The sequence below is a fragment of the Streptomyces sp. 12E genome, from assembly GCF_055633275.1.
The window spans coordinates 1-55666 of sequence record NZ_JBVNCJ010000002.1 but is presented as its reverse complement, the minus strand read 5'-3'; the positions used below and the strand labels follow the sequence as shown (position 1 = coordinate 55666).

Below are 55666 nucleotides of genomic sequence, written 5' to 3'. Positions count from 1 at the left end.
TGATGCGGTCGGTGTCGAGGGTGGCGGCGTGGAAGCCGTGGCACCAGCGGTGGGCGGCCGGGCAGGGGCAGCCGACGGGTGTGTGTCCCGGGGTGCGGCAGGCGGTGCAGTTGGCCAGGGGGATCTTGCGGCCCGGGAGCAGGGGGTGAACCGGCCAGCCCTGTTCGGCGCACCACAGCGCGGTGGCGAGTCGTGTGTTGCCGGGCATGGCGCCGCGCCATGCATCAGCGTGATGACGTCGCAGGTCATCGAGCATCCGCATCCCCCAGAGCGACCGAAGCGACCCTTCGATGAACACAGACTAAAACAGCTTGTCGATCGAGGACACAGCCAAAAATCCTGCGGCCACCGGGCCGCGCAGCGACCGGACTTCACTCGGTCGCTGCGCGGCTCCGGTGGCAAAACCCCAGTTGGGAGAGGTTCGGTGTCCTCTCAACAGCGACTGAAGCGACCGAAGTTCCGGTCTATGAGGACGGCAGCAACACTCCTTCATGGCTTGCATATATGGGAGATGAGAGTCGCTTCGGTCGCTCGCCGCGCCCCGGCAGGCCTGTGGCCTGCGGGAATGCACTACCAGTGCAGCGACCGAAGTCCCCCCTCGGCGGAGGGGTGCCTGAGTCGCTGCCACGTCGCTGTGGGGGCAGGAGTGGCTTTCTGGTGCGGGAGGTGCGGTTGCTTCGTGTGGCTGTCCAACTGCGCCCGGGGGCGCTGTCCGTCCGGTGGGAGTGGCTGTCAGGCTCGCGGCCCTGCGCAGAGGGGAGCGGGGCATGGACGACGAGTACCGGTGCGAGATCTGCGGCGAGACGAACAGTGTGTGGGACAGGCCGTCCGGGCTGTGGGCGGAGCAGTACCTGCTGCCGGGGGAGGCGGACTGCTGGAACTGCTCCGCCGTCAACGTGCTTCCGGACGGCTGACGGTGGGCCTGCGGGAGCGGGCGGAAGGGTGGCCGCGGGCGGGTCGCACTACGATGGACGGATGCCCGCCGCCACACCCGCGCCACCGTCCTCCCGACGCGTCCCCGGGAACCATCGCCCCTTACTCCCGTCCGCCGGCACCCGCACGGCGGAACGCGCGGACGGGTTCCTCGAGCGGGGGGTGCGGTGATCAGGGTCGGGCTGGTGGACGACCAGCCTCTGGTGCGGACCGCGCTGCAGATGGTCATCGCCCAGGCCGATGACCTGGAGGTCGTCGGCGAGGCCTGTGACGGGGCGGAGGCGGTCAGGCTCGCGGAGGACGCGGCGCCGGACGTCATCGTGATGGACATCCGGATGCCCGGCATGGACGGCATCGAGGCGACCCGCCGGATCGCGGCGGGCCCCTCGGAGGCGCAGGTCATCGTCCTGACGACGTTCGACGAGGACGAGTACGTGTACGGGGCGCTGCGCGCCGGGGCGGCGGGTTTCCTGGTCAAGGACATGGTCCTGGAGGAGATCCTCGGGGCGATCAGGGTGGTCGCCGCCGGGGACGCGCTGATCGCCCCGGGAATCACCCGGCGCCTCATCAAGAACTTCACCGCCCAGCCGCCGGCGACCACCGCCGCGTCCACGGGCCGGCTGCGGGGCATCACGGACCGGGAGAAGGAGGTCCTCGCCCTCATCGGCGCGGGCCTGACCAACACCGAGATCGCCCACGAGCTGACCATCAGCATCGCGACGGCCAAGACCTACGTGACCCGGCTCCTGGCGAAACTCGACGCCCGCGACAGGGTCCACCTGGTGATCCTGGCGTACGAGAACGGTCTGGCGGGCCCCTCACAGCGCCCCTGACACACCGCACACCGACGACCACTCCCGAACCGCCTCGCCGATCACACCGGCTTGGCGGAGCTGTACGTCCACCCGCGGCGGCCTGGAGCACGTCCGGTCGTTTGACAGACCCCGGCGGCTCAGGAAGCCGTGGCCGGAGCCAGTTCCGTGAGGCGGTCACGCCACTCGTACGGGGAGCGAACGATCCGTGCGCGCTCCTGAGCGTAGCGGGCGGTGCCCTCGAGCTGGGTGGCGAGACGCTGGTCAGCGTCGTTCAGTCGGGCCGGGCTTCCATGGCGCTGCTCTTGGAGCTCGGGCATAGCGGGGCCCTCGTCAGTCGTGGTCCGGGTGGAGTTTGCGGTTGGTGCCGGATCTGCCGATGTCCAGGTCCAGGAACGAGGTCAGCGTGGTGCCGCTGTTCCAGAAGCCGAGCAGGTTGACGTCGATGAGTACCAGTTGGTGCTTGGCGGCGAAGTCGCGGGCCGGTTTCGTGAAGACGCACGAGGCTACGAAGACGGGAACGTCTGCACCGTGTTCGGCGCGGGCGGTGCCGTTGAACGTCTGGATGTCGCGGCTGCCGACCGTGCGGTGCTTGGCGTAGCGCTTGCATTGGATGACGATTCGGCGGCCGTCGGGTAGGAGGCCGGTGACGTCGGCTCCGAGGTCGCCGGCGCCGCCGACTCGTTTCACGTCGGTGCATCCGTCCCGGCGGCACAGGTCGGCGATGTACTCCTCGAACTGGCGGTCGTCCATTGCCCAGACCGTGTCCAGGGATCGGCGGGCCTGGAGGCGCGCCTCCTCGGCCAGTCGGGCTTTCTCCGCTTGTGCCTCACGTCGTCCGGTGTGTACGAGTCTGGCCCCGATGGCCCCGATGGCGGCGATGGCGGCGATGGCTAACGCAACAAGCAGCACTGTTCCCATGGAATGGTCCTCTTTCTGTGGTCTGCTGGCTTGTTGCTCCCCATCTGTTGGGCTGCCCATCCAACGCGGCCAGGGGCTGGCTGCCTGTACTCGCGCGTTGTCTCTGTTGGTTCGTGCCGACCTGGCCTTGGCGCCCTCCTTTTCTAGGTCGTGCCCGTTCATGGGCCTGGCGCGCTGTTCTGGGAGGCAGGTTGGCGTGGTCGTGCTGGGCCTGCTTGTTGTCCGCGGACAACGTTCACTCGTGATTGACGGGCCTGGACGTTTGTTGTCCGCGGACAACAAGTGTGGGCAGACACGTGCTTTGCGGGGTTTCTGAACCGAGAGGGGCGAGTAAGGTAGCGCCATGACCGCGCCATACGACCCGACCAATCGGGAAAAGGTAGTAGCCAAGCTGCCTGCTGAGCTGCGCAAGGAGCTGAAGGTCCGGGCGGCGGAACTGGGGAAGGACATCCAGGACGCCGTCACTGAAGGTGTTGAGGCCTGGCGGAAGGCAAAGGACCGCTCGGTGGTCGACACCGCTGGGGGCACGTCGTTCGCGACCTACCTCCCGGCCGGGCTGTACGGCAAGCTCAAGCAGGACTGCAAGACCCGCAACATCTCCTACAACCAGGGAATCGCCCAGTCGATCCGCTGGTGGCTCGACAACAACCCGTCCCCACGCCCGAAGCCGGCCCGGGTCACCGGAGCGCGCCGGATCATCTTCGGCAACCAGAAGGGTGGCGTGGGAAAGACCTCGGTCTCCGCCGGCGTCGCACAAGCGCTCGCAGAGTCTGGGCGCCGCACGCTGCTCATCGACTTCGACCCGCAGGGCCACCTCACCAAGCAGCTCGGCTACCCGATGTTCGACATCGATGAGGCCAGCTTGGCCAAGCACATGCTGAGGGAGGCCAAGGGCGAACTGAGCGAGCTGCTCGTGCCGATAAAGGGCGGGGACTTCGAAGAGCACCTGTGGCTGCTGCCCGCCTGCAAGGACGCGTTCCTGCTCGACGCGAAGCTGGCCACCACCAAGGCCGTACGCATCAAGGAGACGGCGCTGGAGAAGGCCCTCGAGCCGCTGGAGCAGGACTTCGACTACATCATCGTCGACTGCCCCCCGAGCCTGGGCTACTCCATGGACACCGCCCTGTACTACTGCCGCACCCGTGACGGGGAAGAACCCAGTACCTCCGGCATCGTGGTCCCGGTGCTGGCCGAGGACTCCTCCGCCGACGCCTACGACATGCTCTACGACCAGATCCAGGACCTCGTCGAGGACATGGACGTCAACATCGACCTGCTGGGCTTCGTGGTCAACATGTACGACAGCCGTAAGGGTTTCGTCGCCACGTCGTCGCTCGACGAATGGCACAACATCGGCGAGCCGCCCGTCCTCGCTGTGGTCCCCGAGCTGAAGGACCAGCGCGAGGCAGTCCGTGTGAAGAAGCCGCTGCTCGTGCACGCGCCCTACGGTGACCAGGCAGACGTGATGCGTGCTGTGGCTCGGAGGATCAGCGCATGAGCGTCGCCGACAAGCTGGGAACCGGATCGTCGTTCGGCAACGTTGCTCGAGGCCGTAGCGCTCGAGGCCGTGCCAAGGCCGTCACCCAGGGGGACGTGCCGGCGTATGAACTCGTGCGACTGCAGCTGAACGAGGTCGCCCCTACCCCGTTGAACCCGCGCCGGAACTTCGGCACGGAGGAGGAGCTGACCCGCTTCGGTGAGGAGCTGCGTCAGGCTCAGTTGGCGGCCTGTGTCGCTGTCACTCGTGACGCCTATCTGGCGTTGTGGCCCGAGCATGAGGAACGGATCGGTTCCGCCGAGCACGTTCTGATCAACGGTGAGCGGCGCTACCGCAGCGGCGTCCACGTCGGGTTGGAAGCGCTGGATTTCGTTGTCCGGGACGACCTGGCTTCCTCCCGTGAGCAGTTCATCAACCACCTGCTCAAGGAGAACCTCGATCGTGAAGACTTCGACGTCATAGAGCGGGCCCGAGGTGTGCAGCACCTGGTGGACGTCTGTTCGGAGAAGGGAGAGCGTGGTGCTCGCTCTCGTGCCGCTGAGCAGTTGGGTAAGGACCGTTCGTGGGTGACCAACCAGCTCGTCCTGCTGGAGCTGCCGGCAGAGTTGCAGTCGATGCTCAGCGCTGGCAGCCTCGCGGAGCGTGACGGCCGGCTCCTTGCTCGCCATCTGAAGGACAATCCAGGCCTTGATGCCGCAGCGCTGCTGGATCATCTTGAGCAGACGAAGACGGCAGCAGCCGTGCTGAAGCAGCAGGAGAAAGAAGCGCTGGAGCTCGTTCGGAGCGCCCAGACAGGGACGGCCGCAGAGCCTTTGTTGTCCGCGGACAACAAAGACGCCGAGTCCGAAGACGACGCCGCACAGACGGGCCAACAGTCGAGTTCGTTGTCCGCGGACAACAAACCATCCAGCGACTCCGACGCGGCAGGCGCTACGGGCGGCTCAGTGCAGGAGCGTCAGCCGCTGAATGGCGGCAAGAAGACGGAGGATCCTGCTTCGGCGCTGCCCGGGCAGCGGAGCGACCCGGCTGATGACGCAGCGGGCACGGAGGAGGAGCAGGAGGAGGACAGTCAGCCCAAGCGGTTGCCGTACGGCGACCCCGTCTATGTGGCCATGCATCTGGAACTGAAGATGAAGCCTGAGGACTTCCTGGAGTCCACGCGGTTGATGGCGACGAAGTGCTGGGACAGGGCCGAGCTGACACCCGCCCTCAACCTGTTGAAGGACATGCTGAGGGCGGCCAGGCAACAGGACCCGGAGTCGCTGCAGTCCCTGCTTGCCGAGTTCACGAGCGAGACCATGACGGCTTGACCTTGACAACGCGGCACAACGCCCTGGAGCAGGGGCCTGCTGAGACACAGAAAGGCCCGGTCTTCCCGATCGATCGGGAAGACCGGGCCTTCGGCATGTACGAATCACGCGTCAGCGCTCAGTGTCTGGGCCCCCGCTGGCTCGGATGCTCAGCGTTCGATGTGGATCGAACGACTTGGAAACAGTTGTTTCCAAGCGGCTAGCGGCTGGTTGCTGGCACTCGCTGAATGAGTTCGACGGTGCTTCCCGAACGTCGACGCCGTGTGTGAGGGCGGCACGGGATGCGGAGGATGAGCACCGCCGGGTCGTCACCAGGGTAGAGGTGGAGGTTCCGCCATCTGTGGACACGGGCCATGTACGCGACGGCGGCCTCGATGATGCCGGCCCATCGCTGGTGTCCAAGGAAGAGGAACGCGACCGGACACAGGTGAGCGTCGTTAGGGCCGTCGAGGCCGGTGACCTGCAGGTCACCGTGAGCGAGGAAGCCGTTCTCCACCGCTTCCTCGTCGGGGGTCCAGAGCTGTTCGGCGGGGTGCATGGTGCCGTCGTCGCCCTCGCTGGTCTCGATCTCGTACAGGGCCGGGGCGGTCACGCGCTCACCCCGCGACGGCGGCGTCCAGGAGCGCCACGGCGTCGACCTCGTACGGGTCGGCGAACAGCTGGTGGTCGCTGACGTCGAGCGGCGCGTACCGCGCAGAGACGCGGTGTCCGGGCACAACCGTGGTTTTCCGCCCCTCCAGCGCGGCGGTGATCCGGTCGTAGTCGTGCTGGGCGTGCCGGGTCTGGGTGCAGGGGCCGAGGCGCAGCAGGGTGTAGCCGTCGCGGCTGTCGTCGCGTTCGCGGACCTCGATGGAGAGGGCGTAGTGGGCGGGGTCCATGCCGACCTCGTCGGGCAGGGGCAGGTTCGCGGCGGCGTGGGTGAGCATCGCGTAGCCGGGCTGCCAGAAGCCGAGGGTCGCGTTCGTTTCGCAGCGCAGCCGGCCGCAGTCGGTGTAGCCGAGCTGGCGGCCGTGGAGACAGGCCGCGGCGTGCGGGGTGTCAGGATGGACCAGGACGACGGCGATCATCTCGGGGCCGTGGCCGTCGCCGGGCCGGGTGTGCGCGCGTTCCACGAACGGCCGACACGCACGGCGATGTCCCGGGCGCTGCCGGGTGTCCAGGGCTCGGGGTTGCGCAGGGCGGTGAGCATCGCGAGGAACTGGTCGACGACGGCCTGGTCCTCGGGTGTGAGGGCGCCGGGGCCGTGGCCGCAGCGGCGGAAGCGACGGATCATCGGGCGGTCTCCTGCTCGGGGTTGGCGGTGCGGGGGTCGGCGGGCGTCTTGAGGACGCGAGGGAGATGGACGTGTAGGTGCTCGACTACGGCCTCGCGGCCGCGGTCGCGGAGTTCTCGGGCGAGGAGTTCGGTAAGACCGCTGGCCCTTTTCCGGACCAAGAGCTCGTCCTTGGCTGTAGTTCGCGCAGGGCCCAGGCGGCTTCGAGGTGTCGACCTCTTTTGCCGGCGCCGGGCGGCACGTCTTCATTTGTGGTCGCGCAGGAAGGCAGGGATCTCGTCGCGGGTCGGGTAGTTCGGCAGGGGGGCTGGCTTGTCCTGAAGGAACGCAGTGATGACGGCGACGGCCCGGTCGTTGTTGTCGTCGAGACCGTTCCACATGTGGTGTCCGACTCCGGGCATGTACTGCGTGCGCTGGATGGCGGGGGCATTGGCAAGCACGGCGGTCGCCCATTGGCGGACCTGGGAGGAGCACTCGGCGATCATCAGCATCGCGGGGGTCCGGGAGCGCCTCAGCTGCGGGGCGACGGAGGGTGAGTCCTTGACCGTCTGCTGGATGCGGAGGCTGGCGGCGGGACTGAAGGAGAAGTTCTGCGCGGTGTCCTCGGTGGGGATGCGGTGCGCGTCGCGCGCGCAGTAGGCGGATGCGGTGTCGCTGCCGAGGTCGGCGGCGGTGAAGGCGTTGTCGCCTTCGGCCTGTCCGATCAGACCGGTGCCGGGGGTGAGGAGACCGAGTCGCATGAGGCCGAATGCCACGGCGTACCGGGGGACGTGCGTCGATCGCGGTCCGGTCGGGGCCGGCGCGAGGCCCCGTGCGGATGCCCGGCCCTTGTGCCCGGCGATGCGTGTGGTGGGGCCGTCCATGGGCCCGGGCTCGGCGATGACCGCCCGGTGCAGGCGCGCGGCGACGCCAGGGTCGGCCAGGGCCCGGGTGAGCACGACTCCGCCTGAGGAGAATCCGAGGACGTCGACCTTGCCCTTGTCCAGGCGGTCGACGAAGGCGGCGAGGTCACGGACCGACCTGGAGATCGTGTACTGGCCCATGGGGAGCAGGTCGCTCCGTCCGCCGCCGGCCTGTTCGTAGGCGTAGACGTCGTGGCCCTGGCGTGCCAGGTGTCGCAGGAACCGGTGGTCCTGCACGGAGATGCCGCGGACGGGTCCTCCGTGGAGGTACACGAAGGGGACGGGATGCCGGGGGCCGGGGTTCGCGGGCGGGTAGTGATACACCGCGACCCGGCTGCCCGTGGCCAGGTTCCAATGCTGAGTGGACACGAACGGCAGCGCGGGCGGGTACCGCCTGGCCGTGGGCACGGTCGGGATGCAGACCGTCGCCGTCAGCGCCGCCGCGACGATCACCGGCAGGAACGGCACGAGTCTCGTCGGCCAGGTGCGGTGCCGGCCGCGCCACAGCGCGAAGACAGCCCCGACCCCGAGGGTCGTCAACCACGCGGCGAACCCCGAACCCGCCCCGTCCGTGAGGGCGATCAGTGCGAGAAAGACGACGACCATCGTCACGACGGCGGCCAGGGCCGGCAGTAAGCGTCCGGTGAAGCGGACGAGACGTATGACGGACATGGACACGACGGACCTCCGACAGTTTCAGAACATCGTTTCAAAACAACGTTACCAAAGGAGGTAGACTGCTGCCCATGGGTAGGCCCAGAACGAACGACGAGGCCGTCAAAGAGCGGCTTGTGGAGTGCGCGACCGAGATGCTCGCCACCCGTCCGCGGGAGTCGGTCACGGTCCGCGCCGTGGCCGCTGCCGCCGAGGCGTCGACGACGGCGGTGTACTCCTTGTTCGGCGGCAAGGACGGACTGATCGGTGCGGTGCGCGACAGGGCCGTCGCCGGCCTGTTCCAGGACCTGTCGGCGGTGCGGACCTCCGCGGACCCTCTCGCCGACCTCTACGCGCTGGCCGTCGCCTACCGTCGTTGGGGGTGCGGACACAGCCACCTGTACACGGTGCTCTTCGGTGGTGTGCAGTCCTTCGACCCGTCGGGAGAGGTCGGCGCCGGCGACCCGATCCGTCCGCTCCTCGCGGCGGTCGATCGCGCCTTGACGGCGTCCGCCCTCGCTGGCGACGCAACGGCGATCGCCCTGTCGATCTGGGCCACCCTGCACGGGCTCGTGACCCTCGAACTGGCCGGGGCCCTCGACGCCACCACGGCCGAAGCCGCCTTCCGCTCGACGGTTCACGCCACGCTGCGCGGATGGACTACCGCGGAGGTGTTCCGCAGTCTTCGCCAGGCCGAACTCGCTCGGTGAGCAGGATCAGGGCCGGTACCCGGACTCTCCCGATCCTGGCTGAAGCCGTGGTGCGTGGCCGGTGAAGACCGGCATGCCAAGGTCAACCAGCTGCGGCCGGCCATCGGTCGGAGCCCGTTTAAGGCTGTTGAGCTTGGCCATCACGGCGTCAAAGCTGACTTGGAGTCCCTCGACCTCGCCAAGCCAGCCGTTGGCGCGGGCCTCGCGGATGCGCTCGCGGAGGTTCTGGATGATCTCCAAGAGGCGGGGCCGCTGGTGAGGATCCATCTGGAGGACTGGACAACGGATGCAGGCGTGCTCGTGTTTGCAGGGGGTTCCGTAGGGTCGCCCGCAGGTGGCCCCGTGCTGTCGGGTGGGGCGAGGGGTTCCCACACGAAGTCGCTGACGTAGGTCCAGGCCGCCGGGATGAGCCAGCCGAGGTCCAGACGGTGGTCTCCGCGCGGTCGGTTCGGCTGGCTCTCATCGTGCCCCCGAGCCATGTCCGCGGTAGGGCGAGGTCGAAGCTGCCCCGGCATTGCTCCCTTCGAACGCGCCTCGCACGGTATTTGTACGGTAAAGTTACGCTGACTTTACGGTTACGGAGTAGGGTGTGGGTCAGGAGGTGTTCCATGTCCGAGTTGTTCGACGCGGTCGACGCGCTGGTCGCGTCCCGCTCGCCGCTGCCGCCGGCCGAGGAGCGCAAGCGGCTGCGCACCGCGCACGGCCTGACGCTGGACGAAGTCGCCGGCGCGCTGAAGGTGCGTCGGGCCACGGTGTCCGCCTGGGAGTCGACGAAGAAGCCGACCGAGCCGCGCGGTCCGGAGCGTGAGGCGTACGCCCGGCTGCTCAAGCAGCTCGCGGAGCTCTATCCGGCACCCGAAACGCCGGAGGCGCCAGCTGCCTCGGTACCCGCCGCGTTCGCCAGCGCGCCCGTGCCGACAGGCCAAATGCCGGAAGTTTCGGATGCTCTAATCGACGAAGTGGTCGCATCTGGTCACCCCACCAGGTCGCGCCGTCCCGGGACGCGGGAGGCGGCCCCGGCGGAAGCGCGGACTCTGTCCACAGGGGAGGCGTCCGAGGCTGCGGCCATGACTGCAACCGAGAACACCCAGACCCCTGTCCCTGTCGTCGCTGCTCCGGCGGCCGCGCTGCGTCCGGCGCGCACCACCAGGACGTCGTCGACGTCGCGCCGCCCGGGTGCGAAGAAGGCGGCCCCGGCCAGCGCCCCGGCGGGCTCCGCCGATCCGCGGTTCGAGAACGGTCCGCTGGCGGTCGTCGACGTCGAGGACGGCCAGGTGCTGGCGTACTGCACCGGCGGCCTGGTCCTGGACGTGCCCGCCAAAAGCATCCCGGCCCTGATCGACTGGACACTCAAGGAGGCGAAGCTCGGGCAGCCGAAGCTCGCCGGGCCCGGCAAGGACGCCGACCCGCTGATCGTGCTCACCGAGGCCGCGCTGGAGCGCTACGGCCTCCCCGTCACGCTCACGGAGGAGGAGAAGCACGCCGGGCGGATCCCGGAAGGCCACAAGGTCATCAAGCAACTCGCACGCGCGGAGTGGAAGCTGACAAAGAGGGGCTTCGGCCCGTGGGCGCGGATCTACCGTCCCGCGACCGGCTCGGAGCGGGCCTGCGTGCAGCTGTGTATTCCTTCGTGGCACGCGCTGGACACACGGCACTGGGGCGAGGCCGGGCAGCTCCCGCCGGCCGAACTCGCCCGCGTGCTGGGCGTGTACGCCTCGCGGGTGATGACGCCGCGCGGCTCCACCGCCGTGACGGGCCTGGAGCTGATGACCGCGCTGCACCCGCCGACGCGGGCCTCCGAGCCGGACACCGACGGCAAGCGGCACTCCGAGCACAACCCCGGCTCGCTGGGCAAGGACGCCATCGACCCGATGAACTGGCCGCCGTGCGAGGTTCCCGACGGCCACCCCGTCCTCAAGGACCTGCCCCGCTTCCACGTGCGCGGCCCCGGCGAGAAGCTGTTCGAGGAGGCATACGACTGGGCACGGCCGATGACGGACGCCGAGTGCACCCTGCGGCACCTGGTCGGCATCGACGTCAACATGGCCTTCGCCGCCGGCGCCAACGGTCTGAACGTCGGCCTGGGCGAAGCGACGCACGTCAAGGCCCCCGCGTTCGACCCGAAGCTGCCCGGCTCGTGGCTGGTCGACCTCTCCCACGTCGACCTGTCCCGCGTGAAGGTCGGCAAGGAATGGGTGGAGCTGGACGGCCGCCTGCTGCCCTCCCCCTTCACGCCGAAGGGCGAGCGCCCGGCCGCCCCGGCCTGGTACGCGACGCCCACCGTGGCGTACGCGGCGGAGCTGGGCTACGAGGTGCGCCCGATCGAGGCGTGGGTCCGGTACGACAACGGCCGCTACCTGGACGGCTGGTACAACCGGCTCCGCGATGCCTACCTCGCCACGATGGCCGACCTCGGCGTCGGCGCCGACCTTGCCCCGGCCGACTTCCTCGCCGCGATGGACGGCTACAAGGACCGTGACCCGGACCTGGCGATCGTCGTCTCGGCGATCAAGGCGACGGTGAAGGGCGGCCTGGGCAAGCTGCGCGAACGCCCGCGGGGCGAGGGCTGGCGGCCCGGGCAGCCGTGGCGGGCGCTGTCCCGCCCGACCTGGCGGCCGGACATCCGCGCGGCCGTCATCTCCCGCACCCGGATCAACCTGCACCGCAAGATCGTCAAGCACGCGGCGTTCACCGGGCAGTACCCGGTCGCGATCCTGTCCGACTGCGTCGTCTACGCCACCGACGGCACCAGCCCGCTGGATTTCCTGCCCTACCGGGAGGGCAAGCCGCTGCCCGGCGGCTTCAAGCTCGGCATCAACCCGGGCCTGGTCAAGCACGAGGGCACCCAGACCGTCCTGTGGGGCGAGGGAGTTCGCGAGCGGTTCAACGCGCCGGAGCTCAACCTCGCCCGGTACATCAAGGACGGCACCGTCACCGACGTCGACAACGGAGAGTAGGGAGGGCCACGATGAGCCTGTTCGGGGACGGCCTGGACGCCGCGGTGCACAAGGCGTTCACCCGCCCGGCACCCAAGAGCGCGGGTGCGCAGATGCGGTACCTGGTCAAGCAGCTCAAGGGCACGAAGGCGGTCGCCCAGACGCTGCGCATCTCCCAGCGCACCGTCGAGCGGTACGTGAAGGACCAGATCAAGAAACCCCGCCCGGACCTCGCCGCGCGTCTGGAGCGCGAGGTGAAGAAGCGGTGGCAGCCGCAGATCCGGGCGAAGGCCAAGGCGAAGGCGGCCAGCACGGGCGGCATCGTCATCGACACCCGCGCCCGCATGGGCTACACCGCGCCGATCGGCTCCACCGACCAGGACCGCATCCGGCACCTGACCGTCGCCCTGCCCCCGCAGTACGCCGCCCGCCTCTTCGACGCCCAGGAGGCCGGCGCCGGCGACCAGCAGCTCAAGGAGATCGCGGCCGAAGCGCTCAAGGAGGTGTACTTCCAGGACAGCGGCCGCCGCGCCGGCTCCCTGGAGGAGGTCCGCTTCACGGACATCGAGCACCTCGAGTTCGAGCTGTAGCAGAAGCTCTCCGAACAGCCCGCGAGCCCAGGACCGATGCGGTCCGGGGCTCGCTCGCGTATCCGCGGGGGCTTGGATCGTCGGCGGCTATGTGCCCATCAGCTCGTCGAGCGAAGCTACGATGACGGCCCCCGACACCGATCACTGCTCCGGCCACCGGTGATGGAGAACGACCAGGTGATGCGGAGTGGCCCCCTGCGGCCGCGCCCACCCGATACCGTGGTTGCACACGCCAGACCCGGGCATTGGAGGCACCGATGAGCGAGAAGCCGGCCCCCGCCGACACCACCGCCCGGCAGCAGCTGGAGCCCGCCGCCGCCGAGGCCGTCCGTGCGTACGCGGCCAGGACCCGCGAGAACGCCGACCAGCTCGCCGCCGTCCTGGAGGACATCGCCACCAACGGCTTGCCCTCGGTGGAGGACTGCACGCCGTGGGAAGAGCTGCGCGAGGCCCACCTTGCCCGGCTCGCAGCCCAGCGCCCAGCTGTAGCCTGATGGTCCCGCAGCACGGCCGCCGCGCGCGAATCGTCTTCTCCGACTCCGCCGCCAAGCAGCTGGACTCCATCACCAGCGAGGCCGAGCTGCACGCCCTGGACCGTGCCCTGGTCGTCATCTCCGTTGACCCTGATGCCGGCGAGCCGCTCCCTCACGACAGCACCGGTCCGCAGCTGCGCCAGTACATCGACGACATCGAACGCGTCCGGCTTCTGTACTGGGTCAGCGCTCTGCGCACCGTAGTCGTCGTCGCCTTCATCGAGGTCTAGCCGCTGCTACTACCGTGGTGCTGCCCCCGAGCGCTGCACATGCTGCCCAGGTATTGCAGGCGGCTCCGGCGGGCAGCGCAGTGCAGTATTCGCACGGGTTAGTCGGCGCACAAGGGCTGCTCGTTTCACCACACAGCGGAAGGTCTGGACCTACGCCAGGAGGACAAACGCAGGCGCCCTAGGACTCTCGGGCAGTGCTCGCCGCTCCGACCCGTGAAGCACTCGCCACCCGAATCGGGTGCCGCTGGACTGGTGAACACCGCCTGCATCGACGTCGCGAAACCCGGCCCCCGCGTCTACCGCATCGCCGCCGAACACGTCGGGCCGCGCAGAAGGGGTGGGAAGACAGCAGTCTTCCCACCCCTGTGCGGTGCGCTCGTTCAGCCTGTGGGCCGGCTTCGCAACGGCGTTACTACCTGGCGACCGGTGGCCCGTTCACCCAAGCGGAAGAACTTGACCTGCCCCTCGCTGTGCGTGTACTCGAGCCATCCGTCGTTTTCCAACTCACGGCGGGCTCGAGAGAAGTGCGAGGCGGGCACGCCCAGGCGCTCAGCCAGCACGACGCCGGTTCGTTCGACGCTGTGCTCCAGACCGCCCAGGATCGCGTACGTCATCACGATGTTCTGCTTCAGGTGCGGCAGTTCGCTTATGCGCCCCTGAAGAGCGTCGAGTTCCGGATACGGGCTTTGGCGTGGCATTGGTCGGGCCCTTCGATGCTGCGCCGGAGCGCCCCGGCATAGTCGGCAGGTGGTAGGCGGAGGCTTCCTCGGACTGCTCCGCCCCGGTGAGGCTGGAGACGATGTGCGGGCTCGCTCGATACTTGATCGTCCGGCCGATCATCTCGGCCACCAGGAAGATCTTGTTCTCAGCCAGCTTCTTGGCGATCCTCCTCGTTGCTTGCGGAGTCAGCCCCAGGTACTCGGCGGCCTCCTTCGCAGTTGCGCCGCCCTTCTCATACGTCATGATCCCGCAGTAGAAGAACACGCGAAAGTCATCACCGGTGATCCCGGAGTCTGCCCTGAGCATCTCCAGGACGCGGGCGAAGGAGAACTGCCCGAACCGGCCGCCGAAGCTGTAGGACCGACGTGGACTGGCCTCGTCCGGCTCCCACAGTTCATGAACCTCACCGGTCGCGGTGTTGATCAGCTCTCGGCTGCGTCCACTGCGCCCCTGATTTGGCACTCCCGACCCCTGACCTGGGCGTTTCCCTGACAGCAGGAGATTACCAGCAACGACATGTCGTGTGGGGTATCTGAGCGAACCCAGCGATTCCCTCGATGACCAGGAGCGACATGTCGTCGGCCGTCATCGAAGGAACCCTGAGGTTCCTTCGATGACCATAGACGACATTACCTGACACGCCATGTATGGGCATCCTAGGATGCCGATATCGGCATCCTAGGATGCCCATACAACGGACGTTTACCCAGGTCAGAGGGCTGCGGCGGCTCCGTGTTCTCAGTACACCACAAGGCCCCCGCACCGCCCCGCCACGTACGGGTGGCCCTGCGGTCCTCGCGCAAGCGCTCCGGTCCTCGGGGTAGGACTTCGCACCCTTCACACCTTTCTGTGGTCGTCACTGACGGGTTCATCAACAGCACAAGCGTGGCTCGGGCCCGGAGGAGCTTGATCGAGGCACACGCGCACCAGCGCCCTCGGCTGACCGTCTCGCTGTGGCTGACTGTCTTGGGCTGAGGATCAAGGTGGGAAAGGCCGACTGACTGGTTCACCAATCGTGTGGGCAGCGTTGCCCCACCCGATGTCGCCTGAGTCCCCGTCGACCATTACGTCGCTCGCCACCACTCGCCGGGATGCTGCGCGGGACTACCCATGTCTTTGAAGCTCGTGGCTGGACGCGGCACGCTGAGCGCCGACGCTGGCCGGTCGGGGCCATGCCGTCGACTCTCGTTCCGGCGCCAGCAGGGCGTTGTCACGTTGTTGGCTGCGTGACTGTCTGATGGTGCGTCGGAGGGTGTCGGGGCCCGGTTCGGGGCCTGTGCTCAGGCCGTGGTGGGACGGCTGGCGGCACCGGTGACCTGCCCCCAGATGGTGAAGCGGAGGGCCGTCTCGGCTCGGTAAGCGGTGGCGGTCATCAGGTGGCGGCGGGGTCTGAAACGGGGTGAGATGCCGCTGAACGCGGCCAGGAACCGCTGGGCCGCGCCGTAGGAACGCAGCTTGTCGGTGATTACCACCCACGGCACCGCACCGGTCCTCTCCAGCAGCCTGCGGAAGAAGCGCCCGGCCGCAGCCTTGTCCCGCCGGTTCTGCACGAGGATGTCCAGCACGTTGCCGTCCTGGTCCACGGCCCGCCACAGGCGCTTCCGCTCTCCGTCGGTCCTGACGAAGACCTCGTCCAGATGCCATTTGCTCCCAGGCCGAGGCCGCCGACAGCGCAGCGTGCCTGCGTAGGCCTGCCCAAACTTGGCACACCAGCGGCGGACCGTCTCGTGGGAGACGAACACGCCGCGCTCGAGCAGCAGCTCCTTCGACCTCCCGGAACGACAGCGGGAAGCGGCGGTAGAGCCGTACACAGTGGGAGATGATCTCCACCGGATACCGGTGCCCCTTGTACGACGGTGGCGCGCTGTCCACGGACGACCCCTCCCCGGCATGACCAACCAGAAGGTCATCCCACCTGGTCAGTCAACGCGGCAGTGCCCACCCCGGTCCTTCGGCGCACGGCATGTGCGGCCATCGCGCGGCCGTGGCTGTGCTCCGCAACCACGGCATACAGAACATTCCTGATTTAACACCGAAAAATAAGTTCACCCAATGAACGCGCTTACCTGAATCGATGTAATCGCTTCCGTCGATGCCCTATGGTTGGTTGCGGCAGTACCTATCCTGCACCTCACGAAAGAGGACGGAAAATGTCACGTACTTCCCGAGCCTGTATCACAGCACTCGCTGTTGGCGCTGCTTTAATAACTCTTGCTCCAGTCGCGGCGGCTGCGGGCAACTCCTCTGACACGTCGATCAGCAGCGTATCTGCTTGGAATCCGCCGGATGGCTTCGTCTATGAGGCCGCCTGGTTCGGTAGCGCTGCCTACTGCGAATCCCAAGGAAAGAAGGGCGTTGCAGAGGGGCGCTGGACCTCCTATTTGTGTCACGCGGAGTACCGCGGAGGAGTGGACCTTCCGCTTCTATACCAGGTGCTTTACGTAAAGAAGTAGGCCCTGACTCACCATCTTTCACCTCTGGCCCGCCGGAGCCGAAAAGCCTCGTCGGCGGGCAGGGCGTGAGACGAGGCTCCTGGGCGTCGCGCTGTTGTACTTCATGCTCTTGCATGCCCGGCACCCGGAAGCCTCGTGCGATCTTCCGGCCTCATGGGCACAACGCCGCAGAATAGGGCTGCACAGGGTCGGACGATCGTCCGGCGGTACCAGCCGCGCAGGGAATTGGAACTGACACCGAGCTCCCAGGCGACGGAAGTGACCGGCCTGACCAAGGAATCGACGAGCGTGATTGCGTTCCGCTTGAACTCCTTGGAGCACCGCTTCGTGTACGTACTTCCCATCTGGTGCTATTTCTTCTGAAACTTCAAGATCCCAGTCTCCAGGTGTCCCACATCAAGGGAAGTCTCAGATCCGTCCATGCCCGCATTCACGGCCACCCGGCGCGCGTACTGTGACAGTACGCGCGCCGGGAGGAACAGCCGATGAACGCGCAGCCCGACCGCGCACCCGTCACCGCCGGCGCCTCCGGGGGTGTGGACCAATTGGGCAAGAATGATTCTGATTCAGGCAGTGAAGGCGGGCGGGGCCGCAGGGGTGGGGAGGATGCGGGAGAGCTGTTGGGCCGCGGCGATCAGGGTCCGGTCGGTCAGGTACGGGCCGATGATCTGGATGGCGAGTGGCAGGCCGGTGTTCGTGGTGCCCGCCGGGAGCACGATCGACGGCAGGCCAACGGGCCCGACGAGGTTGATCCAGCTCGTCTGATCGAAGAACGGACGCCGCTTGCCGTCGACGGTGATGTATCGCTGGGGCGACGGGAGGGACGTCTGGTCGTCGACGGCCGCGGTCGGCGCTGCCGGCGTGATGAGGATGTCGTGCTCGGCGAAGTAGTCGGCCCACCGGCCACGCAGTTTGTGCCGGTCCTCGTCGGCGCGCGCCCAGTCGCGGTGCCGCATGGTGCGTGACTTGAGGTAGAGGGCGTTGGGGTCGTCGTCGGTGAGCGCGTCGGCGGCTTCGCAATCGGCGGCGAATGCCTCGTCGCTTGCGGATGCGGACCCGGTGGCGTACATCAGGCGCTGGAACAGCCGGTCGCTGGTGGCGAGCTCGACAGGCCGGGAGCTGTCGTCGACTGTGGCTCCGGCGTTGCGGACGAGCCGGGCGACCTGGTCGAGGAGACCACGGGTAGCGGAGTCGACCCGGCAGTATTCGTCATCTGCCCATATGCCGACGCGGTACTGGCCCAGGCTGGTGAACTTCGGTGCGGGGAGGTCAATCCTCCAGGCGGCGCCGTCGGCGGGGCCCGGGGCGGCGATCACGTCCAGGAGGACGTCCAGGTCTGCGGCCGTGCGGGCGATCGGGCCCAGGGTGAGCATGTCGGAGCTGGTGAGCCATCCCGGCGGGCGCGGGATGTGGCCGCGGGTCGGCACAATTGGTGCAGCACCCCGGGAGGTACGCAAGGCGTAGACGCCGCAGTAGGCGGCCGGGAGGCGCAGGGAACCGGCGAGGTCGGAGCCGATTTCCAGCGAGGTGAGGCCTGCGGCGACGGCCACGGCCGGACCGCCGGAGGATCCACCCGGGGTCCTGGTCTCGTCGAACGGGTTCTTTGTCCTGCCGAATACCGGGTTTGACGTCTGGATGTCCTGGCACATGGTGGCCGTGTTGGTCTTGCCGACGATGATGGCGCCGGCCGCGCGCAGCAGGGCGACGACGTCGGCGTCCCGGGCGGGTATGTGGTCGGTCAGGTCGGGGGAGCCGCAGGTGGTGCGCATGCCCTTGGTTTCGAGGGCGTCCTTGACGGTGACGGGCAGACCGTGAAGGGGACCGAGGGTGGCGCCGGTCGTCGCGAGGTGGCGGTCGGCGGCGTCGGCCGCGGCGCGGGCGCCGGCGATGTCGAGCGTCACCACGGCGTTGAGGCCGGGGTTGACCTTCGCCAGGTGCGCGAGCGTCTGGTCAAGCAGTGAGCGGGCGGTGATCTGCCGGCGGCGCAGCGCGTGGAGCTGGGCGCGCGCGGAGGAGCGGTAAGGGGCGGTGGTACTCATGGCGTCCTTTGCGCTGGTCGCGGCGACAGCGTGTGTCATGTTCGGCAGGCAGGCCGCGGCCGCGCTGGTCGCGGCGGCGGCAAGCAGGGTACGACGGTTCAAGTACGGGTTCTTGTGGCGCTTTGCGGCTTCGCCCCGCGTGCGGCTGGCGGGGAGAAGTAGGCCGCTACGCGGACGAGATGGCGAAGGTCTTTCCTGGTGGTGGAGGTGTTCAGGGCCGCGTCAGCGTAGGAGGCAGGTTTTTCTACCGTCCCGTACTGCTTCTGGACGAGTGCAGCGTGGATCTGGTCTGCGGTGACCGCCGCAACAACCCGTGCACTTGAGCGCCACCAAGCGCGGCGGCGACACTCGGCTTTTTCCCGGACTGCCGGGTCGAGGTAGGGGCGGAGCTCGATCTGACCGTCACGGATTTCGACGGCACGCCGGTACAGGTGGAAGTCGACGGAACGGCGTGCGCGTCGTGCTTTGGTCGCGTCGACGGGCTGCTCAAGGACGATGCTCGGTTCGGCGTCCGCCATGGCCTGCCACAGCTTCTCGAGGCGCTGGTATTGGTAATGCTCCAGGTGCCACGCGACGGCGGCTGCGGTACGGGTGGCGACGATGGGCATGAAGTAGCCAGCCTGGGTGAGGGTGGCACCGATGTCGCCGCAGGCCCAGGCGAAGTCGTTGAGATGGTCGACACTGAACCCGACCTCGGCGCCGACGACTGCAGCGAGGCGGATTCCGCTGTAGGCGAGTGTGATGAGGGCGCCGACGGTGATGAGCCGCAGACCCCGGCTGATCCACGGGTCGCTGACTTCGCGGGCGTATTTCCAGCAGACGCGGGCCAGGTAGATTTCGGCGACCGTGTACGTCCCGAAGTACAACAGGACGTAGGCCTGGTAGAACGGATCATGCGCGTAGTACATCGCAAAGTCGACGGGCCGCTGGGTGGCCGGGGTGAGCAGGGCGAACAGCACCGCCATACCGACGATCACGACTGCGCCGGTGATCAGCAGGCGACGCGAACGGCGTCGGGCTTCCTCCGGTGGCTTTGACCAGTACGCAAGGACGCTGCTCTGAAGCGACAGCACCAGGATCACGAAACCCTGGGCGATCGGCACGACGATGTTCGGAACCCCGAAGAAGCCGTCGACGTGCACCCACACCCATGTAATGGACACCGCGTAGCTCAGCGCAGAGGCCAAGAACGCCGCGGTGAGAGCGACCAGGGCGCGGTCGCGTCGGTCCCGCTTGAGGTCCCGGAGCAGGACGAGAAAGCCCGCACAGGCTATGACTAGGCACAGAGGGTGCAGGATGTCTTTCACAGTCTCTCTTGATGGTCACCGCGCAACAGCGTGCGCGTGATGCGGTAGGCCTTGTCGTTCCGGGCCGGAGGGCGGTACGAGTTGGTGTGTGCTTTGAGGAAGGAGCCGACCATCTCGGCTTCCTGTTCGTCGCGCTCGCTGTAGTTGGTGCGGCCCAGGACGGCTTTGACCAGTGAGGGGTCCAGGAGACCGAGGAGTCCGCCCACGGCGGGCCCGGTCAGCGTCGTTGAGCCGCTGTGGCCCTTGAGTATGTGGGCGAATTCGTGCGCAATGATGTGGTCTTGATGGGCCGGACTGGTCTCCGGGTCGTAGAAGAGGTAGCTCACCGTGCTGGTGGCGATCCAGATACCGCAGGGGACCGACTCGCCGACCTCAGCAGGCTGGAGGTGAATCGGCTGGCCGATGTACTGCTCCACGAACGGCCGCAGTTCCCGGACGCTGGAAACGGCAGGAAGCTGCAGGTTATGGACGAAGTCCCGGCACTCTCGGCGTACTGGATCACTGGTGTCGTCGGTGTGTGGGCGGCGGCGCAGCATGGAAGTTCTCCCCGAGGAACGGGCGACAAGGACCACAGGGATCAGGGCTGATCCTGATTGGACTCGGTCGGCAGTCCCTCAAGGCGACGGACTTGGTCGAGCATGGCCGCGGCGGCTCTGAGACCCTTCTCGGAAAGGCCGACAGCACGCATCGCGATATTTGTGACACCTGCGTCCTCGAAGCGGTTCAGGGTGTCCAGGGTAACGCCGGCCTCATTGAGTCGGTGAAGGGTCTGAAGCTGGGTGATGACCTGCTCCGCGGTGACGCCGGACTCGAGGAGGCCGCTGAGTGACTCGAGTTGGGCATGAAGCTGAACAGGGGTGACGCCCTGTTTCTCCTTGAGGTCGTTGAGCATCACCAAGAGCTTGTTCACAGCCTGCTCGGTGGTGCCTTCGAAGAAGTACGTCACCGGCACGCCGAACAGCTTGGCGAAGCTCTCGATGTGGTTCTTGGTCGGGTTGTCCCGTCTGCCTGTCCTCAGTTGCCAGATGTAGGTCCCCGACGCTGTGGGCAAGTTCGCTTCCGCCAGCATCGCAGCCACCTGCTCGTTGCTGAACGGCCCCCGTGGATCGTTCCTGCACAGATGATCGAGCCGCTCGGCGAACGAACTCCCAAGAGCGACGCCCGCCTCGGTGGCTTCTCTGCGCGTCGGTGGGGCGTCTGCATCCGTCACGGTGCCGCTTCCTCTCGTCCTGCCCATCAACATCAGTTGACTGTCGCACAGAGTTGGGTAATGGTTGCGCAGACAGTATCAACTGAGATGGATCCGGAACGAGTGAGATCGGCGTGCGCCTTTACCCCGGAGGACCGCCTGGACCCTTTTCCGGGATGACGGATATAGAGCGAAGACTCGAACAATAGTCGCCCACAACGGGACGGACAGGATGAAAGCTCAGCATTCGGGACACACACCGCCGACACCCGGGACCACCTCGCCACCGTGGCCCAGCGCAGTGGAGCTTCCCCTCTTCATGGAGGGAGCGCCCCTCGCCAAGGATACGCGCGCCCCCATCCAGGCTGTCCTTACGGGACTGACGGACGTCACCGCGTGCCGCAAGGCCGACATTGACCTGGTCTGTGTCATTACCTGCGGCGGCGCCCACCGCACCGTGTCCGCAGGAGACACGGTGCGCATGTTGTCCGCACCTGACAGGGAACCAGGACCGTACCCAGTACACCGCCTCGCCGTCGAGTTGGGCAGGTGCACGGACGATCGCGGTGAACGGGTCACCCGAGCCGCGATGCCCTTTTGACCCTGGCCCGCAGACCATGGCGCCTTGGCTGAGCCTCGGCCACAGAAAGCCCGCCACGACGTGCCCGCGGACGCAGATGGCGGCGCGCGTGTGCCTCCAGCAACCCTCGCCGGTATCAGCCACGCCTCTTACGGCTTGAGGGGCTCAGCCACGGTGCTTCTCAGGGTCGGGGCAGGGCCGGGCAGGGGGAACCACCCGAGGCCTGGAGGGCTTGCGCCAGGATCGCAGGGCTTCCCTCACGGCGTTGCGGGCGACTGGAGCTCGAGCTTCTTACAGATAGCAGCGGGCCTCTGACCTGCAGAAAGGGGAGCGATCTATTCACCCAGGGTGAATAGATCACCGCGGAAGCGGAGGCGATGTATTCCACATAGAGGCATAGACCGCGACGGTCAAGGGCATCGCCGCGTCACGCGAATAGATCTCTGCAAAAGTTGCGTCCTGGGTTAAATTTTACGCACTCAGGGCGGAGGAAGAAGGGGGTCAAGTGCCTACACCTGCAGGGCGCTTAGCAGCAGCAACACCGCCGCTGACAGTCCGGGAGCGTCTTGCCCCCGTACCGCCACCAGCACCGTCGAACGACGTGCTGCGCGACATGGTCAAGGCACTTGACAAGGTCGCGAGCAATGGCGGAATCATCAGTTCGGACCCGCCGAAACAGAAGTACCAGTTCGCCAGCGGCCAGCACATCAGCCTCGATGCCGACATCCAGGCGAACCTCTGGCGGTTCGGTCTGTCGCCCATGGCTCGTGACCTGCTGGACCACATGGCGACCCAGCACAACGAGGGCGGCGAACTGCACACCACGCAGAAGGAGCTCGCGAGGCATTTCGGGTGCTCCCAGCCGAAGGTCAGCAAGGCCCTCACCCAGCTCGACGGCCGGCATTTTGCCTGGAAAGTCCGTCGGGGGGTGCTGCAGGTGAACCCGACATACGCTTACCGGTGGGGCAGTAGAAAGCAGCGTGCCCTGATCGCACGACTTGGAGCAAAGTTCCTCCGGGAGCGCACCATCGTGATTCCAGAGGACGGGAGGTAGTTGTGAGCATCGCGCTTGTCCGCAACCCCGACATGTTCGAGAGGCTGCCTGACGCGAGGCTGGGCAAGACGGCCCGGGAGGTATTCGACATCCTCCAGGCGCGCCAGGAGCCGGCCGGTCTCGTCCGCATCTCTCAGAAGCAGATTGCGGAGCGTCTGGGCATCACGGTTCCGTCGGTCTCCCGCGCTGTGGGAGAGTTGAAGGACCGCGGTCTTGTCCACCCGCGGACCGTCCACGGCAAGGTGCAGATTCACCCGCTGTTCGCGGCGTACGAGTCGATGGCGCACATGGTGAACCACCTCAAGGACGAGGGGACGTACTTGTGGCCGCTGACCTTCCCCGGAAAGATGGTGCCGCTCCCGTCCGGGACTGACCCACGCGAGGGCACGTCCTTCGACCCGGGCCCGGAGGGAGGGGAGCCGGCGTCCTTGCCCGAGGCGACGCCTCCCCTGCGCATCGCAAGCTGATCCGGGTATGCCGGGTTCGTTTGACTCCGTCTCCCATTCGGTGGTGGCGGTGAGTCATGACGGTGTGGGACAGGCCCTCGGTCGCACATCAGCGGGCTCACGCCCCGCAGCCGGTCTTCCCCGGGATCGGCCGATCGACTTGGCGTCTTGTCATGAGGACCTTGTCCCGTTGTCGAGTCCGCGGGGCCCCTGACGGCGCGTCGGGGGGGGTGGGCGTGTGGTCGGGGTCTGTTGTGATCAGGCCGTGGCGGGCTGGTCGGCGGTGCCAGTGGTCAGTCCCAAGCGGCGAACCGGGTGGTCACCTCGGCTCGGTGGCCGTGGGTGGTCATCAGGTGGCGGTGAGGCCGGAAGCAAGGGGAGATGCCGCTGAACGCGGACCGGAACCGCCGTGTGGTGCCGGTCGAGCAGAAGCCCTTCGTCGTGGGTTCCCGCTGACGCGTGGGCTGGCGGCTGTTCCCCGCCCGGCTGCTCAGGCCCTCGTGACAGCGGCCCACCACGAGGGCATGCCCTCGCGGTGGGCCGCACCGTAGGAGCGCAGCTTGTCCGTGACGACCGTCCGCGGCACGGTACGGGTCCTCTTCAGCAGCCAGCGGAAAACCCGCCGGGCCGCGGCGGTGTCCCGGTCGACGGCCCGCCACTGAACCCTCCCCGATGCGCCGACGCCGAGGCGCAAGCGGTTCAGTGGAGGCTCCGCCTCTCCGGTGGTCAAGCTGGGGTGAACGGGGGGCGTGGAGGGATGGTGGCGGGATATGGCGTTCCGTTTACCTGTGCCAAATCCTTATGATCACTGCGTTTGCCATGGTGGCCGTCGTTCCCTGACCACTAGGGCCGCCGGAAGTGAGACGCGAGGGTAGTGACTTGACTCTAGGTGCAGCGTCCGTGCTCGGACTGTCGGAACTGGAGGAACGCCTCTACCGGCACTTCCTGAGAAATCCAGGAATGACGGCTGACGACGTCTATCTGTTGCTGGACGCCTGCCCCGAGGAAGTCAGGACGGCGCTGGGGCGGCTCACCGCACTGGCCGTTCTGGGGGAGGACCGGGACGGGGGGTACCTGCCCGGGAATCCGGAACTGGTCGTGGACACTCTGGCCGACCTGCGACTGAGACAACTGCATGACGAGATGCGGGCCGTCACCCAGGCCCGGCACCTGGTCGCCTCGCTCCGCGCCGAACAGGAATGCGCGCCGACCCCGGCGCCGGTCGTGGAGAAGATCGAGAACCTGGACTCCATCCGCAGCAGGATCGACACCTTGGCCTTCTTCGCCCGCGAGGAGATCCTCTCGGCCGAGCCCTACACCGCACTGACCGCCGAGAACATCCAGCACTCGAGGCCCCTGGACCTGCGATGCATCAGAAGGGGCGTACGGATCAAGAACGTCGTTCTGAGCAAGGCCGTCGAGGACTCCCTGACCTTCGACTACCTGCGCGAACTCGCCTCGCTCGGCGCCGAGATCCGCGTGGTGGAGGAGATCTCCGCGCACATCCTCGTCTACGACCGCCACACGGCACTGACGCCCATCGACCCGGCCGACAGCTCACGCGGGGCGCTGGTGGCGAACGAGGCCGGGCTGGTGGCCAACATGGTGGACCTCTTCGAGAAGATCTGGTCCGACGCCGTGGATCTGATGTCCTTCAGCGCGAAGGACAAGGGAGACCGGCTCCCCGACGAGGAACAGCGGGTCCTGGAAGCCATGTGCCGCGGCACGAAGGACGAGATCGGAGCCCGGGACTTGGGTGTCTCAGTACGCACCTACCGTCGCTACGTGGCCAGCATCCTGCACATCCTCAGCGCAGCGAGCCGTCCGCAGGCCGTGCTTCTGGCCCGCGAGCGGGGCTGGATCTGAGCCCGCCGATGACTTGCCATGGTGGAAAGTCGATATAGACTTTCCATCATGGAAAACATCACGCCCGAAGGGCCTGCTGACGCCCAAGCCGCCCTCGACAGCGCCGCCGCCGCCCGTGCCGTGGTCGCGGACCGCGCCGCCGCTCCCTGGTGGTACCACGCGGGGCTCGGCCTGGGCGTCGGCCTCGTCTTCCTCTCGATCGACGTCGGTGGAAGCATGGTGCCCACGGGGGTCCTCGTCGGCGGAGTGCTACTGCCCGCAGCTCTCACCCTGACCGTCGCCCGCTCCCGAGGCGTCTCCGTCAACCGCTCCCTGTCCGCACCAGGCACCCGTCAGCTCAACGGCCTTTACCTGATCATGCTCATCGTCCTCGGCGGACTGGGCCTGATCCTCAAGCTGGCCGCAGACCTGCCGGGCGCCATGTCGGTGACAGGCCTCGCGGCGCTGGCCTTCACCATCTACGTCAGCAGGCGCAACGACGACGCCATGCGTCACGGCCTCCTGCGCCGGCCATGATCGCGTCCGGCCTCGACGAGGTGATCCATCCGACGCACCGGCTGCAGATCTGCGCCATGCTCGCCGCGGTGGAATCCATGGAGTTCTCAGCGGTACGCGACGCCCTGGGGGTGAGCGACTCCGTCTTGAGCAAGCAGATGAAAGTGCTGCAGACGGCCGGCTACGCCACCGTCAGGAAGGCACCCATGAACTCCCGGACCCACACCTGGCTCGCCCTCACCGACGCGGGTCGCACCGCTCTCGCCGGACACCTGGCAGAGCTGCAACGCATCGCGGCGCTCGCCGACCCGGCGAAGCAGTAGGCGCACTCTCCGGCAATCCGGTGGTCGCGGTGCAGGGAAGACCGTACGACCCCGGTGTGCTCCTCGGCGGCACACCGGGGTCGTACAACGGGGCGGTGCAGGGCCGCACGGGACGGCTCTCGTCGCGTGGTACCTCAGCGTCACCGCCGGGCGGACGCCCCCGCCCGTGCTCCGGGGAGCACCCCCGGCTCCGTGAACCCGTCCGGAGCGTCGGCGCCGAGCAGGACCGTGTCCATGGCGGCGGTGGCGAACAGCTCACGGCCCGCCCGGGCCACGGCCTCGCCGGGCACCTCGTGCAGCAGTCGTGGAAGGCGCGGCAACCACAGCGGGTCGCGCCCCGCGGCCGTCAGCTGGCGCAACAGATCGGCCTGGGTGGCCGGGGAGTCGAACGCACCCAGCGCCTGGGCCGCGCAGAACTCCCGGGCGTCCGCGACTTCCATGTCTGTGAACGGCTCCTCACCCGCCCGGCGCAGTTCCGCACGCACCCCGGCAAGAGTCTCCCCGGCCAGATGGGGTGCCACCCGCGCCCGGACGAAGACCCGGGCGGTGTTCAGCAGGACATCCCGTCCCGCGTACACCTCGAAGCCCGCGCTCATCACGTCACGCATCCGGGCGGCAAGCCGGGAGCCGAAGTAGCCGCCGAACACTGCTGTCGCCAGGTAGCGTGCCGCCTCGGTCACCTCGGCATCTTCCGCCGGGGCTGCCGGCTCCGGTGCGCAGAAGGTGAGATGGACTTCGCGTTCGGCGGGCGACCGCAGCATCAGCAGCCGGCCGCCCGCGGACCGCTTCGGGACGCCGCCCGTACGGAGGAGCGGGGTGAAACCGGTGAACTTCGTGCGGGCGAGCGCCTCGCGCGCTTTCGCAAGGGCACGGTCCGGGGCGATGTCCCCGTTGAGGACGAGCACGCCGCCCTCCAGGGCCCCTCTCGACGACGCGTCCCCCGGCGTCTCGTCCGTCATCCAGTGGCGCAGTACCGCGTCGTCCATGAGACGCTCGGCCGTCGGACGGACGGTACGGCCAGCGCCCGGCAACGACGGCTCCGACGACGCCTCCCGCACGAAAACCCCTTGTGTGCTCAGGAGTTCCGCCAGGACGGCCAGCCAGCCCGACAGCTCCTCCGGTGGGACGCAACCCGTGACGTCCATCCACTGCCCATCCACGGACCCCTCCAGGACGCCGCCCAGACCCGCCGCACGATCGCCGGCCCGGGTGCGGGTCAGACCGCGGCGCAGCAGGGACTCGGCCGCAGGGGTCTCCCATCCGCCGAGAACCCCCAGCGGCAGCCGAAGCCGTACCTCGACGGTCGGTGCCCTGCGGTCGGCGAGAGCGACCACACGCAGCCCGTTGTCCAGGACCAGATCGTCCGGCTGCCACCGGAGGGGTGCTGCGGGCCGTCCGTACGACGGGATGGCGCGGACCTCCGCGCGCACCCGGGCGGCACGGCCGGAGCCGGCCGCGTCCGCACCGCCGGTTCCGGTGTCACCGAACAGCGGATCCGGCCGGGTCCGGGTGCTGCCCGGGCGCATGACCAGGACCGTCGCGGGTGTGGCCGCCAGTTCACGGGCGGCCGTCGCGATCTCGGCCGGTCCGATTGCCTTGAGGTGGTCCGGGATCCGGTCGAGGAGGTCGGCCCGTCCGAAAAGAATCTCCAGACGGCCCAAGGCACGGCACCGGGTCTCCAGGTCCCCGTGCCGGCGGTGATGCTCCCCCGTCATCAGCCGTACGGTGCGCCGTATCGTCTCCGCCGGAGGAAGCTGGGCCCAGCCGGCCCAGCGACGGGTGATCGCGGCCGCTACCTCCCTCGGACCGGCGTCCGGCGGCAGCAGCGAGGTGACCACCAGGGCGTCGGGGTCCCTGGCGTCCAGCGGGCCGAAGAAACCGCAGCTCGTCCCGACCGCCGGCAGACCGGGTGCCACCGGCCCCTGCTCGGCGGTGAGCCGGGCCAGCACGGCGTGCGCCAGATAGCCCGGCAGATCCGTTCCCGGGTCGGGCAGCCGGTGCCCCATGGCCAACGCGGCTGCCGTGACCCCCGGCTCGGTGCACTCCAACCACCTTTCCTCGCCCGGGTGAGGCTCGGTCAGGACGGGCGCGGGTGCCGTGCCACGAGCGGGTATGTCGGCGAAGTGCCGCTCCACCAGGTGCCGGATCCCCTCGGGGTCGGCACCGCCGACGACGGTCAGCACGGCGTTGCCGGGAGCGTAGTGGGCGTCGAAGAACTCCTCGCAGTCCGCCACCGTGACGGTGCGCAGCCGCTCGGCGTCACCGTAACCGTCGTGCGCGTTCGCGAAGGTCTTGAACAGCACTCCGGGCAGCAGCGGCCAGGGGAAGCCGCCGTAGGGTCTGTCGTGCACGGCCTGCTGGATCTCCAGCTCCACGCCGCGCAGTTGCTCGGCCAGCGCGGTCTCGGTGAACAGCGGAGCCCGCATCCGGTCCGCCTCGGCGAAAAGCGCCCGCTCCAGCGCCTGGGCCGGAACCACCTGGTAGTAGTCGGTGTAGTCCTGGTGTGTGGTGCCGTTGGCCCGGGCACCGAAACGATGCACGTGGTCGTAGAACCGGCCGTCGGGAAGGTTGGCACTCCCCCGGAACATCAGGTGCTCGAAGAGGTGGGCGAACCCCTCACGGCCCGGGGGCTCGGACCGGAAACCGGTGCCGTAGTGCACGGCGACCGCCACCCTCGGCTGCGGAAAGCGGCTGTCCAGCACCACCCGCAGCCCGTTCGGCAGAGTGAACTTGTGCAGCCCGGGTCGCGGATGGTCGTTGCTCATGGGGGTACGTCTCCCGTTCATGGTCAAGAGGTGGGGTCCAGGGCCCGGGAACCGGTGCGACCCGCTGGGCAGCGGGTCGCACCGGTCACAGATCGAGAAGGAACGTCAGGAAAGCCGCGTAGTGGCCGAACCCCGCGGTGTGCCAACCGACGTAGGCGGCGATGTCGTGGACGTGCAACAGGATCCGCAGGGCCGCTGCCCGGCTCCACTCGTCACCGAAGTCCCGGCCGTAGCCTTCGAAGAGCGCTTCCAGCAGCAGCTGCCAGTCCTCCTGGTCCCCGCCCAACTGCCATCTCAGCTCGATCAGTTCACCCAGGACCCAGCCCAGGTCGAAGTACCAGGGGGCCATGGCCAGGTCCTCGCCCGTCAACAGAGAGGCCGGGCCGACGCCGCTTCCGGCGACCAGCGAGCCGAGTCCGGGAGCCCCGTGGACCAGGGTCACGTCGGTGTCCTCGGTGACGCCGCGGCTCCAGTCGACGGCACGGGACCAGCGTCGCGGTCCCAGCCGCGTCCGCAGTTGGGCACCGACGTACGCGGCGCGGGGGACCGGCGCCCGCCCGTCCAGCCAGGTGTTCAGACGTGCCAGGCCCCGGGGCGGGCCGAGCCGCTCCGCCGCCGACGGAGGCCCACCGCCGTCGTGCAGCCGTCGCAACGCCAGACCGAGCCCGCGCAGTGGCTCCCGCAACTGCGGCGACGGGCCCGCGGACAGCAGCCGGTTCGCGACCGACTCCCCGCCCTCGACCGTGTAGAGCCTGCCCTCACCGACCGGCCGGCCCACCGCCAGGAGGGCCGCGCCGTCGCCGCCCGCCGCCGCACGGCCCGCCGGACCGGTGACGGGCCGGAAAGGCTCGGGGGCCGACGGCCCGGGCATCCTGGTCCACTCGTGGCCACCGGGCACGGCGCGCACGGACGTGCGCAGCAGATCGGTGCCGTACTCGGCGACCGCGGAGGCCTCCGGAAAGTCCTGGTGCGGGACCTGGTCCTGTGCGGTCGACTCCGCGACCGCTCGCAGCTCGCTCACGGGTGGACCAGATCAGCGACGAACTCACCCGGGGTCCTGGGCTCCCGGTCCGGACGGCCCGTCTCCAACCGGGCGCGGCGCTTTTCCAACATGCCTATAACCTCCGGCAACAGGGGCGGGACCCAGGCGTCAGCACGACCGGTGGTCATGCTGACGCCTGGGTGGGGTGGGACGAGAACGACGTTGGGGCGGGCGGTCAGCGCGGCCCAGTGCGTCTGGAAAGCGGTGCTCTCCAGCCCGCCGGGTGGCAGCGCCGGGGCCACCGCGACCGGGGCCCGGGTACAGTGACAGGCCAGCAGTGCGGGCGAGTCGGCCAGCCCCAGCGCCAGCCGGGCGGTGAAGTGGAAGGTCGCGGGATAGACCACGACAGCCTGGGCCCACTCGGCCAGTTCGACGTGCCGGGCCGTCCCCTCATCCTCGGGCCACTCGTCGAGCAGCACCTCGCCGTGCCGGTGCAGCCGCCCGGCCAGCGCCTGACGGGTGACGAACCGCCGAGCGCTGGCGGTGAGCACCAGCTTGACGGCCAGCTCCGGGTAGGACAGGCGCAGCCAGTCGATCCAGTACGGCATCCCGGTGGCGAAGGCGGAACCGGCGGTGACCACCAGCAGCCGCTCCACGCCCAGCTCGGGCACCTGTGCGTCCGGCACCGCAGTCCCCGGAAGACGACTGTGCGTCATGACGTCACCTCGGCGAGGACGGTCTCCAGCTCCCGCAGTGCGGTCCGGCTGCCGTACATGCCGTTCACACCGGTCATGTTGAGCACGATCTCGTCGGCCCCCGCCTCCCGGTACGCCGCGAACTCCTCGGCGAGCACCTTGGGCTCCCCGTAGAGGAAGGCCCGCCCCTCGACCAGTGCGGCCGCGCCCGCAGCCGGATCGGAGCTGTCCGTGCGGATGCCGGAGCGGCGGAGCATGTCGACGTAGTGCGGCAGGCGGAGGTGGCCGATGTTGCTCGCCAGCGCCAGGGCCGCCGGGTCGCGGTCCGCTTCCGCCAGGGCCACGGGCACGATGGAGACCAGGCGCGGGACCGGGCGTCCCGCTGCTTCGGCACCCTCGCGCAGCGCGGGCACGATGGTGTCGCGCAGATAGGCGGCGGGAGTGAGCCAGGTGATGGCCGTGTCGGCCACCTCGCCCGCCAGCCGTGCCATCCCGGGACGCAGCACACCCAGGCCCACCTCGATGGGGGGACGTGGTACGGGGAGCAGTTTCCCGTGGCAGGTGAAGTACGTGCCGTCCTGCTCGACCGACTCGCCGTCGAGCAGGCCGCGCACGGCGGTGAGGTATTCGCGTGACGCGGCGAGCGGGCTGCGGTAGGGGGCTCCGCACATGCTGCGCTGGAGCACTGCCGCGCCCGGTCCGAAGCCCGCCACCACGGGGTGTCCGGTCGCCGCCGCCAGCGACTGGGCCTGGAGCGCCGCCTCGTAGGGGTGGGTGAACGGCATGAGCGTCACGCCGAGTCCCACCGGAATCCGGAAGCCGGACGCGGCGGCGTAAGCGAAGGCCTGGTGCGGTTGGTTGAGCATGGCCTGGCCCTGCCACAGGCGGTGCGCGCCGCTCCACTGGGTGAGCGCGGCGAACGGCAGGATCTGCTCGGGCCGCGGCGGCGCGAAGGGCATGAGTACGGAGTACACGCTGTCGGTCCGGTTGGTCATGGGACGGCTCCTGGCCTGGTCGTAAGGTCGGCTCCTGGCCGCGGTCATCGGGAGACGGTGCTGAGGACCTGTCCGCTCACCAGATCGGCGTAGTCAGGACACCGGTCGAGGAGGTTCAGATGCGTGCCCTGGTCCACCACCCGGCCGGCGTCCAGCACGATCACGCGGTCGGCGTGCTGGACCGTGGAGATGCGATGGGCGACGACCAGCACGGCGCGGTCGGCGGCCAGTTCGTCCACCACGTCCCGCAGTTTCCGCTCGTTCACGGAGTCCAGGTGCGAGGAGGGCTCGTCGAGGAGCACCAGCCGGGCGTCGGCCAGTACCGCTCGGGCCAGCGCGAGCCGCTGGCGCTGGCCGCCGGAGAGATCGGCCGCGCCTCCCAGGACCGTGTCCAGTCCCTGGGGCAGCCGCCGGATCTCCTCTGCCAGGCCGACCCGGTCGAGGGCCGCCATCAGGTCCGCGTCGGACGGCTCGTCCGTCCGGCCGAGCAGCAGGTTCTCCCGGATGGTGTCCTGCAGCAGGGTGCTGGACTGGTCCACGTAGGCGATCCGGGAACGCAGTTCGTCCAGCGGCCAGTCCGGCAGGGGACGGCCCAGCACCTCGATGCGCCCCGAGTCCGGTTCCATGAAGCTTTCGACCAGGCTCAGGGCTGTGGTCTTGCCTGACCCGGAGAGTCCGACCAGGGCGGTGAGACCGTGCGCCGGGACCGTCAGATCCACGTTCCGCAGCACCGGGTGACCGTCGTAGGAGAACTCGACGTCCTCGAAGCGCACGGCCGTGGGGGCGTCGTCCTCGGGGGACGGGGAGACGCGCCCCGGCGATACCGTGGCGGCCCGTGCCGCGGTCTCCGTCGGCAGGACGAACAGCGCTTCGAACCGCTTGCGGGCCACCAGTCCCATCTGCAGACCGCTCACACCGGACGCCGCCATGATCAGCGGTGCGGTGAGCTGGAGCAGGTACAGCAGGAAGGAGATGAAGTCGGCCAGCGGCAGATGGCCGTCGAGCATGCGGCTGCCGCCACCGATGACCACGCTGACCAGGGCGATCTGCTGACCGAGGTTGATGATCGGGATCATCAGGGATTCCATCCGGGCCGCGCCGGTCTCCAGCCGCGCCACCTTGTCGGCGCGAGCGGCGAGCCGGTCGCCAACGACCCTTTCGGCCCGGTAGGCCTTGATGATGGTCAGCGAGTCCAGGACGGCGACGAAGTGCTGCGCGAGCGCCCCGATCTCACCCTGGACGGCCGTGTACCGGCGGCGTAGGCCCCTGACGACCAGGGCGATGAGCCCCACGGCTACCAGGAAGGCCAGTACTGTGATCGACAGCAGGACCCAGTCGAGCAGGCCCATGATGACCAGCGTGCCCAGCACCGTGATGCCAGCCATCGGCAACTGGATGGGGCCGATGTCGACCAGGTTCTTGACCATGGCCGCGTCCGCGGTCAGCCGTGCCACCAGATTGCCGGCCCCCTCGGTCCGGCTGTCCTGCAGCCGCAGTTCCAGGGAGTGCCGCATGGTGCGCACGCGCAGTCCGCGTATGAGCTCCCGGCCCATTAACCCCAGCAGATAGGCGGCCAGTGCCCCGGCGGCGGCTGAACCCAGCCCTGCCCCGACCATCGCCACGACCCACCAGGTGGGGCTGTCACCGCGCTGGATGACGGCCAGCAGCCTGCCCACCACCATCGGCAGGGCCAGCGTGGCCACCGCGGAGACCAGCGCGAGCAGGGCGACGGCGCAGGTCTGCGCCGCCCTGCCACGGGTCAGTTCCCGCAGGATACGCAGTTGCTGCGACTCCTCGGCGTCCGTGCCCCCGACCGAGGGCGCGGCGGTCGCCGCGTCCGTGCTCGTCGTTGCCTTCATCGTTTCCAACTCCCCCTCCTGGACGGGATTCTCAATGCGCCGCACTGCGCAGAGCCTCTCCGACCTTGACGATCCCCCCGTACCTGAGCAGTCCGCCGCGGTATATCCGGCCACCGAATTTCACCAGTGCGGCGATCGCCAGCAGCATCAGCGCGAAGGCCGCGAACGACTGCCACCACGGCACCTCGGTGACCGCCATGCGCATCGGCATCGCGGCCCAGGACAGGCCGGGTGTCATCGAGACGACGGTCAGCAGCGCGCCGTCCGGCGCGGGCCGCACCGCCAGCGCCGGGCCTGCCAGGCTCAGCATCTGCAGCATGTTCACCGGCCCGATGACGTGGTTGATGTCCTCCTGGCGGGAGACCAGCGCACCTGCCACCGCGTAGAGCGTCACGAACAGGACGTAGCCCGGTACGAACCACAGCAGCAGGTTGGCGGCGGTACCGACGGCGTCCAGCGGGGCCTTCAGCACTCCGAAGCCGACGGCAGCCGTCAGCACGGCCGTCATCATCAGCACGATCTGCACCAGCGCGGCCGCGCCCAGGCCGACGATCTTGCCGGCGAGCAGGTGCCAGGCCTGGACCTTTGCCAGCAGCACCTCGACGATGCGACTGGACTTTTCCTCCGCGACTCCCTGGGCGATGCCCAGCCCCGATATCAGCATCAGGACGAAGAGCAGGAACACTCCGATCCCCGCGGTCATCGTCCGTTCCTGGACCACGCCGGCGTCCGCGTCGAGGGCGCTGACCCTGAGCGCCGGCGGTGCGATCGCCCGCTCGGTCTCCTCCGGCGCCGCGCCGAGCTCCTCCAGCCGGTCGACCTGATCGGCCGCCTGCTGGGCCTGCTGGATCGTACGGCCCAGCTCGGTCGGCAGGTTTCGCAGGACCAGTACGCCACCGTCCGGCAGCACCACGGCATCGACCGCCTCGTCCCGAAGGGCCGTCCGGGCGGCGCCGGTGTCCGTGTACTGCTCGACTGCGACCTGGAGGCGCAGCGCCGCGGCGACCGTGCTCCCCTCACCGACCACCCCCACGGCCGAAGGGCTCTCCCCGTCGTCCTTGAGCACATCGGTCAGCGCGAACGACAGGCACAGCATCGCGGCGGTCACGATCACCGAGGCCCAGAAGGCCTTGCTGCGCAGCTGCCGGGTGACCTCACGGGCCGCGACGATCCTGATGAGCGCCAGGTCCATACGCCGGTTGCGGTTCATGTCACCGCCTCCCGGAAGATGTCGGCCAGTGCGGGCTCGGGCCGGCCGAAAGACTTCACCCGGCCCGCGGACTGCGCCGCGGTCAGGGCAGCCTGCGCCGCACGGTCGGACTCCAGCTCCAGGGTGATGACGCCGGCCTCCTCGGCCAGCACCCGGGCGCCCTGAAGGGCGTCGGCCCACCGCGGAGGTACGTCCGTCACCGAAAGACGCGGCCGGCCGGGATCGGCGGCGCGACGCAACTCGCCCACGGTGCCCTCGGCGACCAGACGCCCACCGCGCAGGATCCCGACCCGGTCGCACAGCCGTTCCACCAGTTCCAGCTGGTGGCTGGAGAAGACGACCGGTACTCCTCTGCGGGCGGACTGCAGCAGCACCTCCGCCATGGCGTCCACGGCCACCGGGTCCAGTCCCGAGAACGGTTCGTCGAGGACCAGTACGGTCGGTTCGTGGATCAGGGCGGCGATCAGCTGGACCTTCTGCTGGTTGCCGAGGGACAGCTTCTCCAGGGCGTCCCTGGGACCGGCCACCACGCCCAGCCGCTCGAGCCACTCGGCGGCCCGCCGTGCGGCCTCTCGGCGGGGGACGCTGCTCAGCCGCGCGAAGTGGACCAGCTGGTCGAGGGGGGTCATCTTGGCGTAGAGGCCCCGTTCCTCCGGCATGTATCCGAAGCGCCGCCGGGAGTGCGCGTCGACATCGGCGCCGTTGAAGCGGACCGAGCCGGAATCCGCTTCCAGCACGCCGAGCGCGATCCGCATCGCGGTGGTCTTGCCGGCGCCGTTGGCGCCGCAGAACCCGAAGATCTCGCCGGGGCGCACGTCGAAGGTGAGGGCGTCGAGCACTCGCCGGCCACCGAAGCTCTTGTCGACGGCGTCGAAGGTCAGCACGGCGAGAACTCCAGGATCGAGCGGACGGGTGTCGCCGGTCCTTCCCAGACCAGGCGGAGACCGGCGGCGGCGCCCAGCGCCTTCAGCTGTTCGACGCTGCGGACGGGAGCCGACATCGTGGCGCGGAGCCACAGCTCCAGGGCCGCCGACTCGGGTACCTCGCGTGGGACGCGCAGGTTCACCTCGGCCAGCAGTACCTTCCCGTCGGGTCCCGCCGCCTCGGCGCAGCGGCGCAGGATCGCCGTGGCCCGCTCGTCCGGCCAGTCGGCGAGGATCGCCGACAGGAGGTAGACGTCGCCGCCCACGGGCAGCGGTTCGAAGAAGCTGCCCACCACCGCCTCGGCCCGGTCCGCGAGCCCCGCGGCTGCGAACCTGCGTCCGGCGACCTCGGCGACGTTCTTCAGATCGACCAGCGTGCCGTTCAAGTGGGGCTGCCGACGCAGCAACTCCATCAGGATCGCGCCGCTGTGGCCGCCCACGTCGACGACCCGGCCGACGCGACTCCAGTCGTAGCTGTCGAGAATCAGCTCGGCGCCCCAGCCGAGCTGCGTGCCAGTCTCGCTCTGCTCCAACGCCTCGACGAAGTCGGGGTCCTCGTTGACGGTCTCCCAGTAGCCGCGTCCGAAGACCGTCTCGTGGGCCGGTTCCCCGGTGCGCACCGTGTGCAGGAGGTTCACCAGCGCGAGGTGAGTCCGTCCGTACAAGCCGTCCATGGCCAGGTGGCCCCGCAAGCTCTCCGGATGGTCCTCGCGCAACCTCTCGCCGAGTTCGGTGACGCTGTACGTTCCGTCGTCGCCGCACGTCAGCACCCCCTGCGACCGAAGGTGACGCAGCAGCAGCTCCAGCAGGTCCGGGCGGGTGCCGGTGAGTTCCGCCAGCTTCGCCACATCGCTCGTGCCGGCGCCGAGATGGTCCGCCACGCGGAGGGTGGCCGCGGCACGGATCGCGGCGGGTGTCAGGAGGTCCGCCATCTTCAGCAGATCTCCGGGGTCCGATTGATGTGCCATCGGTCGGTTCCCATCTGGTGTGCGGGTGAACGGGGTTGATCGATCGCAGGGGAGGGGGAGGGGAAGACCGCCGGGCGACCGGCCGCGGTGAACGGAAGACGTTCTGCGGCCGGTCGGCCGGCACGCCACAATCAGCAGCCGCCGTCGATCGTCCGTGCCGAGAACTGGCTGGCGACGAAGCTGGCGGTGGCGCTGGCGATGCAGGCGGGCGAGGTGGCGGGCGCCTCGGCGGCGGCCGTCGCATTCAGCTCACGAACATCGCTGTAGGCCTCGTAGCCGGCCATCAGCTCCATGATCGCGGTGGTCTTCTCCATGGGGACTCCCTCTCCATGCGGTCACTGCCGGCTCATCGGCCGACAGTCACTACCGGCCTGGTGCCGGCAGACTGGAGGAGCGACCGGTCAGCAGGTCAGCTCGTAGGTGGCGCCGCTGACGGCGCTCGCAGAGGCGGCGCACCAGCTGGAGCTGGCGACGCTGGCGGCGCACACCGGGGTGGTCGCCGGGGCGTCGGCAGCCGCCGAGATGTTCAGCTCGTCGACATCCGCGTAGGCGTCGTAGTTCGAGACGAGCTCCATGATCGCCATGGACTTGTCCATCAGGTTTCTCCTTCGTGGTTGTTCTCTGTTCGCCGGCGCTGCGGGAATGCGGACGCCGTCGGTGCGGAAAGTGGAGAGCTCCTCGGTTCAGCAGCCGCCGTCGATCGTCCGTGCCGAGAACTGGCTGGCGACGAAGCTGGCGGTGGCGCTGGCGATGCAGGCGGGCGAGGTGGCGGGCGCCTCGGCGGCGGCCGTCGCATTCAGCTCACGAACATCGCTGTAGGCCTCGTAGCCGGCCATCAGCTCCATGATCGCGGTGGTCTTCTCCATGGGGACTCCCTCTCCATGCGGTCACTGCCGGCTCATCGGCCGACAGTCACTACCGGCCTGATGCCGGCAGACTGGAGGAGCGACCGGTCAGCAGCCCTTGTCGTAGGTGATGGCGCTGACGGCGCTGACGGCGGAGGCGCACAATTTGGAGCTGGCGCCGATGGCGCACACCGGGCTGGTCGCCGGGGCGTCGGCAGCCGCCGAGACGTTCAGCTCGTCGACATCCGCGTAGGCGTCGTAGTTCGAGACGAGCTCCATGATCGCCATGGACTTGTCCATCGAGTTCTCCTTGTTGTCGTGATGCGTTCCTCGGTGCCGGAATTCCGGCGTGACGGCCTCACGGCGCCTGAAATTTCACTTCAGGCAGACACAAGGCCAGGGTCCTGCGGGCTTTCCAGCACCGCCGGAAACTCAGGGGAGGCGCTGTTGCGCGCCGGACGGGCGGGGTCGATTCCTGCCTCGGTGAAGCGGGCGACGACGGTCGCTTCCAGGGGCGTTCCGTCGGCCGCGCTGTCGAGCAGGGCCTGGGCCAGAGCGGTGGCCCGGTGCTGGCCGAAGCTGAGACCGGGCATCCCGGGCCGGTTGTCCTCGGGTTCCAGGGCCACGGCCACGCCGGGAGCCACCGTGTCGGCGAACACGGAGGTATCCCGTCCGATTCCTGGCAGGCTCCGCAGCGCCTCGGCCAGCCGGGGCACCTGCGGCCACATCTCCTGTCCCAGGTAGACCACCAGGGCGTCTCGCCGGGGGTACAGGGCCTTGGCCGAGAGGATCTTCGAGCGATACGCCACCCCGTGGTCCTCCAGGTGGCCGAGCGCCCCCGCCCACACCGGTGCGGCGTCCTCCCAACGCTTGATGTGGACGTATACGCGCAGCAGTTCACGGTGCGGACTGCGCGGCAGCGAACCGTCCGCCACGAAGAACCCGGGCGACAGCGCCGGCCGGCGCGCCGGTACGTCGAGGGTCACCACCTGGCCGGCGGCGAGTGGGCCGTCCTCCCGGATGTTTCCGGAGGGCACCCACACCCGCACCCCGTCCCGCTCGACCAGGGTGCGAGGTTCCGTGCCGTCGTCCCCGGCCGCGGGAATGTGCACCCGGGCCCGCGCCGTGCTGCGCTCGTGCGGAATCGCCGCGCCGAGGACACTTTCGAAGCCCGCGTCGCGCAGGCGGAACGACAAGGCTCCCTTCTCCACGAACTGCCCGGCGTGCAGGATGTCGTACAGGGCTTCCGCCAGCAGTCGGCGCATCTCCCGCGGGCTGTCCGCTTCGACCAGGCGGTCGTCCACCCAGGCACGGGAGCGGTCCGGTGTGACTCTCACCCGGTCGAGGGCGTCCCGCAGTCGTGGCGCCAACCCGCTCGGCACGGTGGCCGGCCGTCTCTCGCTCATGCCGCTCTACCTTCCCAGGTATGTTCGTCGGTGCCTTGGCTGCTGCCTTCGCTGGTGGCTTCCTCGGAGTGGCCCTCGAATCCGAGCGTGGTCACGAACCTCTCCGGGGTGATGAGTGCCGCCCGGCCGATGCCCGCCGCCGCCCGCTCGATGCCGGAGAGCCTGGACGTCCGGGACGCGCCGGCCATCAGCCGGTCGAGCAGATGCCAGCCGGCATACGCCGTGGCCCGGGTGGCGAGTGAGCCGTCCAGGTCAGGACGGACCTGCCGATAGCCGTGCCAGAAGGCGCGTACCAGTGGCAGGAGTCGTTGCAGCTTTTCCACCCCACGGCTGAGCACCGCCTCGTGCGTCAGCTCGATGTCCGCGAACACCGAGTCGCCGCGCGTGGTGACGATGTCGAGGACCGAACGGTGCAGCCACTCGCCGGCGAAGGCGCCGACGTCACGGGCCGGGTCCGCCAGCCGGAACTCCTCCCAGTCCGTCACCAGGAAGTCGTCGTCTGTCACCAGGAACTGGTCGACGCGCAGATCACAGTGGGACAGCACCCGGGGTGCCTCTCGTTCCCGGACACGCAATTTCTCGATGGCCTCGACCAGCGACGTGTCGGTCTGCATGAGCCGCCAGCCCTGGAGTTCCGCGAAACTCAGCGACTCGAACACCGGCAGTGGAAGCCCTCGGAGAAATCCCGAAGGCGGATGGAACGGCAGCGAAGCGTCGAATTCAATGGAATCCGGTGCTGACGCCCCGTGCAGCAGCCCGATCGCCCTGCCGATTCTCTCGGCGAGTTCCGGACCGAATGTCTCATCGATCATCAACTCCGCACCGCTGCGTGCGCCCTCGACGTAGTCGTAGACCACCAGAGCGGCCTCCTCGTCGGCGCCGAGGAATGCCGGGCCACGCAACGCCGCCGTCGGCAGCCCTTCGGCGAAACGCTCGAACGACAGCAGCCGGCGCATACGGTCCCGGACGTCGGGGACCGGCCCTATCAGGTGCTTGACGAAGACCTTCCGCCCGCTGGTGGTGACGCCGGTCCAGGAGTCGTTCCGGCCGACCGGAGCCGCCAGGGTGTCCCGGATGAAAGGACCTGTCCCCAGTTCCACGAGGAGCGCGTCCACGGACGGGACCTCGTTCAGATCTCGCGGCTTGAACCCCGCCGCGTTGTTCTTCTCCACAAGCCCTCACAGAGTCCGAAGAGTTGACGGGTCGGCCTACTGCCAGCCGTTGACCGGGCCGGGTGTGCGGACAACGGGATCCGGAATTTCGGAGACTTCGGCGACAAGATGCTCGACAAGACCGGGAATGCCCTGCCCGGAAAGCGTGGCGGACGGTGCGGCCGGCTCATCATCTGCCGCGAAGGCATTTCCGGCCAACATCGAAGACCCGGAAATCAGCAGTGCCGCGACAACCGTCGCGCCTACGCGAACAGACTTCGAAACGGCACTGTGAAATTCCCTGCTCATGTTTCCCCCTTGAGTTCCTCTGGAGGAAACTCTGTCAGCCGCCGGGCACTCACTCCAGAGGAAGCGATGTCATGTTGATGCACGGGCCAGTCAGCTTGATGCAGGGTTGCGGTAGGTGTCGCGCGAGCCTGTGAGACAGACCTGTGTCGGCCAGGCCAACTGGATGCATCCAGAGCCCGCCGGGAGGCCGCGGACCGCCGCGCCACACGCCAGCAGCAAGAGCTCCAACGCAGGCAGCAACTCCAGCGGCGCCGCAGGAGTCAGCTCGTGCCGGATCCCGAAGACGAAGAGACCCGCCGCGCCCAGGCACAGGAGCAGCGGTTCTTGGAGCAGGCATGGCGGCGGCAGCGCGAGCTGAAGGCCGCGAAGCGGGAGGAGCCGGCCGGTCGGGCGGTGGAGGTGGCACGGGCATGGTGGCAGGACGTGCCACCACGCCAGCATGCCGAGCTATTCGCTGCGGTCGCCGAACGGGCCTGGCACGACGAAAAGGTACGGGTGGAGATCCCCGAGAGGCCGCAGGTATCCGGTTGTGTCCTGAGGAGTGGTGTACCGGTTCCCACCTGATCCGGGCGTTGGGCCCGGCATCGGAGTGAGGGACCGGATATGAGAACGGCCACCGGCTGATCCTTCAAGACGACCAAGTCTTTGAAGGAGATCAGCACGATGACCGCACCCGACAGTCTGCCCCTGCACGCCCTCGCCGAGGAGAACCTCGCCGCGGCGAGTCCCGACCTGCTGCGCGCGATGATCAAAACGTTCGCCGATGCCCTCATGTCCGCGGAGGCCGACGCCCTCTGCAACGCCGAGTACGGGCAGGTCAGCGACGAAAGGGTCAACCACCGCAACGGTTATCGCCCGCGGGAGTGGGACACCCGCGCCGGGACCGTCGAGCTGGCCGTTCCCGAGCTGAGGCAGGGCAGCTACTTCCCGCACTGGCTCCTGGAACGCCGACGCCGGGCCGAACAGGCCCTCATCTCGGTGGTCGCCACCGCCTACCTCCTTGGTGTCTCCACCCGCCAAGTGGAGAAGCCCGCCGAGTCCCTGGGTGTCGCCCAGCTGTCGAAGTCCCAGGTCAGCGCGATGGCCAAGCACCTGGACGAGCAGGTCGCCGCCTTCCGCAACCGGCCCCTGGACGCCGGCCCGTACTCGTTCGTCTGGGTCGACGCACTCACTCAGAAGGTCCGCGAGGGCGGCCGCATCATCAACGTGCACGCGCTGATCGCGGTCGGCGTCAACGCCGACGGCCACCGCGAGATCCTCGGCCTGGACGTGGCCACGGCCGAGGACGGCGCCGGCCGGCTCGCCTTCCTGCGTTCCCTGATCGCCCGCGGCCTGTCCGGCGTCCAGCTCGTCGTCTCCGACGCGCACGCCGGCCTGGTGGACGCGATCGGCGCGGTGCTGCCCGGCGCGTCCTGGCAGCGCTGTCGCACCCACTACGCGAGAAATTTGCTGAGCCAGGTGCCGAAGTCGGCCCAGCCCTGGGTGGCCACGCTGCTACGGACCGTCTTCGAACAGCCCGACACCGACGCCGTGAAGGCCCAGATGACCCACGTCCTGGACGCTTTGGAGGCCAAGTTCCCCAAGGCAGCAGCCCACTTGGACGCCGCCCAGCACGACCTGCTGGCCTTCACTGCCTTCCCGCGTGAGATCTGGCGGCAGATCTGGTCGAACAACCCACAGGAACGGCTCAACAAGGAGATCCGGCGTCGCACCGACGTGGTCGGCATCTTCCCCGACCGCACCGCCGTCATCCGTCTGGTCGGCGCGGTCCTGGCCGAGCAGAACGACGAGTGGACCGAGGCCCGCCGCTACATGGGCCGCGAGCTCCTCGCCAAGGCCCGGCTCCACCCGATCGAGTCAGAAACCGACGACACCGCCCTGCCCACCGGACTCACCGCATAGCCTCAAAACGAGATCACCGAGTGGCCGTCGATGTGGGCGGACAGGGCCGTCCCTGCAGGGGAGATGCCCACCTTCAGAGTCTGCTGCGACGTAGGCCGGGTCAGTGTGGCGGTCCGGCGCGGCCGGGACCGGTCGGTGATGTCCCAGAACACGATCCTGCCTCTGGCGTCGCCGCTGACCAGGAGCGTTCCGTCGGCGCTGATGTCGAGGTCCCAGACGAAGGCACCGGTGGGCATGACGGCACCGCGCCGGGGACGCCGCGGGTCGTTCATGTCCCACAGCGTGACCCGCTCGTCGTAGCCGCCGATGGCCAGGAACCGGTTGTCCGGGGTGAAGGCCATCGCGCCGCTCCGGCCGCCGTCAACGGCGACGACGACGTCGGGCCGGGCCCGGGTCCCGAGGTCCCAGCGCATTGCTGTCCGAAAGTCCACCGAGGTGAGGGTCCGGCCGTCCGGTGCGAAGGCGGTGTCGTCCACCGTCCACTCGTGGCCGCGCAGTGTCAGGCTCTCGGCGGGATGGGCCACGTCGGACAGGTCCCACAGCACGACGGTCTCGTCGCAGTGACTGTTGAACCGATCGAAAGGCCGTTGACGTGCAGTAGTTCTGACTACTTGCTCGCGCTGCGCGACAAAGGCCTGAATGAAGTTCCCGTCGAGCTCGTCCGTATTCAGGATCTGTGCGTTTCCTCGTCGCCGCGGGCCGGCGGCGTCGACCAGGAGTACGCCCGCACGCTCGCTGACACGGAGTCCGAGCTTCCGCCGATCCTCGTGCACCGCCCCACGATGCGCGTCGTCGACGGCCTGCACCGCCTTGCGGCAGCCCGCTCCCGCGGGCAGGACTTCATCCACGTCCGCTACTTCGACGGCGACTCCACCGACGCGGACCTCCTCGCGATCGTCCTGAACGTCTCCCACGGACGCCCCCTGTGTCTGGAGGACCGCGTCGGAGCGGCGGAGAGGATCTTCGCCTCCCACCCGGAGTGGTCCGACCGCGCGGTGGCGGCTGTCGCGGGCCTGTCCGCCCGGAAGATCGCCGAGATCCGCCGCAACTCCTGCGGGACCTTCCTCAACGGCGCCCGCCGGATCGGACTCGACGGACGTGCCCGTCCCGTCGACTCCACCTACGGCCGGGAACTCGCGAGCCGTCTCATCAAGGAGAATCCCACCGCCTCCCTGCGCACGATCGCACGACAGGCAGGCATCTCGCCCGCGACCGTCGCCGACGTACGCGACAGGGTGATGCGCGGCGAGGACCCGGTGCCGGCCCGTCAGCGGGGCCACCTGAAGGCCGCCTCGCCGGCCCACCCGGCCGCCCACCGCCCTCCCACGATCCCACGTCCGGCCAAGACCCGCTCGGCAGCCGAACTGGTCTCCCTGTTCGACACCCTGCGCCGTGACCCGTCCCTGCGGTTCAACGAGGTGGGCCGGCACACGCTCCGGATGCTCGAGGCAGCTGCCCTGGTGGCCCGCGACCGGCAGCGCATCGTCGAGAGCGTCCCGGCGCACTGCAAGGTCCAGATGTCGGAGCTCGTCCAAGGCTACGCAGAGATCTGGGAACTCTTCGCGCACGACCTGAAGACCCGTTCCGAGACCCAGGCCGACACCGAGAGCGCTTGACCAACGGCCCGCTCCGGCGTTTCACCGAGAAGATGAGGATGGGGCACCAGGATGCTGCGCACCGTCGCTGTGATCGGCGCGGGACTGATCGGCACGTCGATCGCCCAGTCCCTGTCGGCCGGAGGCGTCACGGTCTATCTCACCGACCGGGAACCGATGGCGGCCCTGACCGCAGCGGCGCTCGGCGCCGGGCTCGCCGCCCAGCCCCCCGGTCCGGTCGACCTTGCCGTTCTGGCCGTGCCGCCCGCGGACATCGCCCCTACACTGAAGAACGCTCAGCTACGAGGCCTGGCCAGGGCGTACACCGATGTCGGCAGCGTGAAGGCGCAAGCTTTCGAAGCGATCGAACGTCTGGGCTGCGATACCCGGACCTACCTCGGCGGCCACCCGATGGCGGGCGGTGAGCGCTCCGGCCCGCTCGCGGCACGCCCGGACCTCTTCGAGGGCAGGGTGTGGGCACTGGTGCCCGCCACCGACACTTCCCAGAGCACCTGGGACACCGTACGTGCCCTGGTGGGCCTGTGCGGCGGGGTTCCGCTCGTCATGGACCCGGAGGGGCACGACCGGGCCGTCGCCCTTGTCTCCCATGCTCCACACCTGGTCGCCAGCCTGATGGCGGCCCGCCTGGAGCACGCCGCCGACCGCGAGGTGAGCATGGCGGGCCAGGGACTGCGTGACGTGACACGCATCGCCGCCGGCGACCCCGCGCTGTGGCTCGACATCCTGTCCGCCAACGCAGGCACAGTCGCCGACATCCTGGACGACCTGGCCGACGACCTCGACCGCGCGATCCTCGCGCTCCGAGGTCTCACCGGCGGCAGCAAGGTCGTCGACGCAGAAGCCGCCGAGGCTTTCACCGGCGGCAGCAAGGTCGTCGACGCAGAAGCCGCCGAGGCTTTCACCGGCGGCAGCAAGGTCGTCGACGCAGAAGCCGCCGAGGTTCTCACCGCCCTCCTCGCCCGTGGCTGCGCCGGCCACAGCCGTATCCCGCACAAACGCGACGCCCTCCAGGGAAGCTACGTCACCGTTTCCGTCCTCGTCGGAGACCAGCCGGGCGAGCTGGCCCGAGTCTTCACGGACGTGGGAGCAGCGGGCGTCAACATCGAGGACGTCTTCATCGACCATGCCCCCGGCCAGGTCACCGGTCTGGTCGGGCTGCTGGTGACTGCCGACGCCGCGCCACGCCTCACCCGGGCACTGCGCATGCCGAGCACGATCCTGACCCGCTGATGCCGGAGAACCCCATGCCCTCCTCACCTCCACGATCCGCGTCACCACCGCTCGCGCCGGTGCGGTCCGCCCGCGTGGCCCAGGTGCGGCGGCTGACCCCCCGAAGGCGACGCGTGGTCCTGCGCACCGACACTCCTGAGGACGTCCGCACCGGTCCGTACGCCGACACCGACGCGTACGTCCGCCTGCTCCTCGCCCCGGAGAGCGTCAGCTATCCCGAGCCCTTCGACCTCGGTCACGTCAAAGCGACACTGCCCGGCGAGTTCTGGCCCCGCATGCGTTCCTACACGATCCGCCACAAGAACCCGCGCACCGCCGAGATCACTCTCGACTTCGCCCTGCACGACCGGGGCGGCCCGGCGACCGACTGGGTCCGCCGTGTCCGGCCCGGCGACACGGTCTTCTATCTCCAGCCCCGCGGAACCTACCGCCCCGGTTCCAGCGCGACCCATCACCTCCTGGTGGGAGACGACACCTCCTTGTCCGCCGTCGCCGCCGCCTCGGAATGCCTGCCACAAGGCGTAGGGGCCACGGTCCTGCTGGAAGTGGACAGCGCCCGCGAGGAGCAGCCCATCGACGCCCCCGAGGGGGCCGACATCATCTGGCTCCACCGAGGCGCCCACCGCGCGGGCACACTCCTCACCGACGCCGTCCGCCACCTCCACCTGCCCGCGCGGGGCCTGCACGCCTTCGTCCACGGCGAGGCTCACGCGGTCCGGGAGATCCGCGGCCACCTCCTGCACGACCGCGGTGTTTCCCGCGACCGCATCTCCGCCTCCGGCTACTGGCGCCACATCCCCCGCCCTTGATGCGCACAGCGCATCGCGTTGCATGCGGTGACGCCGTGGAGACCGGACCGGAAGGGTCACCGCGGCAGACGGTTGCCGCGCTCATGCGCGCGACGGGTGAACCGCAACGCGTCCTCGCCCGAGCCCGATGAGCCGACCGCGCTCCTCGTACGTCGGCTCCATGCGCGTATCGCCCATCCCGTTCACGCTGCGGCGCCGGCGGTGCGGGTTTTCGCCGCCCAGACGGACTTCCCGGCCCGGACCCACTGAGGTTGAACTCGTGGTGTCGTGGGGGCTGCCGGGAGGCAGTCCCCTGCGGTGTCACCGGGACATGCGGTATCCACAAGGGGGCGGGCTGACCGCCGAACGGCAGCAGTTCCGGGAGGGGTTACGGCTCCGAGCGGCCGAGCGGTTCGCCCGGGGCGAGGCGAGTTCTGTGATCGTCAGGGATCTGCGCGTCAGCGTCCGGTCGGTGCAGCGGTGGCGGCAGGCGTGGCAGGCGTGGGAGGAGGACGGGCCGTGTGCTCTGCGGTCGCAGGGAGCGGCGTCGTTGCCGAGACTGAGCGAGAAGCAGTTCGAGCAACTGGAGGCGGAGCTGGCCAAGGGGCCGGCCGCGCACGGCTGGCAGGACCAGCGCTGGACACTGGCGCGGGTCGAGGCCGTGATCGGCCGGCGCTTCCACCTGACCTACACGATCCAGGGCGTGCGCAAGCTCCTGACCCGCAACGGCTGGTCCTGCCAGGTCCCCGCCCGCCGGGCCCTGGAACGCAACGACGGGGCCGTGGCCGGCTGGGTGAAGGAGACCTGGCCCTGCGCGGAGGATTCGCGGCGGTCCGTGGAGCCCGGCTCGTCTTCGAGGACGATGCAGGCTTCCCCATGACGCCGCCGCAGGCGAAGATCTGGTCACAGCGCGGCCGGACCCCGGTGGTGCGGGTTTGCGGCCGCTCCCGCAGACGCATCTCCATCGCAGCGTCGATCTGCTACGAACCCGGTCACCGCTCGAGGCTGGTCTACCGGCCCCGCCGGGACGACGGGCAGCGCGACGGACGCAAGAGCTTCTTCTGGCGCGACTACCGCGCCCTGCTGACCGCCGCCCACCGGCAACCCGGCGGCCCGATCGTCCTGGTCTGGGACAATCTCAACGTCCACGAGGCCGCCGACCTGCGGGAATGGGTGGCAGCCCGGGACTGGCCGACCATCTACTACCTGCCGCCCTACGCACCCGGCCTCAACCCCGTCGAAGGGATCTGGGCACTCCTGCGGCGCGGCCGGCTCTCCGACGTCGCCTTCAGCACCCCCGGACACCTCGTCCAGACCATCCGACGCGGTCTCCGCCACATCCGGTACCGCGGCCACCTCCTGGACGGCTGCCTCACCGGGACAGGACTGACCATCAGCTCTTGATCACCGAAGACGGCATCACAAGTTCGACCTCAGTCATCGGCACCCGCAGAGCCGAAGCCAGTGACGGCGTCGGCTCTTCGGTCCGGTGAGGTGCTCGCCCTCGTGGCGAGGTAGAGCTCGCCTCCAGGGCCCGGCAGGCCGTGCCCGAGGTAGTGGAGCAGCACCCCACCGGCGGCCTCCTCCACCACCCGTTCCACCGCCGCGGTCACCTCGGCGGAGGAGGCACCGCCCGGTACCCGGTGGATGCGTCCCGGGTCGATGCCGCAGGTGTTGCGCAATGCCGCTTCGAGGTCGTTCGGCGTCGTGGCCACGGCCGGCGGAGCGGGCAGCTCCGATCCGGCGACGTGGCTGTCACTGCCGATCAGGACGGCGCAGGCGCCCGCCGCCGCCAGTCCGGTGACGCCGGGGTCCGCGGTCACGCTCCGTCCGCCGGTCCCTCGCTCACCTCCGCCGATGACCGGGGGTCCGGTGAGGCCGCGAGCTCCTGCACCGGTTGGGCTGTCCTCTCGACGGTCTGTCCCTTCACCTGGGGCGTGGACACAGTGATCCGCGTGCCGTCCGGGCGGCTGATGGTCACGGTGTGCTGACCGCGCCGGGTCTGCACCCACGCGACCACGGCGGCGAACACCGCGGCGGTGCCGCCCGGCTCCACCAGCGCGAGTAAGGCATCACTCATGGCCCCCGTCGCCCCCGCCGGAAGTGGCGCGGCGGCCTCCTGCCGCATCCGTCCCCGCGACTCTGGCTTCTCGTCCAGCCGGCGTCCGAGATCGTGAATGCCGTCCTCGTCCGTGCCGTTACCGGTTCCTTCAACGGTGACCAGGATGCGCGTGCTCTCCCCCGGTGTTGTGCCGCCCTGCTGAGCCACGAGGCGCAGCGTGCCGAGTGGAGACCTGCACGGCACAGGAGCGAGCACCGGGGTGATGCTTTCCGGCCATGCGGCGAAGGGGCGCGCTCGAAGCGACAGCCCATCCCGGCCGCAGCCGCTGCCGGTGGTCCCCGCCGGGGTGGCGGACACAGCGGTCGGCGCCGGCGCGGACGTCCTCTACCTCTGCACGGGTGCGATGCCGACGGGCCGACGGCATCCACCTCAACGTCCGCCTGGAAGGGGCCGAAGCCTGCGTCCTCGTGCTCGTCGGCGTGCGCGCCGACGGCAGCAGGGAACTGGTCGCGCTCGGGGACGGCTACCGCGAGCCGGGCGAGTCCTGGGCGGACCTGCTGCGTGACTGCGCCCGCCGAGGGATGCGCGCCCCTGTCCTGGCGGCCGGCGACGGGGCTTTTGGCTTCTGGAAGGCCCTGGCCGAGGTCTTCCCCGCCTCCCGGCCTCAAAGGTGCTGGGTGCACAGAACCGCCAATGTGCTCAGCGCTCCGCCGAAATCGGTCCGGCCCGGCGCCCGCAAGGCGCTTCAGGACATCCACAACGCCGAGGACCGCGACCTTGCGGTCAAGGCGATCACTGCGTTCGCCCAGCTCTGCGGTGCGAAGTTCCCCAAGGCCGTCAAGAAGATCACCGGGGACGAGGCCGGGCTGTCGGCGTTCCACGACTTCCCCGCCGAGCACTGGATCCACCTGCGGACGACCAACCCGATCGAGTCCACGTTCGCCACCGTCCGCCTGCGCACCAAGGTCACCCGCGGCGCCGGCTCCCGCGCCGCTGCCCTGGCGATGGTCTTCAAGCTCGTCGAGTCCGCCCAGGCCCGGTGGCGGGCCGTGAACGCACCCCGCCCCCTCGCCCTCGTCCGTGCCGGAGCCCGCTTCGAACGCGGCCAGCCGGCCGAGCGCCCCGCCACCGCTGCGGCATAGGGTCTGGTGCACCATGACCGGCCACCACACCTACGGCACCAGTACCCGCACCGCCGGCGAGCTGGTCCGGTTCGTCAGTGACCGCCTCGGGCTGGTTTTCACCGAACGCGACAGCGACTACCGGGGCGTCTACCACCTCGCCGGCATCGCCGACGGGCGGATCGAGATCCAGCCCAACCCGATCCCCGGCGACGACGATGAGGAGGACCTCTACGCCCCGGAACACCCGGCGGCCCAAGTGCTGTTGCTCACCACCACACCGACCCCGGACCCCGACCTGCACGCCCGTCTGGACTCCATCGAAGGACTCATCCGCCTGAACCGCGAGACGGTGTGAACAGCTGGATCCACAGCTTTTGACAATTACTCTTCGTCACGCGGCGTGCGGCGGGAACGTGACATCGGCCGGGTGATGAGGTTCCTGCTCGCTCACGCGGCGCGGCCCCGCTCCTGCTGTTCAAGCTCTTGCGGCGCCTCCCGCACGCTCACCCGCTGCTCCGCGTCGATGCTGCTGGACTCGGCCGCGAAAGCCGACCCGCTGCGGGCCGTGGACGCCTTGAAGCCCTCCAGGAACCGCTGCTCCACCGCGGTCGCCCGTCCCACCCGGTCTGCGGGCCGGAGACGACCCTCGGGTACTTCGTGTGCCAGGGCACCGGGCATGGCGCGTGCGTTGCCCGGATGCGCCTGAGCGTGACGGTGGAGCCCGCCGCGATCCAGGCCGGCCGCACAGTGGTGCACGCCGCGGTCATCAATCCGGCCGCCGGGTGGACCTCCCTGGGCCGCTCCCGCGCCGTCGAGGCGGTCCGCGACCCGGCCGGGATCGGCGCCTGCCACCTCGAACGCGGCCGTCTGCGCCGCCGCCCTCGCCCTGACCGGCGCCGAGGTCGTCGAACGCAAGGACGCCGGGTGCCTCGACACCCTCGCCGACGGCGTCGCCGAGGCGCTCTCCCGCGCCCACAGTCACTACTGTCGCGGGGAATTCGGGGCGATCCCGCGCACCACAACGCCAATAAGATCAGCTTGTTCGACAGGGCGGCCGACGCGAGCTTTGGCCACGGTGAGCTCACCGCCCCCGTCCATAGTCCGGGCCATGGGCGCATCGCTGTCACCCTCAGTGACGTAGACTCCACCGTCTACCGGGCCCACCATCATGCCGCCAAAGCCAGGAGGAGGGATTTCGCAGCTCTGCCCTCGGCGGGGTTGCCGTTCCACGGATTGGTGTCGGGGGACCGGTCGTAGGTCCTGGGCAGCGATGTCGCGACGACCTTGTGCAACGGTGAGTCGGGAGCGGGCAGTGAGACCGCCCAGCCCTGCCTTCAACCGGGACCGAGCCGGGTGGCCGACCTCTGTCGCGTCGGGATCAGGACGTGTGCGGTGCACCGGACAGCAGCCGGCGAGGGGAGCATCTCCTTACTCCGACTGGCTGATTCGTCATTGAATGGCACTGCAGGGGAAGTGCGACGACGGATATGCAGCGGCGACGTCCACACAAGGGTTCTGCAAAACTTGCATCCCAGAAACAGCCATATGAACAGCTCATATGCTTGAGCGTTCCACTACGTCTGAAAACTCTTTCAGAGGTTTGCGCAATGTGTGCGGGGATCATGAGGATGGCGTTCGTCAGGGCCCTGGCAGACCGTCCCGTCGTCATACGGAAGGACATTCCTCATGAACCGCAGCCGTCCGCAAGATCGCCTGCGCCTGGGACTGGCAGCCGTGTGCGCCCTGCTCCTCGGGCTGCTCATAACCCCGCAGGCCTCGGCCGTACCGTCCGCACGAGCGGCTGAGAACTCCGTCGTGGCGACGTTCAACGTCACCACGTACACCCAGTGGGGCCAGCAGGTCTACGTCACCGGCGACCGACCGGAACTCGGCTCGTGGAACCCGGACAAGGCGGTGCCGCTCTCCTCGGCTGCCTACCCGACCTGGTCGGCCACCGTCGTCCTCCCGGCAAACGCCCCCGTGGAGTACAAGTACATCATCAAGAGCAACAACGCCCCTGTCGTCTGGGAGAGCGGGCTCAACCGCACCACGGTCACCCCTCCGACCGGTACGTACATCACCCACGAGGACTTCCGCAACTAATCGCCTGACAACGAGGGGCCGGGCGGCCGGACCGCCCGGCCCCTCGTGGGATGCGACGCGGCCACTGCTCCCAGCTCTCGGCAACCGGAACCGTCACCGACCTGCAGCGCGGGATCACCGAGTCCGGGCAACTGTCCGCCAAGCAGGTGGACATTGCTCAGCGCGCCGCCCCCGCCCAGCTGTCGTTGCCGTAGGCTCGCGCAGAGCCTGGCACCTGGACGGGTCCTGCGCGTCCGGGAAAGCCGCCTGGGTCGACGGCGGTTACACCGGCCACCTCATCGACTGGACCACCCAGTACCTCGACGTCGTCCGCCGCAGCCACGATCAGCGCGGCGCGGTAGCCGTGCAGCCGTGTCGCTCCGGCCGGCGAGTGCGACCGGACCGCGACCATGCCGGTCCGGATGTGGCCGAGCGCCGGCAGGCGTTGCACGGCGTCCCTGGCACCGGACACGTCCACGACACTTCCTGACACGAACCTCCACTCAGTGAACCGTCCCCATCCTGTCCTGCAGGGGCGATGGGGCAGGTCAGCGGGGTGGTGTGACGAGGCGAGGCTCCTGGTCGTTGCGGTGGTGTTCTCCACGCACCACGCTTCGTCCCAGGAGCCTCGCTCGGTACCGTATCGAGCCACGCTCGACATCCCGCACGAGCTCGTCGGGCATGTCTCATGGCTGATCCATGCCCGACGGTGTGAACGCGGCACGCGGTGGCGCAAGCCGGGCTGTTTCCACCAGGCTCTGCCGGCGCTGGCGCACCCGCGCAAGAACGAGACGCTGCCCCGGCTCGAGGCGGGATTCGGGACCTCCACCGCAACCGCCTGGCGGTACGTGGACGAGACCCTCGAGGTCCTGACCTCCCGGGCGCCCGGCCTACAGGAGGCCCCCATCGGCCTGGGCGAAGGAGACTTCGTCATCGTCGACGGCACGCTCATCCCCATCGACCGCATCGCCGCGGACGAGCCGCACCACTCCCAAAAACACCGGAAGCACGGCATGAACGTCCAGGTGGTCGCGCGTGCGGACGGCATCCCTCTGTGGTTCTCGCGCGCGACACCGGGCCGCACGCACGACCTGACCGCGGCCCGTGCTCACGGCATCGTCCAAGCCTGCCTCACCCGGCGGATCCTCGCGCTGGCGGACCGCGCCCACCAGGGCACCGGCGCCACTTTCCGCACGCCGTACTACCACCACAGCGAACAACCACAGCAGTACCAGCAGTTCAACCGCGACCACGCCCGACTCCGCGCCCCCAGCGAACACGCCTTCACTCAACTCAAGACGCGGCAGCCACTGCGGCGAGCCCACTGTCCCACCCGCCGCATCGGCACAGCTGTCCAAGCTGTCCATACCCTGCTGACTTGCACATACTCAGGATGAAAACGTTCCAGTCGCCGACTGATAGTCGGCAGCGCGGGCAGGCCGTGAGGGAAAAACGTGCTGGGCCCGTGCACTCCTCACGCACGGGCCATCATGCCCAGCCCACGCCCAGCTTCCGCAGCGCCTCCTGCTGTCTCTGGGTGAGCTTGTCTCGCCTAGCGCGCGTGTTCGAAATCCATATGCCCAGCTTCACCACCACCGTCTCGCCGTTGATCGTGATCTTTTCGCTGTGGCCCCTTGGCACCGGCCGGTCCGCGCCTTCCCGCTCGGCCCACTGCGTAAGGGCCGTCAGGCCGCGCCGGAACGCCTGTTCCGCCTTGCTCGAGGACTTCGTCGTGCGCGTGGCTGCCGGGGCCTGAGCGGGCTGCACGCCCAGCTTCGCCAACCGCTCCTGCTGCTCGGGCAGGAGCTGCGCCCAGGTGCCTGGATTCTTCTGCCGCTGAAGCCACCGTCCGATGTCATCGCCCTCGAACAGCACCCCGGGCTGGATCTCGGGCAGGCTGCCGTCGGCGTCGACCAGGTCGGCGAGCACCCGGTAGTGGCGCTGCCAGTTCAGCGACCACGGGCAGTTCCAGTCCGGGTCGATCGCCGCCAGCTGCTTTGCCCGCTCCGCAGCGCGCTTCGGGTCCTTCCCGAGCCCGCCCTTGCGGCGGAGGTTGGTCATGTGCTGCCCGATGGGCACCATCGCCTCGCCCTCGCCCCACACCGCGTCCTGGCGCGGCGCGAGGTGCCCGGTCGCCCGCCAATACGAGCGCAGGACTGCCAGCTTGGCCTCCCAGGCTTCCTCGCCCGGCTCCCAGACCATCCCGGCTTCCGGAGCGTCCAGCAGCGTCTTGCGCCGCTCCTCCAGCTCCCCGGCCCGCAGCGCCTTCCGCTGCTGATGGACCCATCGTCCGAGCGGAAACGCCTTCGTCGTCCCCACCTCGACCTCGACGTCGTAGGGCACGGCGTAGACGCCGGTGATCTGGTTCTCCGCCCGCCACCGCAGCAGGCCCTGGTAACCCTCCAGCCACACCAGGGACTCCGGCCGGTAGACCCGGGTGCGCAGGAAGGCCGCGATAGTCGCCGCGTCGCGCGGGCTGGAGAAGTGGAGCAGGGCTGACTCGGCGGAGGCATCGGTGCCGTCCTGCGCCTGGTCCCCGCCGTCACTCTCCCCGCCGGCTCCGATGATCCGCCCCTTTTCGTCGCGCTTCACGTAGACCTTGCGCTTGCCGCTGGTGAGCGCACGGGAGGCGAGCTGCTCGACGAGTCGCTCATCGTGGCTGCGCAGACCCTGGAGAACGGCGACGAGGGGGCGGAATGAGGCGGAGGCGACCATGTCGGTCGGGTCCTCGCCGGGCTCGAGGAAGACGGGCACGATGATCCGCGCGACCTTGGTGGAGCCGTCCTTGTTGAGTCGGAGCGCGCGGCCGATGTTCTGCACGATCTCGACCTGGGAGCCGCGGGTGTCGGCAAAGCAGACGGCCTCGACTCCGCGCTCGCCGGTGATGTCGACGCCTTCTCCGAGCACGCGACAGCTGGCGAGGAACGCCCGGTGCACCCGACGGCCGGTCGCGTCGATGCCATTGGCGAACTGATGCAGCACCTCGCGCCGTTCGGTGACGAGGTGGTCGCCGCACAGCCAAGCCGACCACACCCGGTCCGGCGGGACGTGGCGGCCGGCCTCCAACTCGTAGAACGCCGCGTCGATCGACGACTCCGGCAGCTCCTCCGCTTTCGCCAGATCCTCATCCGAAGCGTCGTTGGCGTACAGCTCCGCTGCGGTCTCCGGCAGCTTCTCCGCGAACGCCGCAGCCTCTTCCACCTTCTGGTGGAACGTCATCACCGTACGCAGGTTGTACGCCGCCGCGTGCTCCAAGAGTGCGGTCTGCAGCAGCGCCAGGCGCCGGCCCCGTTGCGCCTCCTCTGATTCCCCGAGGACGGGGGAGGGGTCGCGGATCTCCAGGACGTCGATCTCGAACCCAGCGAGGATGCCCCGCTCGATCGCCTCCGAGAGTCCGAGCTCGGCGAGCCACGCGCCGTACGTTCCGTCCGGGTCGGCGGCCATGGTCGCGATCTCCACCTCCTGACCGTCCGTGCCCCTGCGCGGCTGGGGCGCCGCCAGGATGCGCGGTGTGGCGGTGAGGTAGAGCCGGAAGTCGGCGGGGATCCGCTGGTTGTCGTGGATCGCCGCCCACGGCCGCCCGAGATCACCGGCGGTGCCGTGGGCCTCATCCACGATGGCGAGGTCGAAGCCCGCCATGCGCTGGCCGTACAGCCGCTCTCCGCCCGCCAGAGCAGCCTCCAGCGGCCCGCGAACCTTCCGCTGGCCCTCAGGAGCGTCGATGTCCTCGCGGTCCACGAGAGAGGCGTACGTGGCGAACACGATGACCGACCCGCGCCCGACCCACAGGGCGAGCTGGATCGGGTTGGTGGTGGTGCGCACCCCCAGCTCGTTGAGAACCGGGTCGTTCTCCAGTGAGCACACCGCGACCATGGGGGAGCGGTGACCCACCGCCCGCCACGCCTGGGCGGTCTGCACGAGCAGGTCCAGGGTCGGCACGGTCACGAGGATCCGGCCCTCGGGGAAGCACTCCAGCGCGCACGCAGCAGCCATGATCGTTTTACCGGACCCGGTCGCGGACACGATCGTCCCACGGGCACCCTGAGGCGGCACAGATGACCTTGCAGGAAATCCGACCCACTTTCGGAAACTCGACTTCTGCTCTATCTGATGCTCCTTGAGCTGAATCACAGACCCCCCTCACCTCTCCGACCTCGGCAATGATAAAGACTCAGTAGAACGTCAGATGTGATTGCGGTGGAGGATGGCACGAACAGCAGATTCGAACTCACGCACCGCCAAGCCGTGTTCATCGCGAGCCGCGCCCCAGGCCGAATCCTGCCCGTATGAATCCCGAAGTCGATAGTACGCATCCATCAGACGGGAAGCCTGAGAGCGAAGCTGTTCACTACCAGGAGTCATGAAAAACTGGGTCGTTACCTCGTAGCGGAGAGGATCTGCAACGGCCAGATCTGACACCGCCACACCAGCTGTAGAAGCGTCAAGGAGCTGCCCACACAGCCGGTTGTACATGGAGGAGAGTCGCACACTTACTTCTACGAGTCGATTCACTTCCTCTTTGCGCCTTTCGACTCTCCGTCGAATGAAATCGCCGAAGAGAACCAGAGTTCCACCGAGAATTGCCCCAAGCAGCGCCAGCACACTTTGCACTTCATCACCCCACGACGTAGGATCTCTTTCATTTTCGCCAACTCTACATGCTGCATCCATCCGATACGTGCGATACGTCGGAACCCACACGAACGAGCGCGCCCCACCCCCTCACAGCGAGTCAGGCCCACGTCACCAACCCCATCCACCCTTCCCTCTAGCAGCTCGGGCCGAAGGCCTGTTGCCGGCACCGCGCAGCGGGGCCGGCCTCCAGGGCGCGGAGCGGCCTCAGTGGCTGGAGCGTACGCGGAAGCCACTTACGGGGCTGCGCCCCATAATCCCGGGGGCGCAGCGGACGGGACATCACCCACCTTGCGCAGCAAGGTGGGTGAGCAGAATGCGCAGCATCCTGCCAGCGCTTCCGCGGAG

At 68.9% G+C, this 55666-nt stretch carries 58 protein-coding genes and 3 pseudogenes (1 of these 61 cut by a window edge); 24 read left to right on the top strand and 37 right to left on the bottom strand.

Features of this window, described 5'->3' with window-relative positions; genetic code table 11:
* Positions 1-208, bottom strand: the 5' portion of a protein-coding gene (locus tag ACZ8ZB_RS34365) for a bifunctional DNA primase/polymerase (protein WP_470741722.1). The gene continues 854 nt to the left of window position 1, outside the view; 208 of the gene's 1062 nt are visible here — the first part of the coding sequence; its start codon is at positions 206-208; the stop codon falls past the left edge of the window.
* Between the two features lie 559 nt (positions 209-767).
* On the opposite strand from ACZ8ZB_RS34365, the gene ACZ8ZB_RS34360 reads away from it, so the two are divergent.
* Together ACZ8ZB_RS34360 and ACZ8ZB_RS34355 are read left to right on the top strand one after the other, a co-directional pair.
* Complete coding sequence (locus ACZ8ZB_RS34360; protein ID WP_470741721.1) at positions 768-914, top strand: hypothetical protein; 147 nt, start codon at positions 768-770, stop codon at positions 912-914.
* 204 nt (positions 915-1118) lie between these two features.
* On the top strand, positions 1119-1766 hold the full coding sequence (locus ACZ8ZB_RS34355) for a response regulator (RefSeq protein WP_470741720.1): 648 nt from the start codon (positions 1119-1121) through the stop codon (positions 1764-1766).
* Positions 1767-1885: 119 nt separating this feature from the next.
* Here ACZ8ZB_RS34355 and ACZ8ZB_RS34350 read toward each other — a convergent pair whose 3' ends face one another.
* On the bottom strand, positions 1886-2065 hold the full coding sequence (locus ACZ8ZB_RS34350; protein WP_470741719.1) for a hypothetical protein: 180 nt from the start codon (positions 2063-2065) through the stop codon (positions 1886-1888).
* A gap of 13 nt (positions 2066-2078) precedes the next feature.
* Positions 2079-2666, bottom strand: coding sequence for a restriction endonuclease (locus ACZ8ZB_RS34345; RefSeq protein WP_470741718.1), 588 nt, complete (start codon positions 2664-2666; stop codon positions 2079-2081).
* Positions 2667-3009: 343 nt separating this feature from the next.
* On the opposite strand from ACZ8ZB_RS34345, the gene ACZ8ZB_RS34340 reads away from it, so the two are divergent.
* Both ACZ8ZB_RS34340 and ACZ8ZB_RS34335 read left to right on the top strand, forming a co-directional pair.
* Positions 3010-4164, top strand: coding sequence for a ParA family protein (locus tag ACZ8ZB_RS34340; RefSeq protein ID WP_470741717.1), 1155 nt, complete (start codon positions 3010-3012; stop codon positions 4162-4164).
* A complete protein-coding gene (locus tag ACZ8ZB_RS34335) occupies positions 4161-5474 on the top strand; it encodes a ParB/RepB/Spo0J family partition protein (protein ID WP_470741716.1) in 1314 nt (437 codons plus the stop codon). Before ACZ8ZB_RS34340 ends, ACZ8ZB_RS34335 begins: the two co-directional genes overlap by 4 nt.
* A gap of 199 nt (positions 5475-5673) precedes the next feature.
* Here ACZ8ZB_RS34335 and ACZ8ZB_RS34330 read toward each other — a convergent pair whose 3' ends face one another.
* From ACZ8ZB_RS34330 to ACZ8ZB_RS34315, 4 genes are all read right to left on the bottom strand, one after another.
* Positions 5674-6066 carry a hypothetical protein gene (locus tag ACZ8ZB_RS34330; protein WP_470741715.1) on the bottom strand — a complete coding sequence of 131 codons (393 nt, stop codon included), beginning with the start codon at positions 6064-6066 and terminating at the stop codon, positions 5674-5676.
* A 4-nt stretch (positions 6067-6070) separates the two neighbouring features.
* On the bottom strand, positions 6071-6586 hold the full coding sequence (locus ACZ8ZB_RS34325) for a hypothetical protein (RefSeq protein ID WP_470741714.1): 516 nt from the start codon (positions 6584-6586) through the stop codon (positions 6071-6073).
* Positions 6538-6747, bottom strand: coding sequence for a hypothetical protein (locus tag ACZ8ZB_RS34320; protein WP_470741713.1), 210 nt, complete (start codon positions 6745-6747; stop codon positions 6538-6540). The genes ACZ8ZB_RS34325 and ACZ8ZB_RS34320 overlap by 49 nt, the downstream gene beginning before the upstream one ends.
* A gap of 245 nt (positions 6748-6992) precedes the next feature.
* Positions 6993-8321, bottom strand: coding sequence for an alpha/beta fold hydrolase (locus tag ACZ8ZB_RS34315; protein ID WP_470741712.1), 1329 nt, complete (start codon positions 8319-8321; stop codon positions 6993-6995).
* A gap of 74 nt (positions 8322-8395) precedes the next feature.
* On the opposite strand from ACZ8ZB_RS34315, the gene ACZ8ZB_RS34310 reads away from it, so the two are divergent.
* Positions 8396-9013 carry a TetR/AcrR family transcriptional regulator gene (locus tag ACZ8ZB_RS34310; RefSeq protein WP_470741711.1) on the top strand — a complete coding sequence of 206 codons (618 nt, stop codon included), beginning with the start codon at positions 8396-8398 and terminating at the stop codon, positions 9011-9013.
* A 6-nt stretch (positions 9014-9019) separates the two neighbouring features.
* On the opposite strand, the gene ACZ8ZB_RS34305 is transcribed toward ACZ8ZB_RS34310, so the two are convergent.
* Entirely contained in the window at positions 9020-9280 is a 261-nt protein-coding gene (locus tag ACZ8ZB_RS34305; protein ID WP_470741710.1) for a hypothetical protein, read from the bottom strand.
* Between the two features lie 341 nt (positions 9281-9621).
* On the opposite strand from ACZ8ZB_RS34305, the gene tap reads away from it, so the two are divergent.
* The 4 genes from tap (at position 9622) to ACZ8ZB_RS34285 (ending at position 13302) form a co-directional block, all read left to right on the top strand.
* Positions 9622-11970: a telomere-associated protein Tap gene (gene tap / locus ACZ8ZB_RS34300; RefSeq protein WP_470741709.1), complete on the top strand. Its 2349-nt coding sequence runs from the start codon at positions 9622-9624 to the stop codon at positions 11968-11970.
* 11 nt (positions 11971-11981) lie between these two features.
* Entirely contained in the window at positions 11982-12539 is a 558-nt protein-coding gene (tpg, locus tag ACZ8ZB_RS34295; RefSeq protein WP_470741708.1) for a telomere-protecting terminal protein Tpg, read from the top strand.
* 257 nt (positions 12540-12796) lie between these two features.
* Positions 12797-13033 carry a hypothetical protein gene (locus ACZ8ZB_RS34290; protein WP_470741707.1) on the top strand — a complete coding sequence of 79 codons (237 nt, stop codon included), beginning with the start codon at positions 12797-12799 and terminating at the stop codon, positions 13031-13033.
* A complete protein-coding gene (locus ACZ8ZB_RS34285) occupies positions 13033-13302 on the top strand; it encodes a hypothetical protein (RefSeq protein ID WP_470741706.1) in 270 nt (89 codons plus the stop codon). The genes ACZ8ZB_RS34290 and ACZ8ZB_RS34285 overlap by 1 nt, the downstream gene beginning before the upstream one ends.
* A gap of 549 nt (positions 13303-13851) precedes the next feature.
* Here the strand turns inward: ACZ8ZB_RS34285 and ACZ8ZB_RS34280 are convergent.
* The 6 genes and pseudogenes from ACZ8ZB_RS34280 to ACZ8ZB_RS34255 all read right to left on the bottom strand — a co-directional run bounded on the left by ACZ8ZB_RS34280 (position 13852) and on the right by ACZ8ZB_RS34255 (position 21031).
* Complete coding sequence (locus ACZ8ZB_RS34280; RefSeq protein WP_470741705.1) at positions 13852-14484, bottom strand: MarR family transcriptional regulator; 633 nt, start codon at positions 14482-14484, stop codon at positions 13852-13854.
* 818 nt (positions 14485-15302) lie between these two features.
* A pseudogene (locus ACZ8ZB_RS34275) lies at positions 15303-15894 on the bottom strand (IS6 family transposase).
* A gap of 1147 nt (positions 15895-17041) precedes the next feature.
* A complete protein-coding gene (locus ACZ8ZB_RS34270; protein WP_470741704.1) occupies positions 17042-18514 on the bottom strand; it encodes an amidase family protein in 1473 nt (490 codons plus the stop codon).
* A 98-nt stretch (positions 18515-18612) separates the two neighbouring features.
* Positions 18613-19821, bottom strand: coding sequence for an MAB_1171c family putative transporter (locus ACZ8ZB_RS34265; RefSeq protein ID WP_470741703.1), 1209 nt, complete (start codon positions 19819-19821; stop codon positions 18613-18615).
* Positions 19818-20357 (bottom strand): hypothetical protein, encoded by a 540-nt coding sequence (locus ACZ8ZB_RS34260; RefSeq protein ID WP_470741702.1) that lies wholly within the window; start codon positions 20355-20357, stop codon positions 19818-19820. The genes ACZ8ZB_RS34265 and ACZ8ZB_RS34260 overlap by 4 nt, the downstream gene beginning before the upstream one ends.
* Positions 20358-20398: 41 nt before the next feature.
* Complete coding sequence (locus tag ACZ8ZB_RS34255; protein ID WP_470741701.1) at positions 20399-21031, bottom strand: hypothetical protein; 633 nt, start codon at positions 21029-21031, stop codon at positions 20399-20401.
* A 1160-nt stretch (positions 21032-22191) separates the two neighbouring features.
* Here ACZ8ZB_RS34255 and ACZ8ZB_RS34250 point away from each other — a divergent pair.
* Together ACZ8ZB_RS34250 and ACZ8ZB_RS34245 are read left to right on the top strand one after the other, a co-directional pair.
* The gene (locus tag ACZ8ZB_RS34250; RefSeq protein WP_470741700.1) at positions 22192-22644 is read left to right on the top strand and encodes a replication/maintenance protein RepL; all 453 of its coding nucleotides are present in this window, start codon (positions 22192-22194) and stop codon (positions 22642-22644) included.
* A gap of 2 nt (positions 22645-22646) precedes the next feature.
* Positions 22647-23111 (top strand): MarR family transcriptional regulator, encoded by a 465-nt coding sequence (locus ACZ8ZB_RS34245; protein ID WP_470741699.1) that lies wholly within the window; start codon positions 22647-22649, stop codon positions 23109-23111.
* Between the two features lie 237 nt (positions 23112-23348).
* Here ACZ8ZB_RS34245 and ACZ8ZB_RS34240 read toward each other — a convergent pair.
* Positions 23349-23793 (bottom strand): annotated as a pseudogene (locus ACZ8ZB_RS34240) (DDE-type integrase/transposase/recombinase); the annotation flags it as partial.
* A 197-nt stretch (positions 23794-23990) separates the two neighbouring features.
* Here ACZ8ZB_RS34240 and ACZ8ZB_RS34235 point away from each other — a divergent pair.
* From ACZ8ZB_RS34235 to ACZ8ZB_RS34225, 3 genes are read left to right on the top strand one after another with little or no spacing between them, the layout of a single operon-like run.
* Entirely contained in the window at positions 23991-24956 is a 966-nt protein-coding gene (locus ACZ8ZB_RS34235; protein ID WP_470741698.1) for a helix-turn-helix transcriptional regulator, read from the top strand.
* Positions 24957-25004: 48 nt separating this feature from the next.
* Positions 25005-25472: a hypothetical protein gene (locus ACZ8ZB_RS34230; RefSeq protein WP_470741697.1), complete on the top strand. Its 468-nt coding sequence runs from the start codon at positions 25005-25007 to the stop codon at positions 25470-25472.
* A complete protein-coding gene (locus ACZ8ZB_RS34225; protein ID WP_470741696.1) occupies positions 25469-25774 on the top strand; it encodes a transcriptional regulator in 306 nt (101 codons plus the stop codon). The genes ACZ8ZB_RS34230 and ACZ8ZB_RS34225 overlap by 4 nt, the downstream gene beginning before the upstream one ends.
* A 140-nt stretch (positions 25775-25914) precedes the next feature.
* Here ACZ8ZB_RS34225 and ACZ8ZB_RS34220 read toward each other — a convergent pair whose 3' ends face one another.
* The 15 genes from ACZ8ZB_RS34220 to ACZ8ZB_RS34150 all read right to left on the bottom strand — a co-directional run bounded on the left by ACZ8ZB_RS34220 (position 25915) and on the right by ACZ8ZB_RS34150 (position 39882).
* Entirely contained in the window at positions 25915-28539 is a 2625-nt protein-coding gene (locus ACZ8ZB_RS34220) for a M16 family metallopeptidase (RefSeq protein WP_470741695.1), read from the bottom strand.
* 85 nt (positions 28540-28624) lie between these two features.
* Positions 28625-29560: a hypothetical protein gene (locus ACZ8ZB_RS34215; protein WP_470741694.1), complete on the bottom strand. Its 936-nt coding sequence runs from the start codon at positions 29558-29560 to the stop codon at positions 28625-28627.
* Positions 29557-30237, bottom strand: a complete 681-nt coding sequence (locus ACZ8ZB_RS34210; RefSeq protein ID WP_470741693.1) for a flavoprotein — start codon at positions 30235-30237, stop codon at positions 29557-29559. The genes ACZ8ZB_RS34215 and ACZ8ZB_RS34210 overlap by 4 nt, the downstream gene beginning before the upstream one ends.
* A complete protein-coding gene (locus ACZ8ZB_RS34205; protein WP_470741692.1) occupies positions 30234-31211 on the bottom strand; it encodes an LLM class flavin-dependent oxidoreductase in 978 nt (325 codons plus the stop codon). The genes ACZ8ZB_RS34210 and ACZ8ZB_RS34205 overlap by 4 nt, the downstream gene beginning before the upstream one ends.
* A gap of 44 nt (positions 31212-31255) precedes the next feature.
* Positions 31256-33070, bottom strand: a complete 1815-nt coding sequence (locus tag ACZ8ZB_RS34200; RefSeq protein WP_470741691.1) for an ABC transporter ATP-binding protein — start codon at positions 33068-33070, stop codon at positions 31256-31258.
* A 31-nt stretch (positions 33071-33101) separates the two neighbouring features.
* The gene (locus ACZ8ZB_RS34195) at positions 33102-34280 is read right to left on the bottom strand and encodes an ABC transporter permease (RefSeq protein ID WP_470741690.1); all 1179 of its coding nucleotides are present in this window, start codon (positions 34278-34280) and stop codon (positions 33102-33104) included.
* A complete protein-coding gene (locus ACZ8ZB_RS34190; RefSeq protein ID WP_470741689.1) occupies positions 34277-35164 on the bottom strand; it encodes an ABC transporter ATP-binding protein in 888 nt (295 codons plus the stop codon). Before ACZ8ZB_RS34190 ends, ACZ8ZB_RS34195 begins: the two co-directional genes overlap by 4 nt.
* Positions 35158-36171: a methyltransferase gene (locus ACZ8ZB_RS34185; protein ID WP_470741688.1), complete on the bottom strand. Its 1014-nt coding sequence runs from the start codon at positions 36169-36171 to the stop codon at positions 35158-35160. Before ACZ8ZB_RS34185 ends, ACZ8ZB_RS34190 begins: the two co-directional genes overlap by 7 nt.
* Positions 36172-36302: 131 nt before the next feature.
* A complete protein-coding gene (locus ACZ8ZB_RS34180; RefSeq protein WP_470741686.1) occupies positions 36303-36485 on the bottom strand; it encodes an LxmA leader domain family RiPP in 183 nt (60 codons plus the stop codon).
* A gap of 87 nt (positions 36486-36572) precedes the next feature.
* Entirely contained in the window at positions 36573-36767 is a 195-nt protein-coding gene (locus tag ACZ8ZB_RS34175) for an LxmA leader domain family RiPP (protein WP_470741687.1), read from the bottom strand.
* Positions 36768-36854: 87 nt separating this feature from the next.
* Positions 36855-37037 carry an LxmA leader domain family RiPP gene (locus ACZ8ZB_RS34170; RefSeq protein WP_470741686.1) on the bottom strand — a complete coding sequence of 61 codons (183 nt, stop codon included), beginning with the start codon at positions 37035-37037 and terminating at the stop codon, positions 36855-36857.
* A gap of 87 nt (positions 37038-37124) precedes the next feature.
* Positions 37125-37316, bottom strand: coding sequence for an LxmA leader domain family RiPP (locus tag ACZ8ZB_RS34165; RefSeq protein ID WP_470741685.1), 192 nt, complete (start codon positions 37314-37316; stop codon positions 37125-37127).
* 80 nt (positions 37317-37396) lie between these two features.
* The gene (locus ACZ8ZB_RS34160; RefSeq protein WP_470741684.1) at positions 37397-38422 is read right to left on the bottom strand and encodes a T3SS effector HopA1 family protein; all 1026 of its coding nucleotides are present in this window, start codon (positions 38420-38422) and stop codon (positions 37397-37399) included.
* Complete coding sequence (gene lxmK, locus ACZ8ZB_RS34155; RefSeq protein ID WP_470741683.1) at positions 38419-39594, bottom strand: class V lanthionine synthetase subunit LxmK; 1176 nt, start codon at positions 39592-39594, stop codon at positions 38419-38421. The genes ACZ8ZB_RS34160 and lxmK overlap by 4 nt, the downstream gene beginning before the upstream one ends.
* A gap of 36 nt (positions 39595-39630) precedes the next feature.
* Positions 39631-39882, bottom strand: a complete 252-nt coding sequence (locus tag ACZ8ZB_RS34150; RefSeq protein WP_470741682.1) for a hypothetical protein — start codon at positions 39880-39882, stop codon at positions 39631-39633.
* A 267-nt stretch (positions 39883-40149) separates the two neighbouring features.
* On the opposite strand from ACZ8ZB_RS34150, the gene ACZ8ZB_RS34145 reads away from it, so the two are divergent.
* Both ACZ8ZB_RS34145 and ACZ8ZB_RS34140 read left to right on the top strand, forming a co-directional pair.
* Positions 40150-40446 (top strand): hypothetical protein, encoded by a 297-nt coding sequence (locus ACZ8ZB_RS34145; protein WP_470741681.1) that lies wholly within the window; start codon positions 40150-40152, stop codon positions 40444-40446.
* Between the two features lie 99 nt (positions 40447-40545).
* The gene (locus tag ACZ8ZB_RS34140; protein WP_470741680.1) at positions 40546-41784 is read left to right on the top strand and encodes an IS256 family transposase; all 1239 of its coding nucleotides are present in this window, start codon (positions 40546-40548) and stop codon (positions 41782-41784) included.
* Between the two features lie 2 nt (positions 41785-41786).
* Here the strand turns inward: ACZ8ZB_RS34140 and ACZ8ZB_RS34135 are convergent, their stop codons facing one another.
* On the bottom strand, positions 41787-42590 hold the full coding sequence (locus ACZ8ZB_RS34135; RefSeq protein ID WP_470741679.1) for a WD40 repeat domain-containing protein: 804 nt from the start codon (positions 42588-42590) through the stop codon (positions 41787-41789).
* Between ACZ8ZB_RS34135 and ACZ8ZB_RS34130 the strand changes: the two genes are divergently transcribed.
* The 4 genes from ACZ8ZB_RS34130 to ACZ8ZB_RS34115 all read left to right on the top strand — a co-directional run bounded on the left by ACZ8ZB_RS34130 (position 42567) and on the right by ACZ8ZB_RS34115 (position 46822).
* On the top strand, positions 42567-43400 hold the full coding sequence (locus ACZ8ZB_RS34130) for a hypothetical protein (RefSeq protein ID WP_470741678.1): 834 nt from the start codon (positions 42567-42569) through the stop codon (positions 43398-43400). The two genes, ACZ8ZB_RS34135 and ACZ8ZB_RS34130, sit on opposite strands and share 24 nt — an antisense overlap.
* Before the next feature lie 54 nt (positions 43401-43454).
* Complete coding sequence (locus ACZ8ZB_RS34125) at positions 43455-44630, top strand: prephenate dehydrogenase (RefSeq protein ID WP_470741747.1); 1176 nt, start codon at positions 43455-43457, stop codon at positions 44628-44630.
* The gene (locus tag ACZ8ZB_RS34120) at positions 44630-45439 is read left to right on the top strand and encodes a siderophore-interacting protein (protein ID WP_470741677.1); all 810 of its coding nucleotides are present in this window, start codon (positions 44630-44632) and stop codon (positions 45437-45439) included. The genes ACZ8ZB_RS34125 and ACZ8ZB_RS34120 overlap by 1 nt, the downstream gene beginning before the upstream one ends.
* Before the next feature lie 310 nt (positions 45440-45749).
* Positions 45750-46822, top strand: a protein-coding gene (locus ACZ8ZB_RS34115; protein WP_470741676.1) for an IS630 family transposase whose coding sequence is annotated in 2 segments (ribosomal slippage) — positions 45750-46202 and positions 46205-46822 — 1071 coding nt in all. Because the reading frame shifts where the segments join, the coding sequence is not laid out codon by codon here.
* Between the two features lie 29 nt (positions 46823-46851).
* Here the strand turns inward: ACZ8ZB_RS34115 and ACZ8ZB_RS34110 are convergent.
* Together ACZ8ZB_RS34110 and ACZ8ZB_RS34105 are read right to left on the bottom strand one after the other, a co-directional pair.
* Complete coding sequence (locus tag ACZ8ZB_RS34110) at positions 46852-47241, bottom strand: hypothetical protein (protein WP_470741675.1); 390 nt, start codon at positions 47239-47241, stop codon at positions 46852-46854.
* Positions 47238-47687, bottom strand: coding sequence for an effector-associated constant component EACC1 (locus tag ACZ8ZB_RS34105; RefSeq protein WP_470741674.1), 450 nt, complete (start codon positions 47685-47687; stop codon positions 47238-47240). The genes ACZ8ZB_RS34110 and ACZ8ZB_RS34105 overlap by 4 nt, the downstream gene beginning before the upstream one ends.
* A 209-nt stretch (positions 47688-47896) precedes the next feature.
* Between ACZ8ZB_RS34105 and ACZ8ZB_RS34100 the strand changes: the two are divergent.
* Positions 47897-48622: pseudogene (locus ACZ8ZB_RS34100) on the top strand (IS256 family transposase); the annotation flags it as partial.
* Positions 48623-48635: 13 nt separating this feature from the next.
* A complete protein-coding gene (locus tag ACZ8ZB_RS34095) occupies positions 48636-48959 on the top strand; it encodes a hypothetical protein (RefSeq protein WP_470741673.1) in 324 nt (107 codons plus the stop codon).
* 92 nt (positions 48960-49051) lie between these two features.
* Here ACZ8ZB_RS34095 and ACZ8ZB_RS34090 read toward each other — a convergent pair whose 3' ends face one another.
* Complete coding sequence (locus ACZ8ZB_RS34090) at positions 49052-49225, bottom strand: hypothetical protein (RefSeq protein WP_470741672.1); 174 nt, start codon at positions 49223-49225, stop codon at positions 49052-49054.
* Between the two features lie 1065 nt (positions 49226-50290).
* On the opposite strand from ACZ8ZB_RS34090, the gene ACZ8ZB_RS34085 reads away from it, so the two are divergent.
* Positions 50291-50707, top strand: a complete 417-nt coding sequence (locus ACZ8ZB_RS34085) for a carbohydrate-binding module family 20 domain-containing protein (protein ID WP_470741671.1) — start codon at positions 50291-50293, stop codon at positions 50705-50707.
* A gap of 157 nt (positions 50708-50864) precedes the next feature.
* On the opposite strand, the gene ACZ8ZB_RS34080 is transcribed toward ACZ8ZB_RS34085, so the two are convergent.
* Positions 50865-51164, bottom strand: a complete 300-nt coding sequence (locus ACZ8ZB_RS34080; RefSeq protein WP_470741670.1) for a hypothetical protein — start codon at positions 51162-51164, stop codon at positions 50865-50867.
* A 112-nt stretch (positions 51165-51276) separates the two neighbouring features.
* On the opposite strand from ACZ8ZB_RS34080, the gene ACZ8ZB_RS34075 reads away from it, so the two are divergent.
* Positions 51277-52083: a transposase family protein gene (locus ACZ8ZB_RS34075; RefSeq protein ID WP_470741746.1), complete on the top strand. Its 807-nt coding sequence runs from the start codon at positions 51277-51279 to the stop codon at positions 52081-52083.
* A 91-nt stretch (positions 52084-52174) separates the two neighbouring features.
* On the opposite strand, the gene ACZ8ZB_RS34070 is transcribed toward ACZ8ZB_RS34075, so the two are convergent.
* Positions 52175-54817, bottom strand: coding sequence for a helicase associated domain-containing protein (locus ACZ8ZB_RS34070; protein WP_470741669.1), 2643 nt, complete (start codon positions 54815-54817; stop codon positions 52175-52177).
* A gap of 51 nt (positions 54818-54868) precedes the next feature.
* Entirely contained in the window at positions 54869-55297 is a 429-nt protein-coding gene (locus ACZ8ZB_RS34065) for a hypothetical protein (protein ID WP_470741668.1), read from the bottom strand.
* Positions 55298-55666 lie beyond the last annotated feature (369 nt).

Coding starts and splice junctions, on each gene's coding strand:
- ACZ8ZB_RS34360 (WP_470741721.1), top strand. CDS start 768: ATGGACGACGAGTACCGGTGCGAGATCTGCGGCGAGACGAACAGTGTG.
- ACZ8ZB_RS34350 (WP_470741719.1), bottom strand. CDS start 2,065: ATGCCCGAGCTCCAAGAGCAGCGCCATGGAAGCCCGGCCCGACTGAAC.
- ACZ8ZB_RS34345 (WP_470741718.1), bottom strand. CDS start 2,666: ATGGGAACAGTGCTGCTTGTTGCGTTAGCCATCGCCGCCATCGCCGCC.
- ACZ8ZB_RS34340 (WP_470741717.1), top strand. CDS start 3,010: ATGACCGCGCCATACGACCCGACCAATCGGGAAAAGGTAGTAGCCAAG.
- ACZ8ZB_RS34335 (WP_470741716.1), top strand. CDS start 4,161: ATGAGCGTCGCCGACAAGCTGGGAACCGGATCGTCGTTCGGCAACGTT.
- ACZ8ZB_RS34320 (WP_470741713.1), bottom strand. CDS start 6,747: ATGATCCGTCGCTTCCGCCGCTGCGGCCACGGCCCCGGCGCCCTCACA.
- ACZ8ZB_RS34315 (WP_470741712.1), bottom strand. CDS start 8,321: ATGTCCGTCATACGTCTCGTCCGCTTCACCGGACGCTTACTGCCGGCC.
- ACZ8ZB_RS34310 (WP_470741711.1), top strand. CDS start 8,396: ATGGGTAGGCCCAGAACGAACGACGAGGCCGTCAAAGAGCGGCTTGTG.
- ACZ8ZB_RS34305 (WP_470741710.1), bottom strand. CDS start 9,280: ATGGATCCTCACCAGCGGCCCCGCCTCTTGGAGATCATCCAGAACCTC.
- tap (WP_470741709.1), top strand. CDS start 9,622: ATGTCCGAGTTGTTCGACGCGGTCGACGCGCTGGTCGCGTCCCGCTCG.
- tpg (WP_470741708.1), top strand. CDS start 11,982: ATGAGCCTGTTCGGGGACGGCCTGGACGCCGCGGTGCACAAGGCGTTC.
- ACZ8ZB_RS34290 (WP_470741707.1), top strand. CDS start 12,797: ATGAGCGAGAAGCCGGCCCCCGCCGACACCACCGCCCGGCAGCAGCTG.
- ACZ8ZB_RS34285 (WP_470741706.1), top strand. CDS start 13,033: ATGGTCCCGCAGCACGGCCGCCGCGCGCGAATCGTCTTCTCCGACTCC.
- ACZ8ZB_RS34270 (WP_470741704.1), bottom strand. CDS start 18,514: ATGAGTACCACCGCCCCTTACCGCTCCTCCGCGCGCGCCCAGCTCCAC.
- ACZ8ZB_RS34260 (WP_470741702.1), bottom strand. CDS start 20,357: ATGCTGCGCCGCCGCCCACACACCGACGACACCAGTGATCCAGTACGC.
- ACZ8ZB_RS34230 (WP_470741697.1), top strand. CDS start 25,005: ATGGAAAACATCACGCCCGAAGGGCCTGCTGACGCCCAAGCCGCCCTC.
- ACZ8ZB_RS34225 (WP_470741696.1), top strand. CDS start 25,469: ATGATCGCGTCCGGCCTCGACGAGGTGATCCATCCGACGCACCGGCTG.
- ACZ8ZB_RS34220 (WP_470741695.1), bottom strand. CDS start 28,539: ATGAGCAACGACCATCCGCGACCCGGGCTGCACAAGTTCACTCTGCCG.
- ACZ8ZB_RS34210 (WP_470741693.1), bottom strand. CDS start 30,237: ATGACGCACAGTCGTCTTCCGGGGACTGCGGTGCCGGACGCACAGGTG.
- ACZ8ZB_RS34205 (WP_470741692.1), bottom strand. CDS start 31,211: ATGACCAACCGGACCGACAGCGTGTACTCCGTACTCATGCCCTTCGCG.
- ACZ8ZB_RS34200 (WP_470741691.1), bottom strand. CDS start 33,070: ATGAAGGCAACGACGAGCACGGACGCGGCGACCGCCGCGCCCTCGGTC.
- ACZ8ZB_RS34195 (WP_470741690.1), bottom strand. CDS start 34,280: ATGAACCGCAACCGGCGTATGGACCTGGCGCTCATCAGGATCGTCGCG.
- ACZ8ZB_RS34185 (WP_470741688.1), bottom strand. CDS start 36,171: ATGGCACATCAATCGGACCCCGGAGATCTGCTGAAGATGGCGGACCTC.
- ACZ8ZB_RS34180 (WP_470741686.1), bottom strand. CDS start 36,485: ATGGAGAAGACCACCGCGATCATGGAGCTGATGGCCGGCTACGAGGCC.
- ACZ8ZB_RS34175 (WP_470741687.1), bottom strand. CDS start 36,767: ATGGACAAGTCCATGGCGATCATGGAGCTCGTCTCGAACTACGACGCC.
- ACZ8ZB_RS34170 (WP_470741686.1), bottom strand. CDS start 37,037: ATGGAGAAGACCACCGCGATCATGGAGCTGATGGCCGGCTACGAGGCC.
- ACZ8ZB_RS34165 (WP_470741685.1), bottom strand. CDS start 37,316: ATGGACAAGTCCATGGCGATCATGGAGCTCGTCTCGAACTACGACGCC.
- ACZ8ZB_RS34160 (WP_470741684.1), bottom strand. CDS start 38,422: ATGAGCGAGAGACGGCCGGCCACCGTGCCGAGCGGGTTGGCGCCACGA.
- ACZ8ZB_RS34150 (WP_470741682.1), bottom strand. CDS start 39,882: ATGAGCAGGGAATTTCACAGTGCCGTTTCGAAGTCTGTTCGCGTAGGC.
- ACZ8ZB_RS34140 (WP_470741680.1), top strand. CDS start 40,546: ATGACCGCACCCGACAGTCTGCCCCTGCACGCCCTCGCCGAGGAGAAC.
- ACZ8ZB_RS34130 (WP_470741678.1), top strand. CDS start 42,567: ATGCGCGTCGTCGACGGCCTGCACCGCCTTGCGGCAGCCCGCTCCCGC.
- ACZ8ZB_RS34120 (WP_470741677.1), top strand. CDS start 44,630: ATGCCGGAGAACCCCATGCCCTCCTCACCTCCACGATCCGCGTCACCA.
- ACZ8ZB_RS34095 (WP_470741673.1), top strand. CDS start 48,636: ATGACCGGCCACCACACCTACGGCACCAGTACCCGCACCGCCGGCGAG.
- ACZ8ZB_RS34085 (WP_470741671.1), top strand. CDS start 50,291: ATGAACCGCAGCCGTCCGCAAGATCGCCTGCGCCTGGGACTGGCAGCC.